Genomic DNA, 45,981 nt, shown 5'->3' with positions numbered 1-45,981 from the left:
ATCAGGGCCCATTCCTCCGGCGGCATCAGGAACTTCAAGGACGCGCCACGGCCGAGCATGGCTGGGGCGGGCGAGGTGACGAGACGTGGCGGACTGGCGTGCCGAGCGGGACCGCGCCCTGTTGACCCTGGAGCGTGAGAAGCGTCCGGCGAGCCGGGCCGAGGCGGCGGACCTGCTGTTCCACCTGGCCTCCGAGGAGCCCACGCACGCCGACGGGTTCGCGGACGTGCTCGTGCGCCTGCTCGCGGATGCGCAGCCGGAGGTGCGCTGCTCGGGCGTGAGCCTCGCGTCCGTCATCCTGCCGCCGGAGCAGCTTCCGGACATGCTCCTGCCCCGGCTGCGCGACGAGGACACCCGCGTGCGCCTGGAGGCCACCGGGCGGCTCGCGGACCTGGCGCTGCCGCACGCGCGCGGGGCCCTGGCCGGCATGCTGGAGGACCCCACCCCCGAGGTCCGCTTCGAGGCCGCGCGCGGCATCGCCTCCCTGAAGCACCCGGCGGGCCTGGACGTGCTCGTGGCCGCGCTGGACGTGGAGACGCTGCGCTTCCGGGCGCTGGGCGCGCTGGCGGAGCTGGAGGACACGCGGGCGCTGCCGGCGGTGAAGCGCCTCTTCGGCAAGTGGCTGCTGCCCGCGTTCGACAAGACGCAGGCCGCGGGCGTGCTGCTGAAGCTGGGCGATCCGGAGGGCGCGGACTGGCTGATGCAGCGCACGCGCAAGAAGTGGAGCGCGGACCGGGCGTTGGCGGTGGAGCTGTGCGGCGAGCTGAAGGTCCCCGGCGTGCTGGAGCGCTTGAAGGACATCCTCGCGGACGTGAAGGACCCGTGCCGGGGCGCCGCCGCGCGCGGGCTGGGCCGGTTGGGAGATGCCCGGGCGCTGCCCTGGCTGCTCGCCGTGCTGGAGGACCGGAGCGCGACGGAGGACGACCGGCTGGACGCGGCGGATGGCCTCTGGCGCCTGGGTGTGGCGGAAGGGGTGGAGCGCCTGCGCGCCGCCGTCCCCACCTTCGCCTCGGAAGAGGCACGGCAGGAATTGGAAGAGCTGTTTCGGGAGAGCCCATGAAACTGGTTGATGCGCACTGCCACCTGGAGCCGAAGGACTACGCGGACGTGGCGCCGGTGCTGGAGCGCGCCCGCGCCGCGGGCATCGTCCACGCGGTGCTGGTGGGCCAGTTCCACGGCCCCGGTGACTGGGGCCACGCGCTGGAGGTCGCCGCCCGGCACCCGGACTTCCTGTCGCCCACGCTGGGCATCCACCCGCACGAGGCCGCCCGCGCCACCGAAGCGGACTTCGAGATGCTGGAGCGCACCTGTGCCCGCCCGGAACTGCGCGCCGTGGGCGAGGCCGGGCTGGACTACTACTACGACCACTCGCCGCGCGAGGTGCAGGCCACCGTCTTCCGGCGCCAGTGCGCGCTCGCGAAGCGCCTGTCCAAGCCGCTGGTGGTGCACGTGCGCGACGCGCATGACGACTGCGAAGCGGCCCTGGCGGCGGAGGACGTCACGAACGGCGTCATCCACTGCTTCACCGGCGACACGGCCGCGGCCCGCAAGTACCTGGACCGGGGCTTCTTCCTGTCGCTGTCCGGCGTCGTCACCTACAAGAAGACGGAGGCCCTCCAGGACGCGGTGCGCTTCGCGCCGCTGGAGCGCCTGATGGTGGAGACGGACAGCCCCTTCCTCGCGCCGGTGCCCCACCGCGGCCGCAAGAACGAGCCCGCGCACGTGCTGGAGACGGCGAAGAAGGTGGCGGAGCTGAAGGGCGTCTCACTGGAAGAGGTGGCCCGCGTCACCACCGCGAACGCGGCCCGCCTCTTCAACCTCACGCTGGGCTGAGCGCGTTGGCCAGGGCTTCCAGGTCCTGGTCCAGCTGCGGCATGTCCAGGAGCAGCGCGTCCGGGTCGTAGACGAAGTCCGCCTGCTTCATCTTCAGCAGGGCCTGCAGCGCGGGCTCTCCCGCGTGGCCGCCGAACGCCGCATGCACCACGCGCCCGCGCTCCAGGTGCAGCGAGCCCTCCAGCGTGTGGTGCCGCAGCTGGAGCTTCCCGCTCTTCTTGCCGCCCCCCAGCGTGCGCAACAACTCCTTCGGGGGCAGCTCGTCGAAGCTGCCGCGCACCACCCGGCCCGGACCGTTGTGCTGCACCCGGTCCTGGAACAGGGAGAGCACCGTGCGGGCGACCTCCGCCTTGTCGCCCGGGGACAGCACCGCGGTCGCGCCAGCCATGAGCAGCCGCTCGCGCGCCTGGGCATCCGGTTCACCGACGACGGCGATGGGCAGGCCCGCGCTCTCCGGCGTGGAGCGCACGGCCTCCAGCAGGTCCATCACCTCCTGCTGGCCCAGCCGCAGGCTCACCACCAGCACGTCGCAGTCCTGCCGCGCCAGGCCGTCCAGCGCGCCGTCCAGCGTGGACAGCGCGTGCGCCACCAGCTCCTGCTTGAGCACCGCCTCCAGCAGCTCGCCGCGCGTGGCCTCGTCCGGCTCCGCGATGAGCACCTGCCGGCCCTCGCTGGCCAGCCGGTGCACCAGCAACGAGCCGCTCTGCAGCTGGCCGACGATGTCCGCCACCACCGGGTCGTAGAGCACGCCCGCGTTCTGCTTGAGGTGCTCCAGCGCCTGCTGCTTGGTGAAGACGCGGCCGTGCGCGTTGCCCGGGTTCTTGGTCAGCTCCAGGAAGCTGTCCACCGCCGCCAGGATGCGCGCGCCCAGGGTGATCTCCTCGCCCTTGGCGCCCTGGGGCGTGCCGGAGCCGTCCCAGGCCTCGTACAGCTGCGCGAGGATGGTGTTCACCTGCGCGGGCAGGTGCACCGTCTCGAAGAGCTTCGTGGGCGCGCGGCAGCACGCCTTGGCCTGTGCCTTCCATTCGGCATTGGCCGCGTTGCTCGCCAGCGAGTAGTGCCGCTCCGACGGCTTGCCCAGGTCGTGCAGGTACGCGGCGATGGACAGCGCCGCCAGCTCCTTGTGGGGCATGCCCATGCGCTGGCCGACGATGCCCGCCTGCCGCGCCAGCTGCGCGGAGTGTCCCCGGTGCCGGGGCCGGTCCTGCTCCAAGAGGCCCACCATCAGGCTCAGCGTCTCCACGTAGTCCGTGTCGCTGATGAGCCCGCGCGGGCCACCGGGCTCGCGCCGCTGCGTGGAGACGCGCGCCACATTGGTGCCGCTGCCGGCGCGCTGCAGCCGCATCCGCGCGTCCGTCTCCAGCCGCATGCTCAGGCTGGTGGCGCTCCGGCCGGCGGAGGAGCCGCCGCGCCCGGGCTCCGCGCCCACGTGCGTGTTGGACGGGGTGTCCGGACGGCGGGGACCGTTGGAGGCGCTGGGGCCCTCCAGGAGCGTGGTGAACGCCGTGGGGTCACCGTAGTAGTGCTTGCGGATGGCCGCGGAGATGGCGCTGCGCAGGCCGATGTACGCGTAGACCTCCGACATGCCGGTGACGAGGGCGATCTCGTCGAGCAGCGACTTGTTCTGCGGCTCGGCGGCCACCACCGACAGCAGCTTGCGCTCCGGATCGATGGCCAGCGGGAGCACGTTCTGTGCTTCCGCCAGCCGCACCGGCAGCTTGTCCAGCACCTTCGTGTCGATGCGGGCCTTGGCCAGCTTGTCCGCGGTGACGAAGCGGGTCTGGAACTCGTTGGCCAGGAGCCGCAGCAGCGCGGCTTCCTGGAGCAGGCCCAGCTCCACCAGACAGTCCCCCAGCTTGTGGCCGGTGATCTTCTGGTGCTCCAGACCCTGCTCCACGGCCCCGGGGGTCACGAGGCCGGCCTCAATCAACCGCTCTCCCAGCCGCTTCGCCATGGACTTCAGCCCTCCGAGGAGCCACCACCCTCACCACCGGACTTCGCGGGCGCGGACGGAGCCAGCGCGCTGAACGGCTTGAAGGTCAGCTCGCCGGGCAGGCTCTTGGGGTCGCGCGGCGGACGGTCCTCACGCGGCGGACGGGCAGGGCGCTCCTCGCGCGGCGGACGGTCCTCGCGCGGCGGACGGTCCTCGCGCGGCGGACGCTCGGCGCGGGGCTCGCGCGGAGGCCGCGGCGGACGCTCCGGACGGGCCTCCTGGGACGCCGGGGCAGGGGTGCCCTCGCCGGCCTGGGCAGGAGCGCTCTTGTCGCCGCGCGCCTTGCGCTTCTCCTCGCGGTGCTTGCGACGGCCGCCCTCCACCGGGGCCCGGCCGCGGCCGGTGGGCACGAAGCCCTTCCAGAGCGAGCGGTCGTACGCGCGCAGGTGCTCCGTCCAGCGCTCGTTCGGGTCGCGCTGCATGGCCTCCACCCACGAGGAGATGCGCGCGTCGAGCGAGCTGAGCGTGTCGACGATCTGCGCCTCCAGCGTCACCGGCACCTTCGCGCCGGGGGCGCCGGACGTCCCCTGCTGGGAGATCGCCAGGTGCGTCAGGTGCTGCTCCAGGAGCGGCGGGAAGCCCGGGATGCCCAGGGTCTTCTCGCGGATCTTCTGCGCCGCCAGCACCGCGTGGCCCACCAGCCGGCCCTCGTCGGAGGTGTCGAAGCCCTTGTCGGACGCCCCGTCGCCGCCCTTCATCACGTCGTGCAGGAACGCGCCGGCCAGCAGCAGGTCGCGGTCCGCCATGGGGTAGTGGTCCGACACGCGCAGCGTCAGGCGCATCACCGACAGGACGTGCTCGGCCAGTCCGCCGCGCCACGCGTGGTGCACGCCCTTCGCCGCGGGCGCCACCGGCAGCGCCGTGGACACCTGCGCGTCGTCCAGGAACGCCAGCAGGAGCTGCTTCACGAACGGGTCGTTGACGCGCTCGGTGATGAGCTCGCGGATCTGCCCCACCGCGCGCGGTCCACCGCCGCCCTCATGGCGCTCGGGCTTGCCCTCGCCAGACTTGGCTTCGCCAGACTTCGCTTCGCCGGCCTTCGCTTCGCCGGCCCTGGCCTCGCCAGACTTCGCGTCACCGGACTTCGCCTCGCCCGACTTGGACTCGTTGGACTTCGCCTCGGCGGGCGGGGCCGGGGGCGGCTCGAACTCCTTGGGGTCGAGCGGTTCCGGATCCAGCCGCTCCACGGCCTCCACGACGACCTGGGTGCGGCCGTGGAAGACGATGACGCTGCCCTGCACGAGGACGTAGTCACCGTTCTGGAAGACGGGTTCGAGCGCGTCCACCTTGTCGAACACGCGCGCGTCCACCGTGCCGCTCTTGTCGGCGAGGGACAGCGACAGGAACACCTTGCCGCTGCGCGCGTTCACCTTCTCCTTCTTGGTGACGCGGAAGACGGTATTGACGCGATCCTTCTCGCGCAGGTCCGCCGCGTACACCTTGCGGACGGTCTCGACGGAAGCCTCCGGGGTGGAAGAGGTCGCGGCCTGGGACTCGTTTTCGGTTGTCATCGCGGCGCGGACACTAACACCGAGGAGGCCCGTCGAGGGCGAAACAAGACAGGCCTCCCCAGCGCTTCAGCTCACCTCCAGCGCCACCGCCTCCAGGTACTCGGCCCCCGGGGAGCCGACCGGCGCCGGGTGGTCCGGCGGCAGCCCCATCCGCGCCAGCCGGAAGGCGATGCGCGCCTCCTGCTCGCAGGCCGTGGCCACGCACTCGGTGAACGCCCCCTGCTCCAGTGGTGGGTGATAACCGACCACCAGGAGCCGCCCCCCATGGCGGGTGCGCCTCAGGCCCAGCCGCACCTGTTCGATGAAGTCCTCCGCGGACGCCACGCCCAGCGTGTCCAGCAGCACCAGGTCGAAGGTCTCCTTGATGGCCCGGAGCACGGCCAGCGGCTCGCCCTGTTCCACCGTCACCCGGCCGAGCAGGCCGTTGGCCTCCGCGTTCTCCCGCGCCAGGTCCGCCGCGTCCGCGTTGCTGTCGAAGGCGAGAATCTGCTTCGCCCCGTGCCGCCCCGCGTGGACGAAGAGGCCGCCCACGTTGCACGCCACGTCCAGCACCCGGTCCCCGTTGCCGGTGCGCCCCAGGAAGCGACGCAGCTCGCGGTGGTCGTACCCGTAGCCCGTGCCCCGGCCGTAGGTGAGGTCCACGGTGAAGCGCGCGCCCATCTCCAGCAGGCGGCACCAGCGCGGCGGCGCGCCGTACATCACGTGCGGGCGCTGCGCGGGCAGGCCCAGGGCCTTGCGCCGGAGCGTGTCGTTGCGCAGCAGCACGGAGGCCGCGCCCGTCACCTCTCCCAGCGTGCGGGTGATCTCCTCCTGCCGGGCGTCCATGGAGCGGGTGAGCGTCTGGACGACGAAGTGCTGATCATACCGGTCCACGATGAGGCCGGGCAGCCCGTCCCCGTCGTCGTTGACGATGCGGCAGAAGCGCGGATCATCCACCAGCCGGCCGCGCCGCTCGAAGGCATGGCGCACGTGGCGGGGGATGAGCCCCTCCACGGACTCGTCCGGCAGGCCCAGGCGGCGCACGGCGTAGGAGGCCTGGAGGTCCACGTCCCCCAGGCCCAGCAGCTGCCCGTCCTCGTCCTTGAGCTGCATGGGCGTGCCCGGCTGCGGTTCGCCCTCGATGGAGACGATGTCCTCGCGGCGCAGCCAGGGGGCGCCATGGCGAAGCTTGCGGGCGGCTTCTCGGGACAGGTAGGTGCTGAGCAAGGTGCGGTCCTCCTCCAGCGCGATGGAGGGCACCCCGCAGGGTGCCTTCCATCAAACATGGGCCGTGTGGGGCCTGCTGGCGGCGAGGGCCGTGCCGCTGCCCTGGAGGGCAGGGGAGGGAGCGGCGTCAGGGGACGAGCGGTGGCCGTTTGTAGGCCTTGAACGTCACCCGCATGAGGATCCCACTGACCACCAGGGCCAGAAGGACGCCCATCATGCGCACCCGGGGTTCCTGCCCCAGGACCATCACCGCCAGGGCGAGCAGGCCCAGGACCACCACGCCCAGGACCGTGAAGGTCTGCGCCCGGGCCGCCTTGCCGCTCCTGGGCTTCTTCGCCCGGGCGAGCACCGGCAGCGAGGACGCCTTGCGCCACTTCTCCGCGCCGTCCTCGCGCACCTCGTCGTCGGGGTCCACCAGCCCCTGCACGTAGGCGCGCTCGACGTCGCCCAGCGAGGGGAACGTCAGCTCACCATCCGGGCTGCGCACCTGGTACGCCATGGGTCTTCCTCCCTCCCGGCTACCCTGCCCGGAAGGGGGCGGGGACCTCAAGCCAGCTCCGTGGCAATCTGCTCAGCGGCGCGCAGTCCATCAATGGCGGAGGACACGATACCGCCCGCGTAGCCGCAGCCCTCGCCCACCGGGTACAGGCCGCGCATGGACACCGACTGCAGGTCGTCACCCCGGGTGATGCGCACCGGCGAGGACGTCCGGCTCTCGATGCCGATGAGCTTCCCCTCGTCGCTGATGAAGCCCTTCATCTTCCGGTCGAACGTGCGCAGCGCCGCCTTGATGGACTGCGTCAGCCGCTCCGGGAAGAGCTGGTTCAGGTCCGTGTGCGCCAGGCCCGGGCGGTAGCTGGTGTCACCCGGGTCCTTCTTCACGCGGCCCGCCAGGTAGTCGGGAATCGTCTGCGCGGGCGCGAAGAAGCGGCCTCCGCCCAGTTTGTAGGCCTCCGACTCCCAGTGCCGCTGGAACTCCAGGCCCGCGAGCGGCCCGTGGAAGCCCTCGCGCGCGAAGTCCGCGACGGACACCGACACGACGATGCCCGCGTTGGCGAACTTCGCGTTGCGCCGCGAGTTGCTCATGCCGTTGGTGCACTGCAGCCCCTCTTCCGTGGGCGTGGGCACCACGATGCCGCCGGGGCACATGCAGAACGAATAGACGCCGCGCACCTCGCCGTCCACGTCCAGGTTCTCCGCCAGCTTGTAGTCCGCGGGCGGCAGCTTGGAGTGCTTCGCCGCGGAGCCGTACTGGATGCCGTTGATGAGCGCCTGCGGGTGCTCCGCGCGGAAGCCCAGCGCGAAGGGCTTGGCCTCCACGCTCACGCGGCCGTCGGCGGCGAAGCGCTCGTACAGCTCGCGCGCGGAGTTGCCCGGCGCCAGGATGACGCGGTCGCTCTCCAGCGTGCGCCCGTCCGCCATCTTCACGCCCGCGATGCGGCCGTCGCGGTAGAGCAGGTCCTCCACGCGCTGCTCGAAGTACACCTGGCAGCCGCCCGCGATGAGCTCCTCGCGCAGCTTCGCCACCGCACCGGGCAGCAGGTCGGAGCCAATGTGCGGCTTGCCCTCGATGAGGATGTGATCCGGCGCGCCGTACTTCGCGAAGGCTTCAATCACCTTGCGCACCATCGGGTGGTTGATACGCGTGGACAGCTTGCCGTCCGTGTACGCGCCGGCGCCGCCCTCGCCGAAGTTCATGTTGCTCTCGCGGTCGAGCGACCCGTCGCGCATGAGCTTCGCCACGTCCTTGCGGCGCGTGACGACCTCCTTGCCGCGCTCCAGCAGGATGCTGCGCACGCCGCGCTCCAGCAGACCCAGCGCGCAGAACAACCCCGCGGGTCCCGTGCCGATGATGAGCGGCAGCTTCTCCGGCTCCTTCACGCGCGGCGGCACCTCCGGCGCGGGCGGGGCCTCGCTCACGTCCGGGGGCAGGCGCGGCGCCTTGCGGCCCGGGGCCAGCTCCACCTCCAGCGTGTAGATGTAACGCGGACTGCCCTTCTTGCGCGCGTCCAGCACCGAGCGCACCACCCGCACGGAGGCGAGGTCGCTCCGGGTGACCCCCAGCTTCTCCGCGGCGCGCTGGCCGAGCAGCTCCTCCGGCTCGTCCAGCCACAGCCCGATGTTGTTCACCCGGTACGCCATTGTGTTCTGACTCCTCGATGGGGGGGCGTATGTGCTCCACCCCCCGGAGGGAATGCAAGCACTTGAAAAGACGGGACGGCCCTTTGGAGGGGGAGGGGTGGGTGCGTACCCGCTGATGCACCCGGTACCGCGTTCCAGGCGGGGCGGACGTCCGGGTGCGTAACCCCCTTCGCACCTTCCACGTTCCGTGCCGTCCAGTTTCGGGCTTCAACCCCTGAGGACTGCTGAAGAATCCGTTTGGAAGAGAACGACTGGCACGGAGGTTGAAGACCGGACTCCCAAGCAGACGCAGCGCCCGGACACGCGGCGCTGATTCCGGAGGCAATTCCCGTGAGCACCGACCAAAAGGGCACCCGCATCCTCGCGCGCACGTTTTTCAACCAGCTGCGCGCAAGCGGTTACACGCCGCACCAGGTCATCGGCATCGCCACGGAGCTCCTGGAGCTGGTGACGACCGACCTGAAGGAAGGCGACAAGGCGGTCGCCGCCGCCCAGACGACGCCGGCCTCCGACGCCGGGACGGGCTTTCAGCCCCGCGTCTAGCCCGTTAGAATTCCCTTCGTTGACCCTCGGCGGGTGAGCGGGCTCCGGACCGGTTCCGGGCGCCCCGCCCGCGAGGTGGCGGGAGCAGCATCCTCCGTGTCGCTCAGGGCTGCGGATGGCGCCTGCGCTCGCGGGCCGCCGCGGCGGCGATGACGAGCAGCGCGGCGGTGAGCACGGTGAAGACCAGGCTCGCGGACGTGGGCACCGTCAGAGCGAGCAGCCCCATCGCCAGCATGAACGCGAGCACGTCCACGGCGGCGGGCCTCGGCTGGGGCAGCACGAGCACCGTGGCGCAGCCGGCCAGCGGCAGGCCCAGCGCGACCTGCCGGAAGATGGCATCCGTGCTGGTGCGCACGGTCTCCCAGTAGTTGATCAGGATGGCGGCGAAGATGACGACGGTGCCGCCCGCGAGCACGAGCACGCCCGCGGCCGCCGCGTCCTTGGTGAGCCGGGCCTTCTCGTCGAACTGCTGCACGGCCAGGTCCACCAGCTGCTCCAGCGCGCTGTTCAAGATCTCCGCGAAGAAGATGAGCAGCACGCAGAAGATGAGCGTCACCTTCTCCGCGAGCCCCAGCGGGATGCCGCTGCCCACCAGCCCCACCAGCACTCCGGAGATGAGGTGGATGCGCATGTTGCGCTGCCAGGCCACGGTGTGGATGAGGCCCGCCCACGCATGTCCGAACGAGGCGAACAGTCCGTTGCTGCGGCGGGAGGGAAACTGGGGATGGGAGGGTGCAGGAACGGTCATCGGAAGGTGAAGGGGTGGGCAGGCTAGCACCCACGGGTCCGATTGAAGCGGGGGAGTGAACGGGTAAGGTCGGTCGCGTGATGCGAACGTTCCCTCCGTCCTGGTCGCGCACGCTGGCGCTGACCCTGCTGTGCACCTCCTTCCTCGCTCAAGCGCAGGACACCCCTGAGGCCTTCGAGGGAGACGACCTGGGGCTCGAGCCGCCGGGTGTTCAATACCTGCCAGCTCCAGCCCCCCGGGACCACGAGCAGCGCCGCCTGTCGCCGGACGCACCCGCGGTGGTGCGCCGCGAAACACGCGCCGCGAAGTCCAATGTGAAGGCGGCGGGCGTGCCGCAGACGCGGCTGGGCGAGGGCGCGCTGTCCGGCAAGGTCATCTACCTGAGCCCCGGCCACGGCTTCTATCGCGACAACGGGCTGAAGCGCTGGGCGACGCAGCGGCCCAACACCTGGGGCGTGGTGGAGGACTTCATCTCCGCGGAGGTGGTGTCGCAGGAGCTGCAGCCCATGCTGATGGCCGCGGGCGCCACGGTGGTGACGGTGCGCGAGTCGGACCTGAACCCGCTCCTCGCCACCGTGGACAACGGCGGCACGGGCTACGTGGAAGGCGGGGACACGGCGCGCTTCCACGCCTCCGCGCAGAAGGGCTGGGCCCCGCCGCCCGTGCCCATGGGCAACGGCGTGGAGCCCTTCACGCTGGGCACCACGCGCACGCTGGACACGGCGGCCACCTCCACCGCGAAGGCGACGTGGACCCCGGATGTGCCCGCGGACGCGGCGTACAATGTCTACGTCTCCTACGGCTCCGACCCCACGCGTGCGACGGACGCGCACTACGTGGTGAAGCACGCGGGCGGGGAGAGCCACTTCCGCGTGAACCAGCAGCGCCACGGCGGGACGTGGGTGCTGTTGGGGCGCTTCTACTTCAAGACGGGGTCGCATCCGGAGTCCGGCGCGGTGGTGCTGGAGAACGACTCGGCGCAGGCCACGGGCGCGACGCTGTCCGTGGACGCGGTGCGGCTGGGCGGTGGACGCGGCCTGCTGGGCGACGCGGCACAGGGGCCGCTGTTGCGTCCCCGCTTCGAGGAGAGCGGGCGCTACCACGTGCAGTACAGCGGGGCGCCCTTCAGCGTGTACGCGCCGTCGGGGGCCAACGCCCTGTCGAACGAGCGCAACGCGGACGTGACGTCCCGGCCGCGCTTCGCCGCGTGGCTGCACGAGGAGGGCGAGGACGCCGTCTACCTCGCGTGGCACACCAACGCGGGCACGTCCGGCACCGTGCGGGGCACGGAGGGCTACGTCTACGGGCCCAACCCGGTGGACGGCACGCTCAACTTCACCGGCGTGGCGGGCAGTGACGTGATGGCGCGGGCGCTCTTGTCGCAGATTGAAACCGACCTGAAGCGCGAGGTGGATCCGACGTGGCGGGTGCGCAGCCTGCGCTCGGCGAACCTGGGCGAGGTGAACCCCACGCACAACCCGGAGATGCCCAGCGTGCTGCTGGAGATGGCGTACCACGACAACACGGCGGACGCGGCGAACCTCAAGGAGGCCCGCGTGCGCCATGTGGCCGCGCGCGCCATCGTGCAGGGGTTGATCAAGTACTTCGCGACCCGCGACGGCGCGGCGGTGCGACTGCCGCCGGAGACGCCGGGCGCGGTGGTGGCGCGCAACGCGACGCCGGGCACGGTGGAGGTGAAGTGGACCGCGCCCCCGCAGGTGGTCTCGGAGGAGGGGCGTGACGCGCCCACGGGCTACCGGCTGTACCAGAGCGCGGACGGCTTCGGCTGGGACGAGGGCTCGGAGGTCCAGGGCACGTCGGCCACCGTCACGCTGGCGGCCGGCACGCTGCGCTACTTCCGCGTCGCCGCGGTGAACGCGGGCGGCGAGTCCTTCCCGTCCGCCACGGTGGGCGTGCGCGCGGGGAGCACGCCGCCGGTGCTGCTGATCAACGCGTACGAGCGGCTGGACGCGACGGTCGCGTGCGGCGAGGAGCTGGAGACGCCGTACGACCTGGAAGCCCCGCTGCGCGTCTACCTGGAGGCGATGAACGACGGCAGCTACCTGCGCCAGCATGGCGCGGCGTTCGCGCAGGCGGCGGTGGCCTTCGACAGCGCGACGGGCAACGCGGTAGCGGCGGGGCTGGTGTCGCCCACGGGCTACCGGCTGGTGGACTGGTCCACCGGGCGCGGCGGCGTGGGGGGCGCGGGGCTGACGCGGACCGAACAGGACACCCTGCGCGCGTTCGTCACCGGAGGCGGGCACCTGATGCTGTCGGGCAGCCGCACGGTGTTCGCGCTCTCGCAGGGCAGCGCGGAGGACAAGCAGTTCCTCGCGGACATCCTCCAGGCCTCCTTCAGCGTGGGCTCGGCCCTTGGCCGCGTGGAGGGCTTCACGGGCGGCATCTTCGGGGACCTGCCGAACACTCCACTGGACGACGGGACGCTCGGGGGCTACCCCGTGGGGGTGACGGACATCCTGGTGCCCACGACCCCGGGAACGGACGTGCTCCGCTACCCCAACACGGGCCTGGGCGCGGCCGTCCTGTCGGGCACGGCGCCCGCGGGGCAGGTGCTGGTGCTGGGCTTCCCGTTCGAGGGCCTTGCGTCCAACCGCGAACGGTCGCGGCTGGTGGGCGAGTTCCTGGTTCGCTCGGGAATCCTGGCCCAGGCACCGGCACTGCCCACGGCGGATGTGCCGCCCGCGCTGAGCCCCCGGCCGCTGTCGTCCTGCGTGGCGGTGCGGGAGGTGGATCCGCATCCGGTGGTGAAGCCGCCGCCGGTGGATCCGCCGCCGGAGCCGACGGTCGTTCCGTCGCTCCCGAGTGACTATTCCCCCAAGGGCGACAGCGGTTGTGGGTGCGGGGCCGGGGCGGGAACGGCCTCCGGGCTCTGGGTGTTGGTCGGGGTGATTGTTCAGCTCCGACGTGCGCGCTCGAAAGCAGCCCACGCGAAGCGTTGACTCGGCGGGGGCGCCTGCCTACGGTCGCCCGCCTTCTTTACGAGACTCATGACGGTGGGCCGCGAAGGCCCACCCCTTCCAGGAGACGGAAAACACCATGGCCATCAAGCTCGCCATCAACGGCTTCGGTCGTATCGGTCGCTGCATCCTGCGCGCCGCGCTCAGCCGCAAGGAAGACCTCGAGATCGTCGCCATCAACGACCTCGACAAGCCGTCGGCGCTGGCCCACCTGTTCAAGTACGACTCCGTGCACCGCACGTGGCCGGGCGAGGTGAGCCACACGGACAAGGGCATCGTGGTCAACGGCAAGGAGATCGCCGTCACCGCGGAGAAGGACCCCTCCGCGCTGCCCTGGAAGAACATGAACGTGGACGTGGTGATGGAGTGCACCGGCCGCTTCACCGCGCGCGACGCCGCCGCCAAGCACCTGGCCGCGGGCGCCAAGAAGGTCATCATCTCCGCGCCGGCCAAGGGCCCGGACATGACCATCGCGTACGGCATCAACCACCACGAGTACGACCCGGCCAAGCACCACATCGTGTCCAACGCCTCGTGCACCACCAACTGCCTGGCGCCCATCGCCAAGGTGCTGGTGGACAACTTCGGCATCGAGAAGGGCCTGATGACGACGGTGCACAGCTACACCAACGACCAGCGCATCCTGGACCTCACGCACGACGACATGCGCCGTGCCCGCGCCGCCGCGCTCTCCATGATCCCCACCAGCACCGGCGCCGCGAAGGCCATCGGTGAGGTGCTCCCGGCCCTCAAGGGCAAGATGCACGGCCTGTCCGTCCGCGTCCCCACCCCGAACGTGTCCCTGGTGGACCTGACGGTGAACACCTCCAAGAAGGTCACCGCGGAAGAGGTCATCGCCGCGATGAAGGCCGCCGCCAACGGTCCGCTCAAGGGCGTGCTGGAGTTCAGCGACGCACAGACGGTGTCCGTGGACTACAACGGCAACCCGCACTCGGCCATCTTCGACGCCACCAACTGCTACGTGATGGGCGACAACCTGCTCAAGGTCATGGCCTGGTACGACAACGAGTGGGGCTTCTCCAACCGCATGGTCGACACGGCGAAGTTCCTCGTGTCCAAGGGCGTGGCGTAAGGCCGCATCCGTATCCCGGCACGTTGGGCTGACCGAGACAGGCACAAGGGACACCTAAAGATGATCCGCTACATCGATGACCTGCAGTTGACCGGCAAGCGCGTCTTCATCCGCGTGGACTTCAACGTCCCGCTGGAGGGGCGCCGCGTCACCGACGACACCCGCATCCGTGAAGCGCTCCCCACCATCCGGCGTGCGCTGGAGATGGGCGGCAAGGTCATCCTGGCGTCCCACCTCGGTCGGCCCAAGGGGCCGGACCCCAAGCTGTCCACGGTGCTCGTCGCGGAGAAGCTGGCGGAGCTGCTGCCCAGGAAGCCAGGCGACAAGCACGAGGTCATCCACGCGGACGACTGCGTGGGCGACAACGTGAAGAAGCAGGTGAACGACCTGAAGGCGGGGCAGGTTCTGCTGCTGGAGAACCTGCGCTTCCACAAGGAGGAGGAGGCGAACGACGAGGCCTTCTCGCGCGAGCTGGCGGCGCTGGCGGACGTCTACGTCAACGACGCGTTCGGCACGGCGCACCGCGCGCACGCGTCCACGGCCGGCATGGTCCCCTTCGTGAAGGAGAAGGCCGCCGGCTTCCTGATGCGCAAGGAGATCGAGTACCTGGGCGACAAGGTGCTGCGCAATCCGCAGAAGCCCTTCGTGGCCATCCTGGGCGGCTCCAAGGTGAGCGACAAGATCAAGGTCATCGAGAGCCTGCTGCCCAAGGTGGACGCGCTGCTCGTGGGCGGCGCCATGGCGTACACCTTCCTGAAGGCGCAGGGCATTGAAGTGGGCAAGAGCCGGGTGGAGGAGGGCGACAAGCTGGCGCTGGCGGCGAAGCTGCTGGACACGGCGAAGCGCCTGAAGACGCCGCTGGTGCTGCCCATCGACCACATCGTGTGCGCGGACCTGGAGGGCAAGGGGCCCGTGAAGGAGACGCCGGATCAGGTCGTCCCCGCGGACATGATGGGCCTGGACATCGGCCCCAAGACGCGCGCGATGTTCACGCAGCGCATCCGCGACGCGAAGACGGTGGTGTGGAACGGGCCCATGGGCCTCTTCGAGGTCGCGAAGTTCGCGGAGGGCACCCGCTCCGTGGCCGCGGCGATGTCCATCAACAAGGACGCCATCACGGTGATTGGCGGCGGCGACAGCGCGGCGGCGGTGGAGCAGATGGGCTACGCGGACAAGATGAGCCACGTGTCCACGGGCGGTGGCGCGTCGCTGGAGTTCCTGGAGGGCCGGGAGCTGCCCGGCATCAAGGCGCTGGAGACGAAGTAGGGCACCCACGCGGTACGCACCGGGGGAGACACCACGATGGCTCGTCGGAAGATCGTCGCTGGCAACTGGAAGATGAACAAGACGGTGCCGGAAGCGCTCGCGCTGGTGCGGGAGCTTCGCGGCGCGGTGGCGGCGCTGGGCGACAAGGTGGAGGTGGCCATCGCGCCTCCGTTCGTGGCGTTGCAGCCGCTGCACGTCGCGCTGGAGGGAGCGCCCCTCCAGCTGGCGGCGCAGAACTGCCACTGGGAGTCCTCGGGCGCCTTCACGGGCGAAGTCAGCGCGCCGATGCTGGCGGAGCTGGGGTGTGCCTACGTCATCGTGGGGCACTCGGAGCGCCGGCAGTTCTTCGGGGAGACGGACGCCACGGTGAACAAGCGGGCGAAGGCGGTGAAGGCCGCCGGGATGACGCCCATCGTCTGCGTGGGTGAGACGCTGGCCGAGCGCGAGTCGAACCAGACGCTGACGGTGGTGGAGCGCCAGGTGCGCGGCGCGCTGGAGGGCTTCTCCGGGGCGGACGTGGCGACGTTCGTGCTGGCGTACGAGCCGGTGTGGGCCATTGGGACGGGCCGGACGGCGACCACGGCGCAGGCGCAGGAGGTCCACGCGGCCATCCGGGGGCTGCTTACCCGGATGTACGACGCGGGGACGGCCGAGCGGGTGCGCATCCAGTACGGCGGGAGCGTGAAGCCGGACAACGCCGCGGAATTGCTGGGTCAGCCGGACGTGGACGGGGCGCTCGTGGGGGGAGCGAGCCTCAAGGCGGCGGACTTCGTGGCCATCGTCAAGGCGGCTGGCTGAAGCGGTCGGGCCCGTTAGAAGTTGTCACCCCTTGAGCACTTTGTGTAGGTTGCGCCCTCTTTTCACGGAGCGTTTGGAACACCCATGCTGACCTTCTTCACGATCGTGCACGTCCTGCTCTGCGTGTTCATGATCTTCGTCATCTTGCTGCAGCCGGGGAAGGACGCCGGCATGGGTTCCGCCCTCGGTGGCGGCGCCGCGACGAGCGCCTTCGGTGGCCGCGGCGCGGTGACCTTCTTGAGCAAGCTGACGGGCATCTGCGCCGGCTTGTTCTTCCTGACCTCGCTGGGCCTGTCCTTCGTGGGCCTGCGCGGTTCGGTGGCCGCGGGAGGTTCCGTGGCGACGCCGCCGGCGAAGACGGCCCCGGCGACCCCGGGAGCCACGACGCCGCCTCCGGCGGCACCGGGAGCGGTGGAGCAGGAGCGTTCCGCGACGCCGCCGGCGGAGGGCCAGCAGGCTCCCGCGCCGACGACGCCTGCTCCGGCGCCCGCGCAGTAGTCGTCAGGAAGCATCGGATTCACGCGACGGTTGAATTGGTTGTTGCGTGAATCCACGGGGTCCGGTACATGGACCCCGCCGAAACGCCCAGGTGGTGGAACTGGTAGACACACCATCTTGAGGGGGTGGCGCCGAAAGGTGTGCGGGTTCGAATCCCGCCCTGGGCACTCCGAACAAGAGCCTCCGAGTCGAAAGACTCGGGGGCTTTTGTCGTTTCGGGCTGGGCTTCCTGGCTATGTGCCTTTCGGGCGCATGTCGAGGGCGCGCACTGCGTCGTTCCTCATTTCCGGGCTCAGGAGGTTGGCGATTCTCGACACCTCGCGTGCCTTGATGGCGCTCTATCCGCCACCGTACTTTGGAAATCCATGCCTTCCGCCGCCCTGGAGCCCCGAACGTGAGTAGCCAGTCGCCCCTTGCGCTGCCCGTGACGCTCGCCGAACTTGAGTCGCACCTCTGGGAGGCTGCGAACATCCTGCGTGGCAGCCCGGTCGATCGCACCGACTGGAAGTCGTACATCCTGCCGTTGCTCTTCTTCAAACGCATCTGCGACGTATGGGATGAGGAGCACGGCGCAATGCTCACCGAGTACGGCGAGGACTTCGCCGACGAGCACCGCTTCCAGGTGCCCAAGGGCTGCCACTGGTCCGCCGTACGCCGCGCGCCAAAGAACGTTGGCACCGCGCTCGCAAATGCGTTGCGCGGCGTCGAGGCTGCGAACCAGAAGCACCTCTACGGCGTCTTCGGCGACGCGCAATGGACGAACAAGGACCGACTACCCGACGAATTGCTGAAGGACCTCATCGAGCACTTCTCGGCGCTCTCCCTCGGCAATGCCCGCGTCACCTCCGACGTGATGGGCGACGCGTACGAGTACCTCATCAAGCAGTTCGCTGATGCGACGAACAAGAAAGCGGGCGAGTTCTACACCCCGCGCAGCGTCGTACGCTTGATGGTCGACATCCTCGACCCCAAGGAAGGCGAAAGAATCTACGACCCGGCTTGTGGCACGGGCGGCATGCTGCTCGCGGCCGTGGAGCACGTGCGCGAGCGCGGCGGTGATCCCAGGACTTTCTTCGGTAGGCTGTCCGGACAGGAAAAGAACCTCACTACCGCCTCGGTCGCGCGGATGAACCTTTTCCTGCACGGTATCGAGGATTTCGTCATCGAGCGCGGTGACACCCTTCGCAACCCGGTGTTCACCGACGCGAGCACGGGTGGCCTCGCGACCTTTGATGTCGTCATCGCCAATCCGCCGTTCTCGCTGGAACAGTGGGGCCGCGAGGTATGGGAGACGGATCCGTGGGGACGCGCATTTGCCGGGCTGCCCACGGACAGCAACGCGGACATGGCATGGGTGCAGCACATGGTGAAGTCGATGGCACCCAAGACCGGCCGCATGGGCGTGGTGCTCCCGCAGGGCGCGCTCTTCCGTGGTGGTGTCGAAGCTCAGATCCGCAAACATCTCCTCGAAAAGGATCTCGTCGAGGCCGTCATTGGCCTCGCACCAAACCTCTTTTATGGCACCGGCCTGGCCGCGTGCGTGCTGGTGCTTCGTCAGCGAAAGGAGAAGTCCAAGAAGGGCAAGGTCCTCATCGTTGATGCGTCCTCGGTGTTCCGCCGCGGGCGAGCGCAGAACTTCCTGGACCCAATGCATGTCACCGAGATTCACTCGTGGGTGCAAGGTTTCGCCGATGTCCAGGATCGCGCGCGTGTCGTCAACCTCTCGGAGATCGAAAAAGAGGGCTGGACTCTGAACATCTCGCGCTACGTGCTTCCGCCAATCGGGGCCGACATCATGCCGTTTCCCGTCGCTGTCGACGCCTTCAAGAACGCCCTCTCGAAGTGTCGCAAGGCTGAAGACAACCTTCGTCGCGTCATGCATGAGGGAGGTTGGCTGTCTTGACTACGCACATGACCCAGCAAGAACTTGAGTCATATCTGTGGGGCGCCGCCGTCATCCTGCGCGGCCTGATCGATGCTGGTGATTACAAGCAGTTCGTCTTCCCGCTGATTTTCTTCAAGCGGCTCTCGGACGTGTGGGACGAGGATTACACCGCTGCTCTCGCCGAATCGAAGGGCGACACCGCGTACGCGACCGCGACGGCCAACGACCGATTCGTGATCCCGAACGGTTCGCACTGGGACGACGTGCGCGCCGCCGCGCGGGACGTAGGCAAGAAGCTCCAAACGGCGCTCCGCGCGATCGAGGCGGCGAATCCGGGACGACTCGACGGCATTTTCGGGGACGCTCCGTGGACCAACAAAGAGCGCCTCCCCGACGTCACGCTAAAGACACTGTTCGAGCACTTCTCGGGGCAGACGCTCTCGATCGCGAACGTGCCCGAGGACGAACTCGGCAACGGCTACGAGTTTCTCATCAAGAAGTTCGCCGACGACAGCGGGCACACGGCGCAGGAATTCTACACGAACCGTACCGTCGTCCACCTCATGGTGCAGATGCTCGAGCCGAAAGGTGGCGAGAGTATATACGACCCGACCTGCGGCACCGGGGGCATGCTCATTTCAGCGCTCACCGAGGTGAAGCGAAAGCGCGGCGAGCACCGGACACTCAAGCTCTTCGGTCAAGAGCGGAACCATATGACGGCGTCCATTGCGCGCATGAACCTCGTGCTTCACGGTGTGGAGGACTGCGAAGTCGCGCGCGGCGACACGCTAGCCGCGCCCGCATTCCACGAGGCAGATCGGCTCAAGACGTTCGATATGGTCCTCGCGAACCCGCCGTATTCGATCAAGCAGTGGAACCGCGATGCGTGGGCCACCGACTCTTGGGGCCGGAACTTCCTCGGAACGCCGCCGCAGGGCCGCGCCGACTACGCGTTCTTCCAGCACATCTTGAAGAGCATGAACCCGAAGACAGGGCGATGCGCGATCCTCTTTCCGCACGGTGTGCTCTTTCGGAAGGAAGAGGCCGAACTGCGCAAGAAGCTCCTAGAGGCAGACCTTGTCGACTGCGTTCTTGGGCTCGGACCGCACCTCTTCTACAATTCTTCAATGGAGGCGTGCGTCATTTTCTGTCGTTCAAAGAAGCCTTCGAAGACGCGCGGCAAGGTGCTGCTTATCGACGCGGTAAACGAGATTGCTCGCGAGCGGGCGATGAGCTTCCTTCGTCACAAGCACCAGCAGCGCATTAAGACCGCCTACGATGCGTTTTCTGATGAGGAGGGCTTCGCGAAAGTCGCAACCATCGAAGACATCGCCGCGCTAGACTTCAGCTTATCGATCCCCCTCTACGTGAAACGTAAGCCCGATACCTCGGAAACGATCACTGAGTCGGTACCTTCTCGTGCGCAGGCATGGGCCGCTTGGGAGGACTCAGGCTGTGCCTTCTGGCCTGAGATGGACGCTGTGGTCGACATGCTCGACACCCTTGTCGCCGAAGAGTCGCAGTTCGCGGAGGTAGCCAATGGCTAAGGGCTCCGCGACGTGGAAGCGAGTGAAGTTTGGCGAGGTAGTGCGCCTCGTGAAGGAGACCTGCAAGGACCCTGTTGCAGCCGGCGTCGAGCGCGTGATTGGGCTGGAGCACCTTGAACCGGGCGACCTGCGAGTTCGGTCATGGAGTTACATCGCTGATGGCACGACGTTCACAACGCGGGTTCGTCCTGGGCAGGTTCTCTTTGGGAAGCGCCGTGCCTATCAGCGAAAGGTAGCTGTCGCCGACTTCGACGCGATCTGTTCGGGCGACATCTATGTCTTCGAGAGCGCGAGTCCCGAACGGCTTCTACCTGAACTCTTGCCGTTTATTTGCCAAGCCGACGCATTCTTCGAACACGCTGTGGGCACTTCGGCGGGCTCGCTATCTCCTCGCACTAACTGGTCGAGCCTCGCGGAGTACGAGTTCGCGCTGCCCCCGGTGGAAGAGCAGCGACGCGTCCTTCCGATGATGGCCGCCTCGACGTACGTCCTTCAGGAGACATTATCACTCGTGACTGCGGCAAAGACGTTGCTGCGCGCGGGGCTTTCCAGACTCTTTCTCTTGCCCACGATTCCTCGAAGGAATCTGGTTACAGCGAGTCCTGGATGGCAAGTGAAGTCCCTTGAAGAGCTTGCAGACCCATCTCGCCCAGTCTCGTATGGTGTGCTCAAGCCTGGCGAACCCGTTAACGAGGGTGTTCCCATGCTGCGCGTGATGGACTTCGACGATTATGGAAGGCGGACCGACACTCCGGTCTTACGAGTTGCCCGCGCAGTGGCCGACACCAGTTCCACAACGTACTGTCGCGCTGGAGACTTGGTTGTCTCTGTCATGGCCACTATCGGACGCACATTTGTGGTTCCTCAAGCGATGGATGGATGGAACATGAATCGCGCGCTCGCTCTCGTACCATGCCGCGAGGCCCAAGTAGCGCGACTCCTTCATGCATATTTCCAGAGCGGATTTGTTCAATCGTTGCTCAGTGCGGAGAAGATTGGCAGTGCGCAACCCCGGATCAATCTCGCAGACCTAAGGACGCTTCCGGTGCCGGTGCCCAATGCCCTGGATACCGTGCTCGAGAACTGTGACCGCCTGTTTGCAACGCTGGACCATGCGGAGCGCAGACACGACCAAGCTCGGGCCGTCGTATCACAGCTGAGGGCGAGGGCTCTGTCATGAGTTTCACCGAAGCCTCCACCGTCGAGAACCTTGTCCGCGACCTGCTCTGCGGCAGCGTCACCCACCACACCGCCGTCGGCGCCGGTCTTGCGCGCAAGACCGGCAAACTCGCGGGGCTCGGCTGGCATTACCTGGCACCCGCGAACATCCCGCGTCAGCCCCATGAGGTCTTCGTCGAGGACTGGATCCGCGAGGCGCTCATTCGGCTGAACCCCGAATTCGCCGCCGTTCCCGACCGCGCCGACGAAGTCCTCTACAAGCTGCGGGCGATCGTGCTCGCGGTGCGCTCCGACGGCCTGCTCAAGGCGAATGAGGAGCTGACCGCGTGGCTGCGTGGGGACCGCTCGATGCCTTTCGGGCCAAACCACGAGCACGTCACCGTTCGTCTCATCGACTTTGAGAACCTGGAGAACAACCAGTTCGTCGTCACAAGCCAGTTCACCTTCCGCGCCGGTTCCGCCGAACGGCGCGCGGACCTCGTGCTGCTCGTCAACGGCTTGCCCATCGTCCTCGTCGAGGCCAAGACGCCCGTTCGCCAGGCGGTGAGCTGGCTTGACGGCGCACTCCAAGTCCACGACGACTACGAGAAGAACGTTCCAGAGCTCTTCGTCGCCAACGCGTTCAGTGTCGCCACTGAAGGCAAGGAGTTGATGTACGGCGCTGTTCGCATGCCCGTGAACCTGTGGGGCCCGTGGCGTGGCGAGGACGAGGCGGCGCCGGGCACGCTCGCGGGTCTGAAGGCGGCGGTGAGCGGCCTCCTGCGCCCGGCGGTGGTGCTCGACATCCTGGCCCACTTCACGCTCTTCGCGACGGACAAGAAGAAGCGCCGCATCAAGATCGTCTGCCGCTACCAGCAGTACGAGGCGGTGAACCTTATCGTGCAGCGTGTGCTCGCCGGAAAGCCGAAGAAGGGCCTCATCTGGCACTTCCAGGGGTCGGGCAAATCGCTGCTCATGGTGTTCGCCGCGCAGAAGCTCCGGCTCCAGCCTGCACTTGGCAATCCAACGTTGCTCATCGTCGTCGACCGCATCGACCTTGACGCGCAGATCAGCTCCACGTTCCACGCCTCGGACGTGCCGAACCTCGTAAAGGCCGAGACGCGCGAGGACCTTCAGCGACTGCTGAGGCAGGACACACGCAAAATCATCATCACGACGATCTTCAAGTTCGGCGAAGCCGAGGGCGTGCTGAACGACCGCGGCAACATCGTTGCCCTCGTTGATGAGGCGCATCGCACGCAGGAGGGCGACCTCGGCATGAAGATGCGTGCGGCGCTGCCGAACGCATTCCTATTCGGCCTCACCGGAACGCCTATCAACCGGCGCGACAAGAACACGTTCTACGCCTTTGGCGCCGAAGAGGATGCCCGCGGCTACATGAGCCGCTATGGCTTCGAGGAGTCGATCCGCGACGGTGCGACCTTGAAGCTCCACTTTGAGCCGCGCCTTGTTGATCTGCACATCGACAAGGCCGCCCTCGACCAAGCCTACCAGGCGCTCACAGGCGAGCTCTCCGACCTCGACAAGGACAACCTCGCGAAGGCCGCCTCCAGGATGGCGGTGCTCGTGAAAGTGCCCGAGCGCGTTCAGAAAATCTGCGAGGACATTGCAAGGCACTACCAGGACGCGGTCGCGCCCAACGGCTTCAAGGGCATGGTCGTGACCTTCGACCAGGAGTGCTGCCTGCTTTACAAGGCGGCGCTCGACAAGTTGCTGCCGCCTGAGGCGACGGAGATCGTCATCTCCGCGACTGGATCCAACGAGCGCTTCAAGCCCTACGCGCGCTCGCGCGACGAGGAAGAAAGGCTTCTCGATCGCTTCCGAGACTCCAGCGATCCTCTGAAGCTCCTGATTGTCACTGCGAAGCTGCTCACAGGCTTCGACGCGCCAATCCTCCAGGTGATGTACCTGGACAAGCCGCTACGAGACCACACGCTGCTCCAGGCCATCTGCCGTACGAACCGCACCTACGGTGATAAGAAGACCCACGGCCTCATCGTCGACTACCTCGGTGTGTTCGACGATGTGGCCAAGGCGCTGGAGTTCGACGAGAAGGGCTTCCGCAGCGTCGTCGGCAACATCGAAGGTCTCAAAGCCCAGCTCCCTGAAGCGATGCAGAAGTGCCTCGCGTTCTTCCCCGGAGTCGACCGCACCCAGACCGGCTACGAGGGCCTGATGGCGGCACAGGAGTGCTTGCCGAACAACGACGTGCGCGACGCCTTCGCTGCCGAGTACTCGGTGCTCAGCAAGCTGTGGGAGGCCATCTCGCCCGATCCGATACTGCTGTCGTTTGAGGTCGACTACCGCTGGCTCACGCAGGTGTACGTCTCGGTCCAGCCGACGAGCGGCACAGGCAAGCTCGTGTGGCACGCGCTCGGCGCGAAGACCATCGAGCTGATTCACCAGAACGTTCACGTCGATGCGGTACGCGACGACCTCGAAACGCTGGTGCTCGACGCCGAGTTGCTCGAAGCGGTCATGGGCTCGCCCAACCCAACGAAGCGCGTGAAGGAGTTTGAGATCAAGCTCACCGCGCGACTGCGTAAGCGTATGGGCGATCCTCGCTACACGGCGTTGTCCGAACGTCTAGAGGCGCTCAAGGAGCGCCACGAGCAGGGACTGTTGAACAGCGTGGAGTTCTTGAAGCATCTCCTTGAGCTGGCGCGCGACGTCGTACGTACCGAGAAGGACACGCCACCTGAGCAGGACGTGGACCGCGGCAAGGCTGCACTCACCGAGTTGTTCCAGCAGGTGAAGAACGACAAGACGCCTGTGCTGGTCGAGCGTGTTGTCGCCGACATCGACGAGATCGTGCGGCTCGTGCGCTTTCCCGGCTGGCAGAGCACGGCGGCTGGCGAGCGCGAGGTGAAGAAGGCCCTCCGCAAGAGCCTGCTCAAGTACCAACTCCACCAGGACGCGGAACTCTTCGAGCGCGCCTACGGCTACATCCGCCAGTACTACTGACCGGAGAGGAAAACAGTGCCGCGGCCGGACCGGAGTTCTTCTCTACGGTCTTGCCGCTGCACCGTGGATTGGCATGGTCCTGGTACCTCCGGGAGAACATGATCAGCGGATGCCTTTCCCTCTCTGTAACCGTCCGGCCAAAGACGTGTAAGGGCAATTGAAGACAGGTCCCCGCCGTGCTCGGCAGGCGCCGCGAATCATTGCTGGGATTGAGGGGGGCGTAGTGAGGGAGCGTCAGGACGAGTCGACCGCGAGAAGGCGCTTCCATTCGTGCGGTGTCCACAATCATCTGAAGCTTTCGTTGATGGCCGAGGTGTTCAGCTGGGGCCGCTTCGACGTGGACGGGCGCGTTGCGGTGCCGATCCTTGACCGCTCCGTGGAAGTTGCTCTGAAGGGACTCGCGATGGGCGTGGGACGGCCTCCGGCACGCTACCTGGGCGGTTCGGAGCTGCGCTGGCGCTTCCTGGGAGGGAAGCTCTACGCGACGGAGATGGAGGGCACCCTGCTGTTCCCGGAGAAGGACGGCACGCTTCGGACGGCGGCCTTCGCCTCCGTGGGCATGGGAGGGGACAATGCGCGTTGAGGCCCTGCTGCTGGCCCTCACAGGGTTGGCGACAGGTTGCGTCTCGGTGTCGCCTACGCCTCGTCCAGGCGCGAGCCTGAGCTACACGGAGCGCCCAGCCGCCGCGCCAGCACTGGCGCGGTCGCCGCGTGAGGAGGTGCCTCCCAGTCGGGCCTCGCCGCGGACCTCCCTCGCGAGTTCCAGGCAGAGGGAGCGGATGCCGCGCCACCGGAATGGCCGGGAGGAAATGGCGGGCGAGGGCATGCGAGGACTCGGCGGGGCAGTGGGCGGCAGCCTCGCTCACAGGGACAGGAGGGAAGACGCCTGGGAGCAGCTCCTCGTGGACGCAGGCCTGGATGCCCAGGACGCGCGGCCTCTGTCCGCCGGGGGGCTGACACCCGCGCAGGCCTCGCGGCTGCTGGGGCAACTGATGCGGAAGCCCGTGACGCTGGGCAACTTCCCTCCCCGCATGGCGGCAGGCTTCCTGCTGCGGGAGGTGCTGGAGGGCGGCGAAGTTTCGCGGGAGGAGCTGCTGCGCCGGGTGGAGCGCTTCTCCCGGGAGCAGGTGGCCGTCCTCCGGCCGGATGGCTACCTCGCGTGGGCCCTCAATGGAAACACGCAGCAGAAGGTGGCTCCCGTCGAATGGAAGGACGGCGCATTTCGCGCGCACGGCTTTGAACTGGGGCGCTTCTACAGCGGCAAGGGCGGTGTCTTCCGGCAAGTCGATGCCCAGCTCCAGGCTTCGGACTGGCGGCCCCTGGCCGAGGTGTACAGCGACGCGGATGTCATCGGCCGCTCGCTGGATGGGGCACAGGATGCCTTCGTGGAGCTGTACCACGCGCTGGGGCAGGTCCTCTCCCGCCCCATGGACAGCATCGCGGCACTGCGCAACGTGCCGGCCGGTGTGGCGGCCCTCATCGCGTCGTCACCTGCGTACTGGGAGCGCTTCCGGTACATGACGCAGGGCGAGCAGATCCGCGAGGTGGCGCGGCTGGCGACGAGCCTCATCGCGACCTGGGGCGCAGCCTCGGCCACGACGCGGACGTTGACGGGAATGGCGGCCGGCGTGGACGCCACGGTGCCGATGCTCTCGCTGTCCGTGGAGGGAACGCTGGTCGTCGAGCGCGTCACGGTGCCGGTGGGTCGTGCGGCGTCGGTGTTGAGTGGAGGGCCCGGGGCGGCCATCATCCTTCAGCGGACCGGTGCGGCTTCGGGTCAATCCTCGTCCCCAGGGGACCAAGGCCCGGGGAGGTGGGAGAATGCCAGCGAAAGCATGAGCGAGGCATCTCGCAAGTACCAGGCCCAGATCACCGAGGCGCCGGCAGGGAAGGTCTACAAGGTCCAAGAGGTAAAATTCGACGGCTTCAAGATGGGGGTGCTCCTTGAAACAAAGGGGCCGGGCTATGCCAGGTTCCTCAAGGATGGGAGTTTCAGAACCTGGTTCCGAGGCGCTGACGGAATGCTTGAGCAAGCAAAGAGACAATTCAAGGCGGCCAAGGGCACGCCGATTCATTGGCATTTCGCGGAGCGCGAAGTTGCTGACGCAGTGAGAGACCTGTTCAGGAACGAAGGGCTTGGCACGATCAAGGTCGTATTCACCCCGCCGTCTTCGTAGGTATCAGCCCAGATGAAAGAGAAATATTACCTGGGGGCGTACTGGCCGGGTCGGGTTGAGCCAGTCGAGTCATACGCTCGACGTGCCGAAGCCTTCTTCCGCCTCCTGGCGTCTCATGAGCCTACGTTTAGCCGATGGTTCGAGAAAGCCGGGTCTCGTGCTGATGCGCTCAGGCGCCCATTTGTGCCGAATGCGGACTCGCTTTTCAATCTCTTCAGGAAGAAGTACCGGAATGATGAGGATGGGGTTTCTTTCTCTGCATGGAATGGGGAGCCCGATGGTGCAAGCACTGGCGTCAAGCTCGCATTGGGCTCCACCTCAGAGCTCCTGGGGGATCTTTGCGTGATGGACCTTCCGGCAGGAGGGGAAGCCAGAGAGCGTGTCCTTACCGCTCCCGTCCTTTCACAGGCGCTTCGCGCAGCGGCTTTGGCTTGGGACCCCGAATGGGGTGTCGCCACGTCTACGGCTCATCGAGACAGGGTGTCGGAGTTCGCGGTGCCGGGCACGTTCGTGGGCTGGGTCACGTATCTGTCTCGCCGTTTGGGTACAGTGCCCCCGCTGCCCGCTCCGGTGCAGATCGAATGGATCGAGGACAAGGGGACGCTCATCGTCATGTGTCCTGAGCGCTTCACGGTAAGCAATCCGGAGCACATCGCGCTCGCTGAGCAGGTGCAAGACCAGTTGAACCGGGCGGGACTGTTGAAGCCGATCCAGCCCCAAGGGTAGACACGGGCGGGCCCGCCGAAGCCACCCGGCCTCGGGCGAGTCATGGAAGTCGAGCAATGCAGGCATTGTTAAAAGATCGCGACCAGCCGTGAAACACACGGTGGGACGTCTCAGACCCGGGTCGGAGGGCAGGGGGCTTCGGATTCGTGGGGGGGCTGGAGTACTCTTCTTCGTGACATGGCGGAATGGGACCGCCTGGTTGGGGCCGGGGTGATTCGTGGAAGAGGAAATCGTCTATCGCCACACGGTGGAGGGGCTCTTTCGTTCCATCGGTGACCGTCTCACTCCGGAGCTCCGGGCGAAGTTGAGCGAGGTGGGGCTGGACCTGGACTCGCAGTCCCCTCGCAACACGTCCCGGACCGTCTTCGCGGATGCCCTTCGCGTCACCGTGGCGCACCTGTATCCGGATCTCGACGTGAGCGAGGGCTACCGGCGGCTGGGCGTGGGCATCATCCAGGGGCTGGAGCAGACCGTGCTCGGCAAGTCGCTCGTGTCGATGTGGCCCATCTTCGGCCCCGAGCGCGTCGTGGTGCGCATCCAGGAGAGTTTCTCCACCGTGAACAACTACATGCATTCGGAGTTGCTCACCCAGGGGCCGGGCCACCACATCATCCGCGTCAACGAGTGCAACGGGAACCCGGGCTACCTCCGCGGCATCATCGAGGCGGGGCTTGCCCGGGCCGGGGCCAAGAACCTGCGCGTGGAGCCCTTCGACTTCGATGGCCACGCCTGCTCCTACCGCATCCGGTGGGGCGGCTGAGCCTGGAGCCGGGCAAACCTTGAACACCCACTCAGTTCCGGTGTCCGGGAAAGACAGACGGACTTGATTGGAGTTACATCAGGGGCTGGTGAGCCTTCGTGGATTCGTGATGGCATTGCGCAATCGCATCCGAACCCCCGGACGGATCCATGGCCGAGCAGGTCGTCTATCGCCACACGATTGAAGGGCTCTTTCGCTCCATCGGCAGCCGGCTCACGCCACAGCTGAAGGACCAGCTGAAGAAGGCCGGCCTGGACCTGGGGGCGCCCATCCCCCGCAGCACTCCCCGGCTCGTCTTCGCCGAGGCGCTGCGCATCACGGCGCGGTACCTCCATCCCGAGGTCGATACGGACGAGGGCTTCCGGCGGCTGGGCGCGGGGCTCATCGAGGGCGTGGAGCAGACGCTGCTGGGCAGGGCGCTCGTCGCGATGTGGCCCATCTTCGGACCGGAGCGCGTCGTCATCCGCATCCAGGAGAGCTTCGCGACGGTGAACAACTACCTGAAGACGGAACTCGTCACCCAGGGGCCCGCGCACCACGTCCTCCGGGTCAGCGAGTGCAACGGGAACCCCGGCTACCTGCGCGGCATCATCGAGGCAGGTCTCACCAAGGCGGGTGCTCGGAACCTGAGCGTGGAGCCGTTCGACTTCGACGGCCACGCCTGCTCCTACCGAATCCGGTGGACTCCCTGATAAAGCAGGGAGTCCATGAAATCCTTCCTCCCTCGATACCGTGTGTTGTGTTTCACCGGCGCCCTCCTGGGGGCGCTGGCCTGCGGTCCCCAGGGTGACCTGACGCTCAAGCCGGATGGGACCGGCGAGGTCTCCCAGGCGCTCGCCGCCCCAACGCTGCTCGAAGCCGTGCCCGGCGACGGCCAGGTGACCCTCACGTGGACCGCGGGCCCTGCGGGCACCCAGGGCTATCAGGTCCGCTTCCGTGTGGGCGACGGCAGCTGGGTGTACCGGAGCGCTGGCACCAGCACCACCTACGCCGTCACGGGCCTCACCAATGGCACGCGGTACGAATTCCACGTGCGCATCAAGGGCTCCACGTCCGAGACGACGTCCACGTACTCGAACGGCCTGTACGCCACGCCCACCGCGGACGAGTGCTCCGGCTCCTCCGTCCGCCACATCACCGTCACCGGCGCGGGCTCGAAAGACGGCCTGACGGCGCAGAGCGCGGGCACCCTGGCCAACCTCAACGCCTTCATCCAGGCCGTGGGCCCCGGCGGCCTGGTGTGCATCCATGGCGGCACCTACGCCACCGGCACCACCGTGTCCCAGGGCGGCGCCCCGGGCTCTCCGGTCACCATCAAGGGCGTGGAGGGACGGCCCGTGTTCGAGTCCACCTTCGAGGCCTCCACTCGCGCCAAGACGGGGCCCGTGGCCTTCACCGTGAAGGCCAGCAACCTCGTGTTCTACAACCTGGAGTTCCGCCACGTGGGCACGTGCTTCAGCTTCAAGGCCGTGTCTCCCGTGGCGCACGTGACGCTCAGCCAGTTCCGCGCGGAGAACGTGGCCACCTGCGTGGACGTGGAGCGCTCCAGCACCACCGCCTTCACCGACCTGACCATCCGCGACGCGATGATCCTCCAGTTCACTCGCGGCGGCATCTTCCTCGCGTCCGGCACCAACCAGTCGCTCGTCGAGGACGTCTACATCGACATGGAGCCGGACCAGATTGGCGGGCAGGGGAGTGACTACCCCGTGGGCATCGCCCTCTACGACACCACCAACCACGTCACCCTGCGCCGGGCCACGGTGATGAACGTCACCGGCATGCAGACGGGCTACACCCAGGGAGACGGCATCGACGGGGAGAGCTCCGCGAGCGACGTCGTCCTGGAGGACAGCTACTTCCGCGGCAACGAGGACGGCTGCGTCGACACCAAGGTGCGCAACATGCTCATCCGCACCACCGTCGCCGCCGAGTGCAAGCGCAACTTCCGCCTGTGGCAGTCCGTCACGCCGGGCCCTCGCGTCGAAAGCTCCAGCAGCTACCAGCCCCGCGACGGCCACTTCTTCATGCACACCGGCACCACCACGGCCAAGGACATCGCCGTGTACTCCAGCAACGCCGCGAAGCTCGTCGCCTATGACTGTGATTCGTCCTCTCCGTGCACCTTCAACGCGGAAGGGCTCCGCGGGACGTTGCTGGATTCAAGCAAGCTCAACGCCACCGGCACCGTGACGGGCAACACGCTGGTGTACGGCCAGGCCGTCACCATCCCTCCGGTGCCCAACCCCACGTCGTTCACTCCGTAGGTCTCTGAAAACGACAAGGCCCCCGGATCCACGCATGGATCCGGGGGCCTTCTTCGTGGCCGGCGCATCAGGCCAGGTCGAACAGCAGGGCCTCCAGCGGCTCGGAGGCGGTGAGCACGAGGCTCGACTCGTCGGAGACGGCCACTCCGTCACCGGCCTTCAGGGCCACGCCGTTGAGCGTGCCGGCGCCGCGGGCAATCTGCACCCAGGCGTGCCGCCCCTTGGGCAGCGTGTACTCCGCCTTCTCGCCCGGGCTCAGCAGCGTGCTGCTGAGCAGCACGTCCTGGTGCACGGTGAGGCTGCCGTCGCGAGCGTCCGGGCTGGCCACCACGCGCCAGCGTCCCTGCCGGTCCTTCTCCGGGAAGAACTTCTGCTCATACTCGGGCTTCAGGCCCTTCCTGTCCGGGATGATCCAGATCTGCAGGAAGTGGACGTCCTCGTTGGAGCCGTTCATCTCGCTGTGCATCACGCCCGTGCCGGCCGTCATGCGCTGCACCTCTCCGGCGCGCAGGAGCCCCTGGCCTCCCGTGCTGTCCCGGTGCGCGATGGCACCGCTGAGCGGGTAGGTGATGATCTCCATGTCCCGGTGCGGGTGCGTATCGAAGCCCTCGCCGGACTGCACGCGGTCCTCGTTGATGACGCGCAGGGCGCGGAAGCCCATGTTGTCGGGGTCGAAGTAGCTCGCGAACGAGAAGGTGTGATGCGAGTCCAGCCAGCCGTGGTTGGCGTGACCGCGTGCTTCAGAAGGGCGAACGTTGAGCATGGTGTGTGTTTCCTTTCGAGACACAACATGCGCTCCGGAACGCCACCTGGCCAGACTCGAAGGTCGGGACACATCGTTCCATCCGCGGAACGAAACGCGTCCACCGTCTCAGCGTTTCGCGCGCTTGAGCGCCGCTTGCAGCTGGGGCCAGTGCTCGCGCAGCACCTCCACGAAGGCCATCACCTTGGGCACGTGGTGGCGCGTGGGCGGGTAGACGGCGTGCACCGGCGCACCCGCGGAGCTCCAGTCCGGCAGCACGCGCTGAAGCCGGCCGGACTCCAGGTCCTCGACACATTGCTGGCCTGGGATGAGCGCCACCCCGGTGCCCAGCAGCGTCACCGCGCGCAGCATGTCCGGCTCGTTGATCACCAGCCGCCCGGAGACCTTCACGTCGACCGACCGGCCGCCCGCGTGCAGCGTCCAGACGTTGCTCGCCAGCGAGGTGCCGAAGAAGAGGCAGTCATGCTTCGCCAGGTCCGAGGGGGTGCGCGGCGTTCCCCGCGCCTTGAGGTACTCCGGTGAGGCCACGACGAGCCACTCGATGTCCCCCAGCCGCCGCGCCATCAGCGAGGAGTCCGGCAGCCGCCCGGCCCGCACCGCCAGGTCGAACCCCTCCTCCATCAGGTCCACCGCGCGGTCCGTGCAGAACAGCTCCACCTGCACGTCCGGGTACTGCTCCATGAAGCGCGCCACCATGGGCGCGAGGAAGTGGACGGACAGCGGCGTCGTCACGCGCAAGAGCCCGTGCGGACCCGCTTGCAGGCGGGTCACCGCCAGCTCCGCCGCCTCCGCTTCCGCGACGATGCGTTCGCAGTGCGCGTAGTACGCGCGGCCCACCTCCGTCAGGTGCAGCGTGCGCGTGGTGCGCTGGAGCAGCTGGGCGCCCACGCGCTCCTCCAGCTCGGACACCTTCCGGCTGACGGTGGACTTGGGCATGCGCAGCGCCTTCGCCGCCGCCGTGAAGCTGCCCGCCTGGACCACCCGGGCGAAGACGAGGAGTTCGTTGAGGTCCATGGCCGTGCCCCATGCGAAGGGCACTGTTCCAGTCGTGGAACAGTGCTTCCTGTCCGTCCCGTCTAATCCGGAACGTGGGGGGCCGCTACCTTACGCCTCGTTGAAACACACCGCCGCCAACGCGGCGCTCACGACAAGGACGACGACCATGGCCACCACCCTCTGGAACATCGACACCACGCACACGGGCATCCACTTCAGCGTTCGTCACATGGTGGTGGCGAAGGTGCGCGGCAACTTCACGAAGTTCGGCGGCACCATCACCCTGGACGACGCGAACCCGGCGGCTTCGTCGGTCTCCGTCTCCATCGAGGCGGCGAGCATCCACACCGGCGTCGAGCAGCGCGACAACCACCTGCGCTCGCCGGACTTCTTCGATGTGGCGAAGTTCCCGGCGCTCACCTTCCAGAGCACGAAGGTGGAGCCCTCCGGCAAGCACTTGAAGGTCACGGGCCAGCTCACCATCCGCGGCATCAGCCGCGAGGTCGTCCTGGAGGCCGAGCAGCTGGGCATCGCCAAGGACCCGTGGGGCAACACCAAGGCCGCGTTCGAGGCGAAGACGACCATCAACCGCAGCGACTTCGGCCTGACGTGGAACCAGGCGCTGGAGGCGGGCGGCGTGCTGGTGGGCGAGAAGATTGAAATCGCCCTCGAGGTCCAGGCCGCCCAGGCGCAGTCGGGCGAGAAGGCGGCCTGAACCCCGAAGCTTGAAGCACTACTCGACTTCGAAGGACGTCAGCACGAAGTCCACGTGGGTCTCAGCGCCCGAGCCGACCGTCGCGGTCGCCGGGCGCGTGATGTTCGTGCTGAACGTCACGCCCTCGGGGCCCACGAGGTCCACCTGGTAGGTGCCGGGCAGCAGGAACTTGAAGTCCGCCACGTAGCGGGTGGCCGTGCTGGCGGTGAAGGCCATCGGCTCGCGGCTGCCGTCGGCGTTGATCAGCACCGCGGAGAAGAGGCCCAGCTGCGTGGGGCCCAGGGGCAGGGACACGCTGCCCGCCTCCAGGGAGACCTCCACGTTGCCGGAGAACTGGAGGTCCGCGCCCTTGATGATGGGCCGCATCACCCACTTGCCGGAGCCGCCGGCCTCCTTGCCGAAGCTCTGCGCGACGTCGAAGTCCACCAGGATGACCTTCTGGTCGTCATCGCTGGTGATGGTGACGTCGGCGTCCTTGTCGAACTTCACCTTGAGGCCGGAGCTGCTGGCGCTCGGCATCTGCAGGTCGCCGTCCACCTGGGCACCCTCGGGCAGGCCCGCGTAGTCGCGCGAGGTGGCGAAGATGCGGCTGCCGCCGTCCTGCTTCACCTGGATGTAGCCGCCGGTGATGACGAAGCGCAGTTCCTTGTACTTGCCCGCCGGAACCTCCGCGTCCTTCACCAGGTCCGCGGTGTCGTTGGCCAGCGTGAGCAGGTCGGTGGTGACGGGCTCGCTCAGGAGCACCACGTCGCCCTTGCCGTCCTTGTCTCCCTCCACGCTGCCCTTCAGGTAGACCTTCGAGATGGTCACGACGGCCTTCTCGATGCCGTCGCCCGGGGCGTCGGTGAGCTTCAGGGTGACGCGGGCGTTGCTGTCGCCGCAGGCCGCGAGGAACAGCATCCCCGTGGCCATGAGCAGGGTGGAGGTCAGGTGTCGCAGGGTCTTCATGGGGAAGCCTTTTGGGGAATCAAGGTTGAACGCCGGGGAAGACCCGCCCCGGCACGGAGTGGCCACGGCGACTTCTCAGCCGACCGTCGGCCAGCACTGCCCTTCCTGGCAGGACAGCGAATCGCAGCAGGCCGTCTCGCCCTCGGTGGAGCACTCGCCACCTTCGGGGATGCACACGGGCCCCGGACCGGCGTCGACGTCGCCGCTGGAGCCGCCGTCCGTGGTGCTGCCACCGTCGGGCTCGGAGGTGCCGCCGTCCGTGGGCGTTTCGCCGTCGCAGGCGCCCAGCCGGTCGCCGTGGTGCAGGTGCGCGGCCACCGCGGGCGCGCCCACCGTGATGGTGTGCGCGTTGGCGTGATTGCCCGGAGGGATGTGGCAGATGCTGATGCGTCCGTCGCCACCGGGAGCGGTGCCACCGTCGGTGGCAGGGGCCTCACCCGCGCCCAGGTTGTCATCGCCCGTGGCGAGCGAGGGATCCTCGGACGTCGTGGGGCCGCCGCAGCCCAGGGACAGCAGCGTCGTGCACAACACCAGCCATGCCGCGGAAGAGCGAGCGGTCGGGATACGCATGGTCATCCTCCTGTGAGACGAGGCGTTGGGGGGTTCCCCTGCGTGAGCGGGAGCGCCTCGTTGTCAGGAAGACCCGAAAACTCGCACGGTGGCCACAGGGCCTGGCACCGCGGGCGGAAGTCCTGACGGCTAGCAAATCCCGCGGAGACCCGGGGTCCTGAAATGTGTGGCTTTACGGAATGGTCTTTTCGCAGCGGAAGTCGTTGCAGACGAACGGCGATGTGCAATGCATGTCTTCAAGACATTGCACGCAACAGCCGTCCGATGCGCAGTGACTCGCACTGTCACAGCCCGTCCGCGCGCAGCCTTCCTGGACGTAGGACTTCTCCGGGACGAGCTCCACGTTCAGCACCGTCTGCTTGCCCGCATCCACACAGCCCTGGAGGGCCGTGGTGATGAAGCGGGGCGCGGAGACGCTGACGCCGTAGCAGCCCTCCGGCAGCGGCCCCACATGGCGGGGGGACTCGTCGTCGAGCCCGGAGGCTTCGATGGGAGTGCCCTCCACGATCACCCTGGCATCCAGCACCTTCAGGTTGCCCCGGGCGTGGAGCTTCACGAAGAAGGTGCCGGCGAACCGGGGCGCCACGGCCGGGACGTCCACGGACTGGCCGCCCTGCACGGTGAGCGGCACGCGCGCGGCCTTGTCCGCGGTGGCGAGGATGAAGAGCTCCGCGGGCCCCGCGGGCACGTCCTCCAGCGTGAAGCGGCCCTGCGCGTCCACGCCGCTGCGCACGCCGGGCGCGCCCAGGACGGACACCTGCGCGTAGGCGGGATCGAACTCCGTGAGCCGGCCGCGCACGGTGCCCGCGCGGAAGGGCTCGTTGTCCAGGCTTCCGCACGCGCCCAGGCCCAGGCCGAGCGACGACAGGGTCAAGAGCAGGCAATGGCGACGCATCAGAAGCGGTACCCCACGCCGGCGTTTCCGCCGATGAAGCCCACGGCCTGTCCCTGTCCGTCCACCACCACGTACGTCAACATCCCGTGACCCTGGGCGGTGAGCTCCAGCCGCTCGCCCAGACGCCACGCCAGTCCGCCCACCACACCGGGGCTGACGGTGAAGTAGCGCTGGCCACCGGAGAAGGCCTCCACGTCAAAAGACCTTCCCAGGTACAGCGCGGCCACACGCGGGCCCGCGAACAGCGTCAGCCGCTCCCAGCGCCACAGGTACGGCACCGCCGCGCCCAGCGTGAGCGTGGTGTAGCCGAAGGGCACCTCGCTGCCGGGCGCCATCTGGAGCTTCTGCCGTCCGTGTCCCAGCCCCACATCCACCAGCAGGCCCAGGTCCTGGAGCGGGAGGTCCTCCAGCCGCAGCACGACGCCCACCTGGGGCGCGGCGGGCAGCAGCTCGCGCCGGCTCTGGCCGTCCGTGAAGGACATCATGCCGCCCACGAGTGACAGCGCGCGGCGCGGGATGGCGTCCGCGAGCAGGCGCTCCAGGGGCAGGCGCTCGCCCCGGGACACGTCCACCTCGCGCCGCACGAGGACGGCGTCACCCTTGGTGAGCTCCACCGTGCGGCGGCCCGGGCCCACCGCGGCGCCACCCGGCAGCTCCAGGCGCGGCTCGCCGTCCACCTTGAGCAGGAAGCCGTCCAGGCGCGGGTTGTAGGAGAACAGCTCCGGCTGGCCCGTGCGGTCGATGCGGCCGGCGAGGATGACCGGATCCGCGCCCACCTCCATGATTTCAGCGGACGGCCGCTGGCGCCCTTCCGTGAAGGCGAAGGTGCGGCGACGCGAATAGTCGTGGGCCTCCGTGGCGGTGACGGCGCCGTCCGCGTTGCGGTCCGCCGCGCCGCCCAGGCCCTCGATGAGGAAGTACGTGTAGATGTCGTTGCGCAGGCCCTCGTCCTCGCGCGCCGTCTCGCCCCAGTCGCTGGCGGCGAACACCATGGAGGCGCGCGACGACTCCTCCAGCGGCCGCGCGTAGAAGCCGGACTTGATTCCGGCCAGCTCCACCTCCAGCTCCCTGGGCAGGAGCGACTTGCCGTTGCCGCTGTGGCAGGTGGCCAGCACCAGCAGCCGCCGCCGGCTGGGCAGCTGGTCGAACTCCGCCTTCAGCGCGTCCATGGAGAGCGCCGTCTGGGGAATCGCGCGGTAGGACGCGTCGCGGGTGACCAGGTAGCGCGTCAGTTCTCCCTTGCCGTCGCGCGCGAGCGTGCCGTGCGCGGACAGGTACACCATCACCACGTCGTCGGGCCGGGTGGCCTCACGCCGCAGCTGCCGCAGCGCCGCGAGGATGGCGTCGCGGGTCGTCTCCTCCGGGCGCGTGAGGACGCGCACCTGGTCGAAGTGGCCCCGCGCGGGGTCCTTCAGCGCCGCCGCGAGGTCGGTGGCGTCCTTGGAGGAGAAGCGCAGGGCGCGCCACTGGGGATCGTCGAACGACGACACGCCCACGAGCAGCGCGAGCCGCCGGGGCGTGTACGCACGCGACAGGTCCGCCGCGTCGAGCCGCAGCGGCACGAGCCCGCCCTTGTCTCCGGCCGTGGCGGAGGGACCCGCGCAGGCGCAGAGGAGGGTGAGCAGCAGGGGAAGGAGGTGCTTCACGGGGCCAGAGTCTGACCGGATTGGACCCGCACGTCGAACCTCACCACGGTGCCCGGGCGTGCATCCGGGCTGCCGTCCGCCTCAAGGGCGGCGAGTGCGTCCTGCTCCGACGCGGGCTCACCTGGCGCGAAGGCGACCAGCGCCAGCGACAGGTGGCCCTCGTCCGACTCCAGGCTCACGCCCGCCAGGCCGTCGAGCCCCTCCAGGTCGTGCGTTCCCGCGTCCAGGGGGAAGCGGCCCAGCAGCTCCGGGGGCTGGTGCCCCCGCTGCTGGTAGAGCAGCGCGGTGCCGGACTCCGTCGCGTGGTAGCGCAGGAGCAGCACCTCGTCGCTGGCGACGTCCGCCCCGGAGTCCAGCCGGCGCAGGCCGCCATCCGTGCCCCGGGCGACCACGGCCAGCTCCAGGGTGATGCGGCCCGGGCCCTTCTCGCCCGTCCATCCGGTGTCGCGCCGGGCGGGACCCTTCACGAGCGGCACCAGCACCACCATCAGCACGGAGGCCGCGAGCGCGCCGGCCATCCAGCCCCAGTACCGGGCCGGAGGCGGGGCGAAGCGGCGGGAGCGGGTCGCGGTGCGCAGCGGGACGACGGTGGCGCCTTCCTCTTCGGCCTTCCTGGCCGGGGCGAGCGCCAGCAGCAGGGCGTCCGTCCGCCCGTCGAGCGGATCCGTGTGCGTGGCGAGGAACGTCTCACACGCCTCGCAGGGCGAGGCCAGGTGCTCGCGGAACCAGGCCACGGCCTGGGGGTCGCGCGCTGCGAGCTCGGACATCGCGCTGGCATCCAGGTGTCTCATGGCTCAATCCCACCGTCCGGCGAGCACCCGCTGGAGGAGCTCGCGCTTGATGCGCCCACGAAACCGCTCCAGCCGCATGGTGACCGTGCTCTTGCCCACGCCGAGCTGTTCGGCGATCTCCCGCGCGGAGAGCTGACCCTCGATGTAGAAGAGCTGCACGGTCTTCTTCTCCTCGCCTTCGGGCAGCTCCGCGATGAGCTGTCGTACCACCTCGATGTCCCGCTCCACCTGGAGCGTGGGTGGCAGCGCCGGCACCGTCTCCGGTGTCGGATCCACCCGTTCCTCCTCCATCCGCTGGAGCAGGCTGCGGCGCTCCAGACGCGTGCGCGCCCGGTTGCGCGCGATGGTCAACAGCCAGGGGGTGAAGGCCCCCGGCGACTTCAGCTGGGGCAGCCCCCGGAATGCCCGCACGTAGGACTCCTGGAGGACGTCCTCCGCCTCGTCGGGACTCAATGTGCCGAAACCCGCGACCAGGCGGGCCACCAGGGGGCGGGTGAGACGATACAGTTCGCTGAAGGCGGACGACTCCCCCTGCGTCGCGCGCCGAACCGCGTCCGTGACGTCGTCCGTCTCAGCCACCTGCGAAGAAGACCTCCCTGGCACGAATCGGCCACGGGCCTGGATTCTTCCACGCGGATTCGCGGCTAGAGTGAGATCTTTCTCAGCTGGCGAGAGGAAAGCTCATGCGGCGGTACCTGGTGGCGCTGGCCTCGATGGGATGGCTCCTGGCGGCCTGTGGCCCAGCGGATGCCGCTCCGCCGGACAACCCCCCGGAGGAGGCCAGCCCGGGAGAGGAGCCGGCCGGTGAGGACCCCGGCTCGGCGGAGCATGCGCTCACGCCGTGCCTGTCCCAGTGCTACGCGACCTGCGTGGGCAACACGCCCGAGGTCGTCGCGTGCCGGCAGGACTGCCGGGACGCATGCGCCGGCGGCTGAGGCCGGCGCGGGTCCATCAGGTCGCGAGCTTCGCCTTGAGCGTGATGTTCACGCCCGCGAGCGCCTTGGAGACGGGGCAGCCCTTCTTGGTCTCCTCGGCGATCTTCTGGAATTGAGCGTCATTGGCGCCGGGGACGGTGGCCTCGGTGCTCAGCGCGATGGTGGTGATGGCGAAGCCCTCGTCCTGCTTGTCCAGCTGCACGTCCGCGTTCGTCTGGATGCGCGTGGGCTTCAGGCCCGCCTTCTCCAGCCCCAGCGACAGGGCCATGGAGAAGCACCCGGAGAGCGCCGCGCCGATGAGCTCCTCCGGGTTGCTGCCCGGCTGACCCTCGAAGCGGGTGCCCAGCGAGAAGGGCACCTCCGCGGCGTGCCCCGGCTTCATCGAACCCTTGCCGTCCTTCAGCCCACCGTTCCACTGCGCACTGCCCTTGCTGATACCCATGGCGTTCGTCTCCCCTGCGCGGAGCGGCGGCCTGCCGTGTTCGCGCGGCGCAAGGGTAGGGCGCTCGATGGGGCCGGGCCTTCCTGTCGCCAGCACCAGGCAGGGTTCTGCCGTGGACTGGACGCTCCCGCGTGCGAAGGCCTGGGTTCTGGACGGTTCATGGCGCAGGGCCTCGGCTCCACGACCGGCCGGAAGCGCATCCGGCCGGTCCGCACCCGCTGCCAGGCATTGCCGCTCAGGACGTGAACACGGCCCGCACGCAGCCATCCTCCTTCTTCTTGAACATCTCGTAGCCCTTGGGCGCGTCCTCCAGCGAGAAGCGGTGCGTGGCGAGGAACGAGGGATCCAGTTCTCCCTTCGCCACGTGCTCCAGCAGGCGGGGCAGGTACTTCTGCCCGTGCTGCTGCGCGGTGCGCAGCGTGAGGCCCTTGTTCATGATGGCGCCCAGGGGGAACTTGTCCATCAGGCCGTACACGCCCAGCACGGACAGCGTGCCGCCCTTGCGGCAGGCGAGGATGGCCTCGCGCACGGCCTGCCCCCGGTCCGAGTGCAGGTGCAGCGCCTGCTTGGCCCGGTCATACGCGTAAGCCGGCCCGGTGCCATGGGCCTCCATGCCCACCGCGTCGATGCATGCATCCGGCCCTCGGCCTCCGGTCATCTCCCGCAGCACGTCCACCACGCTCTCCACCTGGCTGTAGTCGAGCGCTTCCGCGCCGACGAACTTCTCCGCCATGGCCAGGCGCTCCGGGAAGCGGTCCACGGCGATGACGCGCTCGGCGCCCAGCAGGTACGCGCTGCGCATGGCCATCAGCCCCACGCCGCCCGCGCCCCACACGGCGATGGTGGCGCCCGGCTGGATGCCGCAGAAGTCCGCGCCCATGTAGCCCGTGGGGGCCGCGTCGGAGAGGAAGAGGACCTGTTCGTCGCGCAGGCCCTCCGGCACGAGGAAGCAGTCGTTGTCGGCGTAGGGCACCCGGACGAACTGGGCATGCGCGCCCGCGTAGCCGCCGAAGGCGTGCGTGTAGCCGTAGATGCCGGCCGTGGGGTAGCCGAACGCCACCTGCTGGTACTCGGGCTTCGGGTTGGTGTTGTCACACAGCGACCAGAGCTGGTGGTCGCAGTACCAGCAACTGCCACAGACGATGAACGAGGGCACCACCACCCGGTCCCCCTTCTTCACCTTCTTCACGTCGCGCCCCACCTCCACGACCTCGCCCATGAACTCATGGCCGATGATGTCGCCCGCCTTCATCGTCGGGAGGTAGCCGTCGATGAAGTGCAGGTCGGACCCGCACGTCGTCGACAGGGTGACGCGGAGGATGGCGTCGTGCGGGTTGACGATCTCCGGGTCGGGGACGGTCTCCACGCGCAGGTCGTTCACTCCATTCCAGCAAAGGGCTCGCATGGTTTCGTGCTCCTCTGGGTCAGTCCGCGCTCACGCGAGCGGAGGGGTTGTGGTCCAGCGTGGGAATCTCTCCGGTCTCCGCCAGGCTCTTGAACCGGCGCAGCGACTTCATCACCTGCATGGCCGGGATGCCGCGCATCCGCTTCGCCAGCGCCTCGCCCAGCGCGCCACCCGGGGGAGAGAAGGCGAGGTGCAGCGTCACCTCCGTGCCGAAGTCCGCGGGCGCGGGCTTGAAGCGCACCTGGCCCTGGACCTTCACGGGGCTGTCCTCCGTGGACTCCCAGCGGTGGAGCTCCGGCGGACGGTCTTCCACGATGCGCGAGTCCCAGCTCAGCTCGCGCCCCATGGGCCCGTGGATCTGCCAGTGGCGGCCATCCCCGCCCCGTGTGGACGTGACGTCCGCGAAGTGCGCCATGAGGCGGCTCAGCGTGGAGGGCTCACTCCACAGGCGGTACAACTCCTCCGCCGGACGGCCCACGGTGATCGTGCGCTCCACCTCCACGAGCGGCTCGCGTCGCGCTTCCGCGCCCGTGGAGACGCGGCGGAGTGCTGTCCTGCCCCCCGTGGACGGAGCACGCTTCCGGGAGTGCAGGCCCTGGTAGAGCAGGGCGCCGCTGGCCAGGGCCATCACCGTGCCCCCGAGCGAGCGGCGTCTCAGTCCCAGGGACATCAGCGTTCCCGCGACCACCGTCGAAGCGGCCCGGCTCCAGCGCCCCGGAAGGAGGTCTTCCTGGGAAGAGGCATCCCGGGGCGGGACCTCCCGCAGGGCCACCGTTCGTGAACTCGCCATGGTTCCTCCCGGCCCGACGCTCAGGAGGGCTGCACGTGCGTCAGGCACTCCCCGCGAAGCTTTGGGCACGACGGCTCCGGAACAACCGTGCCCGGGGCAGGGACGTGGGAACTGGCGGTCCAGCGTTCTTCAGTGAAGGGGCGAAGCGGCCGGCGTGTGGATGTGCTCGGGACGGATGCCCAGGCCGATCAGGCGTGCGCTGTCCGACAATCCCTCTCCGTCCTGGGTCAGGGCACCAGACGCCCGCCGATTTCGGGGAAGCGCTCGTAGGCCCGCTTGAGCGCGTCCAGGTGGGCAGGGGCGTCCAAATCGAGGGGCTCCTCCGTGAGTTGCACGACCCACCCGCCCGACGGCGTTCGCCGCGACCGTGACAGCAATTCGGCATCACGAGCAGGATCCGGGAACCCGATGGCCCGTGCGGCAGCGGCTGACCAGTAGTTCAACCACCCGAGGTAGTAGGGGATCTCGGGCGAACGGATGTGCTGGAAGAGCTTCAGCGCGGGCAACCCCCGGCGCGGGGAGGGTGGTCCTTCCAGCGTGGGGGCGATCTGATACGCGATGTCCAGCGCAGCGCCGTCCGGCGTTGCCTGCCCCCAGTATGCGCGTATGCCCTCGGTCACGGCTTCAAGCACGTTTGCGGCTGCCGTGACGACGGGCGCGTCCAGTGGCAGCTTCGCATGGACCTGGAACTGTGGTTGACCGCCAGCGCTCGCGCTGGCGAATCGCCGCAGCCCGGAAATGGTCACGGGGTGGCTCTCGTCGCCGTTGCATAGCAACGGGAGCTTTCCGCGTGTTGCTGCCTCAGCGAGCCAGGCTTCGCGTTGCGGTACCTCGATGGGACGCCCTTCTTTGTCGATTTCCCACTCCAGGCGCAAGCCGGGCAGCGCCAGCTCTACACCACGGACGACAGCGAGTGTGCGGCCGTCATCCCTCACGAGCGCAGGCGCGTAGACGTTCAGCTCGAGGCGTTTTCGTGTGGTCATCGCTTGCATCCCGTGACGACGATATTCAGGTTTTGATTCTCTTGCGGCAGCGCGTCTTTGTGCGCTTGGGTGGTCACGCCAATGACAAACAAATGTCCACATGCCGTGGCAGCGCCTCGCTCCTTCTTCAGCTGTTTCGCCGCCTTCTCAAGCGGGAACCTGTCGGCAATCCCTAACCCCCCCCACGCAGTCCATCAGCACGGCGTAGTGCATGGCGGTCGCGGCGACGACCATGAGGTGGAAGACCTCGTGGTAGCCGAACACGCTGGGTACGGGGTCGGGCCAACGGCGCGCGTACACCACCGCGCCCACGGCGTAGAGCACGGCCCCGAAGAACAGCCAGCCTACGCGGCCGGGGCCCATCACCCCCGGGAGGTGCCACATCACTTTGAGCGCTGGGACCGCGACACGCGCGACTGGAGGTTCACGGGCTCCGTTCGCCTCACCCCCCTCACCGCAAGCGCAGGAACGGAAGCGCATCTGCTGAGCCCTTTCACGCGTCAAATCCCTTGACGCTCACCTCTTCTGCATGCAGGCAAGTGGCCGCAGCTCGCGGCCCGTCCTAAGCGAACGGGAGTCGCGCTCCGGTTGATCCAGCCGCGTGCGGTCCATGACACCGTTCTCTGACGGACACAGGCCGTCACCGCATTCAAGCGAGCTAGATGTCAATTCCCGAGGAAGAGTCTCCATCTTCTGGGGAGTGACCAGAATAGCCATCATAGGGGCAGTCACTCGTTGGGTATGGCCCAAAGCCCGTCCCAATCGCGAGACATGTCGCAGGCATGGTTAAAACGCCAGCCTGCTCATCCAATGAACGCACGACACTGATGGACATTGCCGAGGACTTTCTCGTTAGGTGGCCCCAGTATGACGAGGATGATGTCGATTCCCATGCGTCAATGATAAAGGACAATTCAATTTTGTCCTTCTTTCGGCGAACCCTCCGCATCTGGTTGATTCCTTCTTTCGACACACCGTCTAGTTGCTTGAAGGTGTGCGCGCCTCGGCAGACCACGATGGTTCCAGGCGTAACAAGACCCTTGATGCTCTTCCGCTCCCAGTTGTTTGTTAGATCAACCCAGCGGACGCTCTGTAGCAGTGTTTCGATCATCCATCGATAGAAGCGGTACACGTTCGGTCCTGGTCCTGCAAGGCCCGAACCGTAGAGTTGATATATGAATTTATATTTGGATGGATCCTTGTCCTCGGGAATGCGAGCCGTGCCATCTTCATTTATCAGGCCAAGTCCCAGCAACCATTGGTGCATGGGTTGTTGGAGAGTGACATCTATGCCTGCGAGATGAAGACACTGCGGGAGGCGGACGTGGTTGAAGTAGTCCCAGAATTCATTCGTTAGCTCGTTAGTGGGCTTGAGAATTGCTGCGGCGCTTGTTTGGATTACTTGGGCGGTCCATCTCGCCTTGGCTTCGCGGAGACGGCTTGGTGTCAGGTTCTGCCCGAGTTCGCGCTTTGTATGCGCCTCGCCATGGTGATTGAGGCACAACGTGATCAGGTTGGATTCGTCATGGTCTCTGGAGTCGGACCACTCGTCGATGTGGTGGAGGATGATCGATACATTGCCTTTTCGGCAAATGCTGCATGCCCACGCGCTTTCGTGTAGCACCTTGCGCAGGGTGGCCTCGGGGATGGGAGGTCTGTTTTCGGATTGAAGTGCATGTATGAGGTGTTCGGGTATCCCGAGGGCGGCGAGTTGTTCTCCTGGTTTTTGTTTTAGGGATGAGATCGTTTCTCCTGCCTGGATGATTTTTTGGGCGAGTCCTGAGTCAAACCCTCGCTGCATTAGTGCGATGTGGGTTCTATTTTCGATCATTGCCGTGCTGGCTCTCGATTGAGGAGGCCTGGTATGAGGCGACGCAGCGTGGAGAACCGTTGAGGCGTACGGCAGGCTGGACTTCACTGGACGCTTTTCGCTCCTTCGCACTGGGCGAGTTCCACGAACTCAAAGCGACGTAGGACTCTCCATGGTACTGGCCGTCGAGAAGCGAGCTCATGCCGGGCTTGGTTCCGTCGTGATGAAGTCTTGGTTCCTCAGATTCTTTGGGCTCTCCTCGGCCATTGCTTGTCCGGCCCCTCGAAGCGCTGCTTGAATCTCCTGCGCGGCCATCCTGGCGGTGTAGCTCCCTCGCGCGCGCAGCACCTTCGCCAAGTCGTCTTGCAGCGTCAGCGCGGACATGTGCCGCTCTGCTGGTTTACGCCGCAGCAGCTTGCGGAAGATAGCCCGCGTGGGCTCTGAAAGCGTTTGTGTCGCCGCTTCTACGTCGGCCGGGGTGAAGGTGACCGCACGCAATATCGTCTCCTCCGGATCCACCCCGCGCCATGCGTTCCTCATCCGAGCGATGGCACTGCGCAGCGGCTCCGTTTCCTCTTCCGGGACCAGCACCCATAAATCCTTCGGAAGCAGGTTGTAGGCACTGAGCAGGTGTTTGCCGGTGGCGAATTCCAGCAGCACCGTTCCCAGCATGAACAGGTCCGAACGCGCGTCCTCGGGCTGGCCTAGCAATGCCTCCGGAGAAGCCCAAAAGACTTCGCCCCGGGTGTCGGGACGCCGCGTGGTGCGCTGGCCGGGAAGTCGTGCGGACGCCACGCCAAAGTCCGTCAATTTGACCTGTCCATCGAAGGTCACGCGGATGCGTGTCGGGTCAATCGCGCGGTGGACGATTTTCAGCGGATCCCCCTGTGCACTCCGGCAGGTGTGCGCGTGCGCCAGGGCCCCCGCGATCTTGGCCCCGACATACAGCATGAAGGATTCGGGGAAATAGCTCCCCCGCACTGCCGCGACGTCAAGGAGTGTATTCAGCGAGAAGCCGGCGACAGCTTCCGTAATGACAAACAGGGTCCCCTTGGCTTTGTGCGCTCCATGCACGCAGGCGATGTTCGGGTGTCGGAGGAAGGTGGCCAACTGGATCTCTTCCTCCAGTCGCTTGCGTGCCTCCTTCCACACCGCCGCGGAGTCAGACAGCGGCAGCGCTTTGAGGACGACTCGGCGGACCACCTTGCCCTTGACGCGCTGGAGGGCCGACAGGACGCGCTCGCCATGATGGCCGGGGCCCAGGTCTTCCAGCATTTCGTAAGTGGCACCCTTGATCGAAAAGAGCACCAGTCCTTCGGGAAACAGGGAAGTACCCGAGTACGGCATAGGCCATCTCCTTGCGGGCGAGCGGGAGCGGACGCCGCACCCATGCAGGAAGGAAATTACTGGCAGGTAGGCCCGAAAGAGAAGGACGCCACGGGTTGAAGACTCGGCATTATCGCAACCCTGTGGCTATGGCTATTAGGGACGGTTTTCAGGCGTCTCTCTGTAACGCGCCTTTACGCCCGGCCTCAATGCCACTGCTTTGTGATGAATGTCGCAGCGTCTCTTGGGCGCACCAGCGCGGCACCGGGCTTGGAGCCGGGCAGCTTGTCCAAGCCCCCATTGGATGAGAGGGACACGCAGACTTCGTGTTCCTCGCCATTGGGCATCCGGGCTCGCGTGTAGCGGCCCACCACCGTCGCCCCTTCTGTCCACACCCGCCCGTAGAGCCGCGAGCCCTTGGGCAACCTGCCGATTTCATGATCAATGACGGATTCGAGCTTCCCATCGCCCAGCAGGGTCAAGCACTCACCGTCTCGCCATACGCGGCCAGCGGCTTTGCATTCGTCGGGCGATCTCAAGTAGGGCTGCTTCGCGTCAACGATGATTGTCGCTGTGGAGCCGTCATCGAGGCCAACCCTCCAAACGCCGTCCACTGCCGCTGCGGAGCAACGCTCCTGCGTGGGCTGCACCTGCTGCGCGGGACAGCCCAACAGCGCGGCGGCCAACGCCCCCGCCTCCGCGCACTTCTTGAGGAATCCACGGCTGAAAGCGGGCGCGGACTTCATGGGCGGCTTCGCTGCGGGCGGATTCGAGGACGGATTCGTGGGGGCAGGCACAGAGGGACTTTCCTTCACAGCGGGGGGCACCTCGGATGGGGAGGGTACTGCACTG

General features: G+C 67.7%; 42 protein-coding genes, 1 tRNA gene and 1 pseudogene. 21 read left to right on the top strand and 23 right to left on the bottom strand.

Annotated features, from left to right (window positions below; genetic code table 11):
• The first annotated feature begins 85 nt into the window (after nt 1-85).
• The gene (locus D7W79_RS04115) at nt 86-1,060 is read left to right on the top strand and encodes a HEAT repeat domain-containing protein (protein ID WP_120524013.1); all 975 of its coding nucleotides are present in this window, start codon (nt 86-88) and stop codon (nt 1,058-1,060) included.
• Entirely contained in the window at nt 1,057-1,833 is a 777-nt protein-coding gene (locus tag D7W79_RS04110) for a TatD family hydrolase (RefSeq protein ID WP_120524012.1), read from the top strand. The genes D7W79_RS04115 and D7W79_RS04110 overlap by 4 nt, the downstream gene beginning before the upstream one ends.
• Here the strand turns inward: D7W79_RS04110 and D7W79_RS04105 are convergent.
• From D7W79_RS04105 to D7W79_RS04085, 5 genes are all read right to left on the bottom strand, one after another.
• Nucleotides 1,820-3,787, bottom strand: coding sequence for an HD domain-containing phosphohydrolase (locus D7W79_RS04105; protein WP_120524011.1), 1,968 nt, complete (start codon nt 3,785-3,787; stop codon nt 1,820-1,822). The genes D7W79_RS04110 and D7W79_RS04105 overlap by 14 nt on opposite strands.
• Nucleotides 3,788-3,792: 5 nt before the next feature.
• A complete protein-coding gene (locus D7W79_RS04100) occupies nt 3,793-5,337 on the bottom strand; it encodes an OB-fold nucleic acid binding domain-containing protein (protein ID WP_120524010.1) in 1,545 nt (514 codons plus the stop codon).
• 66 nt (nt 5,338-5,403) lie between these two features.
• Complete coding sequence (locus D7W79_RS04095) at nt 5,404-6,543, bottom strand: class I SAM-dependent rRNA methyltransferase (RefSeq protein ID WP_120524017.1); 1,140 nt, start codon at nt 6,541-6,543, stop codon at nt 5,404-5,406.
• 127 nt (nt 6,544-6,670) lie between these two features.
• Complete coding sequence (locus D7W79_RS04090) at nt 6,671-7,042, bottom strand: hypothetical protein (protein WP_120524009.1); 372 nt, start codon at nt 7,040-7,042, stop codon at nt 6,671-6,673.
• Between the two features lie 47 nt (nt 7,043-7,089).
• A complete protein-coding gene (locus tag D7W79_RS04085; RefSeq protein WP_120524008.1) occupies nt 7,090-8,685 on the bottom strand; it encodes an NAD(P)/FAD-dependent oxidoreductase in 1,596 nt (531 codons plus the stop codon).
• A gap of 330 nt (nt 8,686-9,015) precedes the next feature.
• Between D7W79_RS04085 and D7W79_RS04080 the strand changes: the two genes are divergently transcribed.
• Nucleotides 9,016-9,228 carry a hypothetical protein gene (locus tag D7W79_RS04080; protein WP_244221582.1) on the top strand — a complete coding sequence of 71 codons (213 nt, stop codon included), beginning with the start codon at nt 9,016-9,018 and terminating at the stop codon, nt 9,226-9,228.
• A 103-nt stretch (nt 9,229-9,331) separates the two neighbouring features.
• Here the strand turns inward: D7W79_RS04080 and D7W79_RS04075 are convergent, their stop codons facing one another.
• Nucleotides 9,332-9,976, bottom strand: coding sequence for a diacylglycerol kinase (locus D7W79_RS04075; RefSeq protein ID WP_120524006.1), 645 nt, complete (start codon nt 9,974-9,976; stop codon nt 9,332-9,334).
• An 80-nt stretch (nt 9,977-10,056) separates the two neighbouring features.
• Between D7W79_RS04075 and D7W79_RS04070 the strand changes: the two genes are divergently transcribed.
• From D7W79_RS04070 to D7W79_RS03995, 16 genes and pseudogenes are all read left to right on the top strand, one after another.
• A complete protein-coding gene (locus D7W79_RS04070; protein WP_120524005.1) occupies nt 10,057-12,936 on the top strand; it encodes a golvesin C-terminal-like domain-containing protein in 2,880 nt (959 codons plus the stop codon).
• Between the two features lie 97 nt (nt 12,937-13,033).
• On the top strand, nt 13,034-14,047 hold the full coding sequence (gene gap, locus D7W79_RS04065) for a type I glyceraldehyde-3-phosphate dehydrogenase (RefSeq protein ID WP_120524004.1): 1,014 nt from the start codon (nt 13,034-13,036) through the stop codon (nt 14,045-14,047).
• Nucleotides 14,048-14,107: 60 nt separating this feature from the next.
• Entirely contained in the window at nt 14,108-15,313 is a 1,206-nt protein-coding gene (locus D7W79_RS04060; protein ID WP_120524003.1) for a phosphoglycerate kinase, read from the top strand.
• A 36-nt stretch (nt 15,314-15,349) separates the two neighbouring features.
• Complete coding sequence (gene tpiA, locus D7W79_RS04055) at nt 15,350-16,111, top strand: triose-phosphate isomerase (RefSeq protein ID WP_120524002.1); 762 nt, start codon at nt 15,350-15,352, stop codon at nt 16,109-16,111.
• A gap of 84 nt (nt 16,112-16,195) precedes the next feature.
• Nucleotides 16,196-16,609, top strand: coding sequence for a preprotein translocase subunit SecG (secG, locus tag D7W79_RS04050; protein ID WP_120524001.1), 414 nt, complete (start codon nt 16,196-16,198; stop codon nt 16,607-16,609).
• 85 nt (nt 16,610-16,694) lie between these two features.
• Nucleotides 16,695-16,776, top strand: a tRNA-Leu gene (locus D7W79_RS04045).
• A gap of 227 nt (nt 16,777-17,003) precedes the next feature.
• Nucleotides 17,004-18,512, top strand: a complete 1,509-nt coding sequence (locus D7W79_RS04040) for a type I restriction-modification system subunit M (protein WP_120524000.1) — start codon at nt 17,004-17,006, stop codon at nt 18,510-18,512.
• A gap of 8 nt (nt 18,513-18,520) precedes the next feature.
• The gene (locus tag D7W79_RS04035; protein WP_244221581.1) at nt 18,521-20,041 is read left to right on the top strand and encodes a type I restriction-modification system subunit M; all 1,521 of its coding nucleotides are present in this window, start codon (nt 18,521-18,523) and stop codon (nt 20,039-20,041) included.
• Nucleotides 20,034-21,221 carry a restriction endonuclease subunit S gene (locus D7W79_RS04030; protein WP_147441792.1) on the top strand — a complete coding sequence of 396 codons (1,188 nt, stop codon included), beginning with the start codon at nt 20,034-20,036 and terminating at the stop codon, nt 21,219-21,221. The genes D7W79_RS04035 and D7W79_RS04030 overlap by 8 nt, the downstream gene beginning before the upstream one ends.
• Entirely contained in the window at nt 21,218-24,184 is a 2,967-nt protein-coding gene (locus D7W79_RS04025; RefSeq protein ID WP_120523998.1) for a type I restriction endonuclease subunit R, read from the top strand. The genes D7W79_RS04030 and D7W79_RS04025 overlap by 4 nt, the downstream gene beginning before the upstream one ends.
• 274 nt (nt 24,185-24,458) lie before the next feature.
• Nucleotides 24,459-24,767 (top strand): annotated as a pseudogene (locus tag D7W79_RS04020) (hypothetical protein); the annotation flags it as partial.
• Between the two features lie 319 nt (nt 24,768-25,086).
• A complete protein-coding gene (locus D7W79_RS04015) occupies nt 25,087-26,361 on the top strand; it encodes a Tox-REase-5 domain-containing protein (protein WP_244221580.1) in 1,275 nt (424 codons plus the stop codon).
• A 12-nt stretch (nt 26,362-26,373) separates the two neighbouring features.
• Nucleotides 26,374-27,087 (top strand): immunity 52 family protein, encoded by a 714-nt coding sequence (locus D7W79_RS46000; protein ID WP_120523996.1) that lies wholly within the window; start codon nt 26,374-26,376, stop codon nt 27,085-27,087.
• Nucleotides 27,088-27,304: 217 nt separating this feature from the next.
• Nucleotides 27,305-27,847 (top strand): DUF2378 family protein, encoded by a 543-nt coding sequence (locus D7W79_RS04005; protein ID WP_120523995.1) that lies wholly within the window; start codon nt 27,305-27,307, stop codon nt 27,845-27,847.
• Nucleotides 27,848-27,996: 149 nt separating this feature from the next.
• Nucleotides 27,997-28,539 carry a DUF2378 family protein gene (locus D7W79_RS04000; protein WP_120523994.1) on the top strand — a complete coding sequence of 181 codons (543 nt, stop codon included), beginning with the start codon at nt 27,997-27,999 and terminating at the stop codon, nt 28,537-28,539.
• A gap of 15 nt (nt 28,540-28,554) precedes the next feature.
• Entirely contained in the window at nt 28,555-30,114 is a 1,560-nt protein-coding gene (locus D7W79_RS03995) for a fibronectin type III domain-containing protein (protein ID WP_120523993.1), read from the top strand.
• A gap of 67 nt (nt 30,115-30,181) precedes the next feature.
• Here D7W79_RS03995 and D7W79_RS03990 read toward each other — a convergent pair whose 3' ends face one another.
• The gene (locus tag D7W79_RS03990) at nt 30,182-30,877 is read right to left on the bottom strand and encodes a pirin family protein (protein WP_120523992.1); all 696 of its coding nucleotides are present in this window, start codon (nt 30,875-30,877) and stop codon (nt 30,182-30,184) included.
• A 108-nt stretch (nt 30,878-30,985) separates the two neighbouring features.
• Nucleotides 30,986-31,891, bottom strand: a complete 906-nt coding sequence (locus tag D7W79_RS03985) for a LysR family transcriptional regulator (protein ID WP_120524015.1) — start codon at nt 31,889-31,891, stop codon at nt 30,986-30,988.
• Between the two features lie 148 nt (nt 31,892-32,039).
• On the opposite strand from D7W79_RS03985, the gene D7W79_RS03980 reads away from it, so the two are divergent.
• Complete coding sequence (locus D7W79_RS03980; RefSeq protein ID WP_120523991.1) at nt 32,040-32,588, top strand: YceI family protein; 549 nt, start codon at nt 32,040-32,042, stop codon at nt 32,586-32,588.
• Between the two features lie 18 nt (nt 32,589-32,606).
• Here D7W79_RS03980 and D7W79_RS03975 read toward each other — a convergent pair whose 3' ends face one another.
• From D7W79_RS03975 to D7W79_RS03950, 6 genes are all read right to left on the bottom strand, one after another.
• Nucleotides 32,607-33,536, bottom strand: a complete 930-nt coding sequence (locus D7W79_RS03975) for a DUF4382 domain-containing protein (RefSeq protein WP_120523990.1) — start codon at nt 33,534-33,536, stop codon at nt 32,607-32,609.
• 75 nt (nt 33,537-33,611) lie between these two features.
• Nucleotides 33,612-34,106, bottom strand: a complete 495-nt coding sequence (locus D7W79_RS43515) for a hypothetical protein (RefSeq protein WP_158616883.1) — start codon at nt 34,104-34,106, stop codon at nt 33,612-33,614.
• Between the two features lie 172 nt (nt 34,107-34,278).
• Nucleotides 34,279-35,001: a carboxypeptidase-like regulatory domain-containing protein gene (locus D7W79_RS03965; RefSeq protein ID WP_120523989.1), complete on the bottom strand. Its 723-nt coding sequence runs from the start codon at nt 34,999-35,001 to the stop codon at nt 34,279-34,281.
• A complete protein-coding gene (locus D7W79_RS03960) occupies nt 35,001-36,647 on the bottom strand; it encodes a caspase family protein (RefSeq protein WP_120523988.1) in 1,647 nt (548 codons plus the stop codon). Before D7W79_RS03960 ends, D7W79_RS03965 begins: the two co-directional genes overlap by 1 nt.
• Nucleotides 36,644-37,414 carry a hypothetical protein gene (locus D7W79_RS03955; RefSeq protein ID WP_244221579.1) on the bottom strand — a complete coding sequence of 257 codons (771 nt, stop codon included), beginning with the start codon at nt 37,412-37,414 and terminating at the stop codon, nt 36,644-36,646. Before D7W79_RS03955 ends, D7W79_RS03960 begins: the two co-directional genes overlap by 4 nt.
• Nucleotides 37,415-37,441: 27 nt before the next feature.
• Entirely contained in the window at nt 37,442-38,017 is a 576-nt protein-coding gene (locus D7W79_RS03950; RefSeq protein ID WP_171436227.1) for an RNA polymerase sigma factor, read from the bottom strand.
• 104 nt (nt 38,018-38,121) lie between these two features.
• Between D7W79_RS03950 and D7W79_RS03945 the strand changes: the two genes are divergently transcribed.
• Nucleotides 38,122-38,373: a hypothetical protein gene (locus tag D7W79_RS03945; RefSeq protein ID WP_120523985.1), complete on the top strand. Its 252-nt coding sequence runs from the start codon at nt 38,122-38,124 to the stop codon at nt 38,371-38,373.
• A gap of 16 nt (nt 38,374-38,389) precedes the next feature.
• Here D7W79_RS03945 and D7W79_RS03940 read toward each other — a convergent pair whose 3' ends face one another.
• The 9 genes from D7W79_RS03940 to D7W79_RS03905 form a co-directional block, all read right to left on the bottom strand.
• Nucleotides 38,390-38,815, bottom strand: a complete 426-nt coding sequence (locus tag D7W79_RS03940; RefSeq protein ID WP_120523984.1) for an OsmC family protein — start codon at nt 38,813-38,815, stop codon at nt 38,390-38,392.
• A gap of 235 nt (nt 38,816-39,050) precedes the next feature.
• The gene (locus D7W79_RS03935; protein WP_120523983.1) at nt 39,051-40,220 is read right to left on the bottom strand and encodes a zinc-dependent alcohol dehydrogenase; all 1,170 of its coding nucleotides are present in this window, start codon (nt 40,218-40,220) and stop codon (nt 39,051-39,053) included.
• Between the two features lie 19 nt (nt 40,221-40,239).
• A complete protein-coding gene (locus tag D7W79_RS03930) occupies nt 40,240-41,010 on the bottom strand; it encodes an SRPBCC family protein (RefSeq protein WP_120523982.1) in 771 nt (256 codons plus the stop codon).
• A gap of 227 nt (nt 41,011-41,237) precedes the next feature.
• Nucleotides 41,238-41,993, bottom strand: coding sequence for a DUF5953 family protein (locus D7W79_RS03925; protein WP_120524014.1), 756 nt, complete (start codon nt 41,991-41,993; stop codon nt 41,238-41,240).
• Nucleotides 41,990-42,124 carry a DUF6310 domain-containing protein gene (locus tag D7W79_RS44780; RefSeq protein WP_244221583.1) on the bottom strand — a complete coding sequence of 45 codons (135 nt, stop codon included), beginning with the start codon at nt 42,122-42,124 and terminating at the stop codon, nt 41,990-41,992. The genes D7W79_RS03925 and D7W79_RS44780 overlap by 4 nt, the downstream gene beginning before the upstream one ends.
• A 16-nt stretch (nt 42,125-42,140) precedes the next feature.
• Nucleotides 42,141-42,377, bottom strand: coding sequence for a hemolysin III family protein (locus tag D7W79_RS03920; RefSeq protein ID WP_439099175.1), 237 nt, complete (start codon nt 42,375-42,377; stop codon nt 42,141-42,143).
• A gap of 274 nt (nt 42,378-42,651) precedes the next feature.
• A complete protein-coding gene (locus tag D7W79_RS03915) occupies nt 42,652-43,911 on the bottom strand; it encodes an HNH endonuclease signature motif containing protein (RefSeq protein WP_147441791.1) in 1,260 nt (419 codons plus the stop codon).
• A gap of 90 nt (nt 43,912-44,001) precedes the next feature.
• On the bottom strand, nt 44,002-45,150 hold the full coding sequence (locus D7W79_RS03910) for a serine/threonine protein kinase (RefSeq protein ID WP_120523980.1): 1,149 nt from the start codon (nt 45,148-45,150) through the stop codon (nt 44,002-44,004).
• A gap of 185 nt (nt 45,151-45,335) precedes the next feature.
• Complete coding sequence (locus D7W79_RS03905) at nt 45,336-45,875, bottom strand: hypothetical protein (protein WP_120523979.1); 540 nt, start codon at nt 45,873-45,875, stop codon at nt 45,336-45,338.
• Nucleotides 45,876-45,981 lie beyond the last annotated feature (106 nt).

It is taken from the genome of Corallococcus exercitus, assembly GCF_003611585.1.
GTDB lineage: Bacteria > Myxococcota > Myxococcia > Myxococcales > Myxococcaceae > Corallococcus > Corallococcus exercitus.
The sequence above is the reverse complement of the archived record's forward strand: the minus strand, read 5'-3'. Positions and strand labels throughout refer to the sequence as shown.

What these genes read in the sequence shown, in the direction of transcription:
- D7W79_RS04110 (WP_120524012.1), top strand. Translation starts at nt 1,057, where the DNA reads ATGAAACTGGTTGATGCGCACTGCCACCTGGAGCCGAAGGACTACGCG.
- D7W79_RS04105 (WP_120524011.1), bottom strand. Translation starts at nt 3,787, where the DNA reads ATGGCGAAGCGGCTGGGAGAGCGGTTGATTGAGGCCGGCCTCGTGACC.
- D7W79_RS04100 (WP_120524010.1), bottom strand. Translation starts at nt 5,337, where the DNA reads ATGACAACCGAAAACGAGTCCCAGGCCGCGACCTCTTCCACCCCGGAG.
- D7W79_RS04090 (WP_120524009.1), bottom strand. Translation starts at nt 7,042, where the DNA reads ATGGCGTACCAGGTGCGCAGCCCGGATGGTGAGCTGACGTTCCCCTCG.
- D7W79_RS04085 (WP_120524008.1), bottom strand. Translation starts at nt 8,685, where the DNA reads ATGGCGTACCGGGTGAACAACATCGGGCTGTGGCTGGACGAGCCGGAG.
- D7W79_RS04075 (WP_120524006.1), bottom strand. Translation starts at nt 9,976, where the DNA reads ATGACCGTTCCTGCACCCTCCCATCCCCAGTTTCCCTCCCGCCGCAGC.
- D7W79_RS04070 (WP_120524005.1), top strand. Translation starts at nt 10,057, where the DNA reads ATGCGAACGTTCCCTCCGTCCTGGTCGCGCACGCTGGCGCTGACCCTG.
- gap (WP_120524004.1), top strand. Translation starts at nt 13,034, where the DNA reads ATGGCCATCAAGCTCGCCATCAACGGCTTCGGTCGTATCGGTCGCTGC.
- D7W79_RS04060 (WP_120524003.1), top strand. Translation starts at nt 14,108, where the DNA reads ATGATCCGCTACATCGATGACCTGCAGTTGACCGGCAAGCGCGTCTTC.
- tpiA (WP_120524002.1), top strand. Translation starts at nt 15,350, where the DNA reads ATGGCTCGTCGGAAGATCGTCGCTGGCAACTGGAAGATGAACAAGACG.
- secG (WP_120524001.1), top strand. Translation starts at nt 16,196, where the DNA reads ATGCTGACCTTCTTCACGATCGTGCACGTCCTGCTCTGCGTGTTCATG.
- D7W79_RS04035 (WP_244221581.1), top strand. Translation starts at nt 18,521, where the DNA reads ATGACCCAGCAAGAACTTGAGTCATATCTGTGGGGCGCCGCCGTCATC.
- D7W79_RS04030 (WP_147441792.1), top strand. Translation starts at nt 20,034, where the DNA reads ATGGCTAAGGGCTCCGCGACGTGGAAGCGAGTGAAGTTTGGCGAGGTA.
- D7W79_RS04025 (WP_120523998.1), top strand. Translation starts at nt 21,218, where the DNA reads ATGAGTTTCACCGAAGCCTCCACCGTCGAGAACCTTGTCCGCGACCTG.
- D7W79_RS46000 (WP_120523996.1), top strand. Translation starts at nt 26,374, where the DNA reads ATGAAAGAGAAATATTACCTGGGGGCGTACTGGCCGGGTCGGGTTGAG.
- D7W79_RS04000 (WP_120523994.1), top strand. Translation starts at nt 27,997, where the DNA reads ATGGCCGAGCAGGTCGTCTATCGCCACACGATTGAAGGGCTCTTTCGC.
- D7W79_RS03995 (WP_120523993.1), top strand. Translation starts at nt 28,555, where the DNA reads ATGAAATCCTTCCTCCCTCGATACCGTGTGTTGTGTTTCACCGGCGCC.
- D7W79_RS03990 (WP_120523992.1), bottom strand. Translation starts at nt 30,877, where the DNA reads ATGCTCAACGTTCGCCCTTCTGAAGCACGCGGTCACGCCAACCACGGC.
- D7W79_RS03985 (WP_120524015.1), bottom strand. Translation starts at nt 31,891, where the DNA reads ATGGACCTCAACGAACTCCTCGTCTTCGCCCGGGTGGTCCAGGCGGGC.
- D7W79_RS03980 (WP_120523991.1), top strand. Translation starts at nt 32,040, where the DNA reads ATGGCCACCACCCTCTGGAACATCGACACCACGCACACGGGCATCCAC.
- D7W79_RS03975 (WP_120523990.1), bottom strand. Translation starts at nt 33,536, where the DNA reads ATGAAGACCCTGCGACACCTGACCTCCACCCTGCTCATGGCCACGGGG.
- D7W79_RS43515 (WP_158616883.1), bottom strand. Translation starts at nt 34,106, where the DNA reads ATGCGTATCCCGACCGCTCGCTCTTCCGCGGCATGGCTGGTGTTGTGC.
- D7W79_RS03965 (WP_120523989.1), bottom strand. Translation starts at nt 35,001, where the DNA reads ATGCGTCGCCATTGCCTGCTCTTGACCCTGTCGTCGCTCGGCCTGGGC.
- D7W79_RS03955 (WP_244221579.1), bottom strand. Translation starts at nt 37,414, where the DNA reads ATGTCCGAGCTCGCAGCGCGCGACCCCCAGGCCGTGGCCTGGTTCCGC.
- D7W79_RS03945 (WP_120523985.1), top strand. Translation starts at nt 38,122, where the DNA reads ATGCGGCGGTACCTGGTGGCGCTGGCCTCGATGGGATGGCTCCTGGCG.
- D7W79_RS03940 (WP_120523984.1), bottom strand. Translation starts at nt 38,815, where the DNA reads ATGGGTATCAGCAAGGGCAGTGCGCAGTGGAACGGTGGGCTGAAGGAC.
- D7W79_RS03935 (WP_120523983.1), bottom strand. Translation starts at nt 40,220, where the DNA reads ATGCGAGCCCTTTGCTGGAATGGAGTGAACGACCTGCGCGTGGAGACC.
- D7W79_RS03930 (WP_120523982.1), bottom strand. Translation starts at nt 41,010, where the DNA reads ATGGCGAGTTCACGAACGGTGGCCCTGCGGGAGGTCCCGCCCCGGGAT.
- D7W79_RS03925 (WP_120524014.1), bottom strand. Translation starts at nt 41,993, where the DNA reads ATGACCACACGAAAACGCCTCGAGCTGAACGTCTACGCGCCTGCGCTC.
- D7W79_RS03920 (WP_439099175.1), bottom strand. Translation starts at nt 42,377, where the DNA reads ATGTGGCACCTCCCGGGGGTGATGGGCCCCGGCCGCGTAGGCTGGCTG.
- D7W79_RS03910 (WP_120523980.1), bottom strand. Translation starts at nt 45,150, where the DNA reads ATGCCGTACTCGGGTACTTCCCTGTTTCCCGAAGGACTGGTGCTCTTT.
- D7W79_RS03905 (WP_120523979.1), bottom strand. Translation starts at nt 45,875, where the DNA reads ATGAAGTCCGCGCCCGCTTTCAGCCGTGGATTCCTCAAGAAGTGCGCG.